The organism is Xanthomonas sp. 3498 (assembly GCF_014199795.1).
GTDB lineage: Bacteria > Pseudomonadota > Gammaproteobacteria > Xanthomonadales > Xanthomonadaceae > Xanthomonas_A > Xanthomonas_A rydalmerensis.
Genome location: NZ_JACHOH010000005.1, coordinates 169936 through 227606 on the forward strand (window position 1 = coordinate 169936; position 57671 = coordinate 227606).

The window sequence follows — 57671 nt, forward strand, 5'->3', positions numbered from 1 at the left end:
GGCGCGCGGGATGGTCTCCAGCACGGTCGGCGCGCGTCCCGGCACCTGCAGCACGACGCGACCGGCACGATAGGCCAGTTGCAGCATGCCGCGGCGTGGATCGCAGACGTCGGCATCGCTCAGGGCGCCCGGCGCAGCGGGGCATTCCGTCGGCGTTGGCGCTGCGGCGGTGTGGGCCGGTGCGGCGCCGAGGGCGGCAGGCGAGGCCAGGGCCAGCAGGAGGGTGAGCGGCAGCATGCGAGGCCTTCGAGGTTTGAGCCGCGAGTGTGGCAGTCGCGGCGGATGGCGCACCAGTTGTGACGCGCATCCTTTGTGGAAGTGATGCAATTCACGCAAGCGCCTGTTTTGCAGGGAATTTCCTGACAGCACGTCAGGAGCGTCCGGATGCCGCAGCGCTGTGGTTTGCACCACACTTCTCCGTACGGAAAACCGCAAGATGCGGCGCCTCGCGCGCTGCAGCGCGATCGCGCCTGCGTATGCAGGCAACCTCCGGAAGCGTCACAGGGGACGTTGCAGTGGATAGTTGGAGAAAAGGAGCTTCTCTCGTCGTACTGGCCGTGTGCGCGCTGGCGGCTGCGCGGTCGGCGCACGCGCAGGAACCCACCACGCTCGACCGCCAGGAACAGTTGCGCCAGGCCGAGCAGGTGCAGCGGCAGCAGGAACAGGACCGGCAGGCGCCGTTCGTGGGTCCGCGCGAGGCCGAAGCGCCGGCAGACATGCGCAGCACCGCCTTGCCGACCGAAGCGCTGTGCTTTCCGATCCGGCGCATCCGCCTCGGTGGCGGCGGCCCCGACGCGGCACGTTTTTCCTGGCTGTGGCAGTCGCTGCGCCGCTACGAGGGCCGCTGCATCGGCACGGCCGGCATCGACCTGATCCGCCGCCGCGCGCTGGACCAACTGGTCGCGCGCGGCTTCGTCACCACCCGCCTCGGCGTGCCCGCGCAGGACCTGTCCAGCGGTGAGCTGCGCTTCGAACTGCTGCCCGGGCGCCTGCGCCAGGTGCGCGTGCAGTCGGCGGACGGCCGCGTGTTCTGGCGCGGGGCGCTGCCGCTGCGTCCGGGCGACGTGCTCGACCTGCGCGCGATCGAACAGGGCGTGGAGCAGTTCAAGCGGGTGCCGTCGCAGGACGCCAAGATCGACATCGCCCCGGGCGAGCAGCCGGGCGAGTCGGACCTGCTGATCACCGTGCAGCGCAGCAAGCGCTGGCGCGCGGTGCTCAACGCCGACGACTCGGGCGTACAGGCGACCGGCCGCTACCAGGGCGGCATCGACTTCGCCCTGGATGCGCCGCTGGGCATCAACGACCTGCTCTCGATCGGCTACAACCACGACCTCGTCGACGACGGCGCCGCCCGCGGCACGCGCGGCAACAGCCTGTCCTATAGCGTGCCGTGGGGCTGGTGGACGGCCTCGCTGTCGCTGTCGTCCTACCGCTACCACCAGCAGGTGGACGGCTTCCGCCAGAGCTTCCAGTCCAGCGGCAGTTCGAACAGCGCGCAACTGGATCTGCAGCGGGTGATCCACCGCACCGGCACCAGCAAGACCACGCTCGGCGTGGTGGTGGCCAAGCGGGCAGCGCGCAGCTACCTGGATGGGGTGGAGATCGGCATCCAGCGCCGCCACACCACCAGCGCCGAGTTCTACCTCAGCCATCGCCACTACCTGGGCAAGCTGCAGCTGGACACGCGCCTGGGTCACCGCCGCGGCACCCCGTGGTTCGACGGACAGTGGACCGGCTACGACCCGGCGGTGGGCTTCCCCGGCTACCGCTACGGCGTCACCACGCTCGACGTCAGCGCCGGCCTGCCGTTCGCGCTGGGCCCGGTGGCGCTGAGCTGGGACAGCAGCCTGCATGCGCAGACCTCACCGCAGCTGCTGCTGGGCTCGGAATTCATCACTCTGGGCGGGCGCTACAGCGTGCGCGGCTTCGATGGCGAACGCACCCTGGGCGCCGAACGCGGCGCGTACTGGCGCAACACCCTCAACCTGCCGGTGCAACGCCTGGGCATCACCCCATACCTGGGCGTGGATGCCGGCCGCATCGCCGGGCCGAGCGCGTCGGCGCAGGCCGGGCGCAGCCTGGTCGGCGGCTTCGTCGGCATGCGCGGTGCGCGCGGCGGGCTCAGCTGGGATGGCTTCGCCGGCTGGGACCTGCACGCGCCGCGCGACTTCCACAGCGCGCAGCCGGCCTATGGCGTGCGCCTGATCTACCAGTTCTGACATCACTGCCGCCAATTGGCGGCAGGCAACGCAATGGATTTGCCGCCTTGGGCGGCACGAGAGAGACGACGATGCACATGGACCGTACCGATCGCCGCCACCGCCTGCTCGAGCCGCTCAAGCGCGGCCTCGCCGCCCTGCTGTGCTGCACCGTCACCTGGACCTCGCTGCCGCTGTACGCGCAGGTCGCGCCGGTCGCCAATCCGGACGGGCGCCAGCCCGGGCAACAGGCCGCGGCCAACGGCGTGCCGGTGGTGGACATCGTCGCCCCCAACGCGCGTGGCGTCTCGCACAACCGCTATTCGCGCTTCGACGTCGGCAGCAACGGCCTGATCCTCAACAACAGCGAGCAGATCTCCAAGACCGAGCTCGGCGGCTACATCGCCGGCAACGACAACCTGAAGAACAGCGGCGCGGCCACGCTGATCCTCAACGAAGTCACCTCCACCACCAGCCGCCTGCAGGGCTATACCGAAATCGCCGGGGCCAAGGCGCAGCTGGTGATCGCCAATCCCAACGGCATCGTCTGCGACGGCTGCGGCTTCCTCAACACCTCGCGCGTCACCCTGGCCACCGGCACCCCGCTGCTCGGCGCCGATGGCGCCCTGAACGGCTTCTCCATCACCGGCGGCGCGCTGAGCGTCGGCAGCAACGGCCTGGACGCCTACAACGTCGATCGCCTGGACCTGCTGTCGCGACAGTTGAGCGTGGGCGGGTCGGTGTGGGCCAAGGATCTGCTGGCCAGTGCCGGTGCGCAGCGCATCGGCTACGACGGCATGTTGCTGGAGGTGCTGCCGGGCAGCGACGGCGCACCGCCGGCGATCGGCATCGATGTGGCGTACCTGGGCGGCATGTACGCCGACCGCATCCGCCTGATCGCCACCGAAGCCGGTGTCGGCGTGGTCAGCCGCGGCACCCTGTCCGCGCAGAGCGGCAGCCTGCAGATCGACAGCGCCGGGCAGCTCAGCCTCGCCGGCACTGCGGTGGCACGTGACGATGTCGACCTGCACGCGGCGGGTGCGCTGAGCCAGCAGGGCGTGCTCGGCTCGCAGCAGGCCGGCGTGCGCCTGCGCGCCGCGCAACTGGCGTTGAGCGGCGACACCATCGCCCATGGCCTGCTCGACGCCGCCGCCAGCGGCGCGCTGACGCACAGCGGGCGCAGCAGCGCCGGCGCCATCACCCTGTTCGGTTCGGAACTGGACGCCGGCGGCAGCCTCTACAGCGGCGGCGATCTGTCGCTGAGCGCCAGCGGCGAGTTGCGCAGCAGCGGCAGCGCCTATGCCGGCGGCGCGGCGCAACTGCAGGCCGGAGCGGCCTGGCTGCAGCGCGGCGGTACCGTGCAGAGCGCCGGTCGCCTCGCGGTGCAGGCGGCGCGGATCGATGCCGCCGGCGCGCTCGACGCCGGTGCGGGCCTCAGCTTGCGCAGCGATGCCGACATGCGCCTGTCCGGGTTGGCGCAATCCTGGCAGGACGCCAGCGTGCAGGCCGGCGGACGCCTGGACACGCTCGGTCAGCTCAGCGCCGGCGGGCGCCTGGACCTGGGCGCGGCGGCGATCGGCAATGCGGCCGGTGCGGTGGTCTCGGCCGGCGGCGACATTGCGTTGGCAACGCCAGGCACGCTCGACAACGCCGGCACGCTGTATGCCGGACGCGATCTGCGCATCGACGCGGCCAGCGTCGGCAACAGCGGCGGCAGCTACGCCGGCCGCAACGCCACGCTCGCCACGACCGCGGCGCTGAGCAACAGCGGCAGCCTGGTTGCCGGCGGGGCGCTGAGCGTGGACGCGGCGCAACTGCTCAGCAGCGGCGAACTCGGCAGCCAGGGTGGCGACGTCGCCCTGCGCAGCCGCGGCGACCTGGCCCTGGCCGGGCAGGTGGCGGCGAAGGGCGCGCTGACCGCGCAGGCCGGCGGCATCTTGCTCCAATCGGGCACCTTGCGCGCGGGCAGCGCGCAGCTGCAGACCACCGGCGACGCCGCGCTGGACGGCGTGATCCGCACCGATGGCGACCTGCAGTTGAGCGCCGACGGCCAGTTGCGCAGCAGCGCCACCCTGGCCGCCGGCGGCAACGCCACGCTGCACGCGCAGGGCGCGTTGCTGCAGAGCGGACAGGTGCAGACCGGCGGCGCACTGGCGCTGGACGGCGCCAGCATCGCCCAGGCCGGCGTGCTGGATGCCGGCACGACCCTGGCGCTGCGCAGCGCCGGCGACCTGTCGCTGGCCGGCACCGCGCAGTCGCGTGGCGACCTCACCCTGACCGGCGCCGGGGCGCTGCAGAACCAGGCGCAGGTGGTGGCCGGCGGCGCACTCAGCGCCAGCGCCGGCAGTCTCGGCAACGCTGCCGGCGCCAGTCTGTCGGCCCTGGGCGACGCCAGCCTGACCAGCGCCAGCGCGCTGTCCAACGACGGCCACCTGTACGCGGGCGGCGCGCTCAGCCTGCGCGCCGGCAGCCTCGCGCAGACCGGCTCGGCCAATGCCGGCACCACGCTGACCCTGACCGTCGATGGCGCCGTCGCCAACCAGGGCGACCTGGTCGGCGGTAGCGATGTGCAGATCGATGCCGGCAGTCTCGCCAGCAGCGGCCAGCTCGGCAGCCAGCACGGCCAGGTCGTGCTGAACAGCCGCGGCGACGTGCAACTCGATGGCGTGGTCGCGGCCGCCGGTGCCTTGAACGCGCAGGCGCTGGGCGATCTGCAGCAGCGCGGCAGCCTGCGTGCGGCCGGCGTGCAGCTCGCTGCCGCGGGCGACCTGGGCGTGGCCGGCACCGTGCAGAGCACCGACACCCTGCAACTGCAGGCGCAACGCGCGCTGCGCGTGGACGGCCAGGCCAGCGCGAACGGCGCGGTCGGCGTCAATGCCGCCAGCGTTGCACTCGCCACCGGCGCAATTCTGCAGAGCGCAACCGCCCTGCAGGTGGAGACGGCGGCGCTGGATAGCCAGGGCGCGCTGGACGCGGGCACCGATCTGCGGCTGCACAGTACGGGCGACATCCACCTGGCCGGCATCGCCCAGGCCGGGCGCGACGTCGCAGTGCTGGCCGACGGCAACCTCGACAACCAGGCCAAGGTGTTCGCCGGCCGCGCGCTGCAACTCACCGCCGCCAGTGCCAGCAACCAGGCGCAGGGCCAATTGCTTGCCCAGGCGGCGCTCGACGCCGACGTGCAGGGCAACTTCGACAATGCCGGCCTGGTACAGGCCGGCCAGGCCGCGAGCTTGCGCGTCGGCAGCCTGCAACAGAGTGGCCGTACCTACGCCGGCGACACGTTGACCGTGCAGGCGGCGACCGCACTCGGCAACACCGGCGATCTGATCGGCAAGCATGACGTGGCGATCACCGCCAGCAGCGTCGCCAGCAGCGGCCAGCTCGGCAGTCAGGACGGCCAACTGAGCGTGACCAGCGCCGGCGACCTGCAACTCGCCGGTACCCAGGTCGCCGGCACCGCGCTGCACCTGCAGGCGGCGGGCGATCTGCTGCACGGCGGCACCAGCAAGGCGCAGTCCGTGCAGTTGGATGCCGGGCGCGACCTGACTCTCGCCGGCACCACGCAGAGCGCCAGCACCCTGCAGGCGCAGGCGCAACGCGCGCTGCAACTGGACGGTCAGGCACTGGCTGGCGGCAGCGTGCACCTGCGTGGCGCCAGCGTCGGCACTGGCAGCGCCGCGGTGTTGCAGAGCACGGCGGACATCGCCGTGGACGGCGGCAGCATCGACAGCCAAGGTGCGCTCGACGCCGGCACCGACCTGACCCTGCGCAGCCAGGACACGCTGCGCCTGGCCGGCATCGCCCAGGGCGGTGGCGACGTGCTGCTGACGGCTACGGGTGCGTTCGACAACAGCGCCCGGGTTGTGGCCGGGCGCGATCTGCAGCTGCAGGCGGCGAGTGCGGTCAACCGATCCGCCGGCACGCTGGCCGCCGGTCGCGGACTGGACCTGCACGTCGATGGACTGCTCGACAACGCCGGCCTGCTGCGCGGCGAACAATCGCTGCAGCTGCAGGCCGGCAGCCTACAGCATAGCGGCACACTCTCCACCGGCCAGGCATTGACCCTGCGCAGCAGCGGCGCGGTGGACAACCGCGGCAACGTGATCGCCGGCGGCGATCTGTTGGTGGACGTGGGCAGCCTCAGCAACAGCGGCCAACTCGGCAGCCAGAACGGCCAGGTCACGCTCACCAGCCAGGGCGACCTGCAACTGGGCGGCAGCGTGATCGCCGCGCAGGCGCTCAGCGCCACCGCGCAGGGCGACCTGCGCCTGGACGGCGTGGCAAAGGCGCGCGCGATCGCCCTGAGCGGGCGCGATGTCGGCCTCGCCGGTGGGTTGCAGAGCGCGACCAACGCGACGCTGCAGGCGCAGCGCGCCCTGAGCGTTGATGGCCAGGCCCTGACCACCGGCGACCTGCAGTTGCAGGGTGCAAGCGTCGCCACCGGCAACGCCGCGGTCCTGCAGAGCACGGCGGGCGCGATCACCCTGCAGGGCGGCAGCATCGACAGCCGCGGCACGCTCGACGCCGCCACCGATCTGGGCCTGCGCAGCGACGGCACGCTGGCCGTGGCCGGCGTGGCCCAGGCCGGGCGCGATGTCGTGCTCACCGCCGGCACCCAGTTGACCAATGCCGCGCAGGTGCTGGCCGGGCGCGATCTCACCGTCACCGCTGCCGGCATCGCCAACGCCACCGGCGCCAGCCTCGGCGCGCGCGGTGCGCTGGCCCTGACCACGGGCGGTACCCTCGCCAACGCCGGCACCCTGCAGTCCGGCCAGGCCATGACCTTGCAGGTCGGCAACCTGCAGCACAGCGGCCAGGCCTACGCCGGCGACGCGCTGACCCTGCACGCCACCGGCGCCGTCGACAGCCAGGGCGACCTGATCGCCAAGCGCGACCTGCAACTCGACGCCGCACGCATCGCCAGCACCGGCCAACTCGGCAGCCAGAGCGGCCAGGTGGCGCTGACCAGCCAGGGCGACCTGCAATTGGGCGGCAGCATCGTCGCTGCACAGGCGTTGAGCGCCACCGCGCTAGGCGATCTGCGGCTGGATGGCGTCGCCAAGGCCGGGGCCGTCGCCCTGACCGGGCGCGACGTCGGCATTGCCGGTGCGTTGCAAAGCGGCTCCACGGCGACGCTGCAGGCGCAGCGCGCCCTGAGCATCGATGGCCAGGCCCTGACCACCGGCGACCTGCAGTTGCAAGGCGCCAGCGTGGTCATCGGCAACGCCGCCGTGCTGCAGAGCACGGCCGGCGCGATCACCCTGCAGGGCGGCAGCATCGACAGCCGCGGCACGCTCGACGCCGCCACCGATCTGGGCCTGCGCAGCGACGGCACGTTGGCCTTGGCCGGCGTGGCCCAGGCGGGGCGCGATGTCGCGCTCGCCGCCGGCACCCAGCTGACCAATGCCGCGCAGGTGCTGGCCGGGCGCGATCTCACCGTCACCGCTGCCGGCATCGTCAACGCCGCCGGCGCCAGCCTCGGCGCGCGCGGCGCGCTGGCCCTGACCACGGCCGGCACCCTCGCCAATGCCGGCACCCTGCAGTCCGGCCAGGCCATGACCTTGCAGGTCGGCAACCTGCAGCACAGCGGCCAGGCCTACGCCGGCGACGCGCTGACCCTGCACGCCACTGGCGCCGTCGACAGCCAGGGCGACCTGATCGCCAAGCGCGACCTGCAACTCGACGCCGCGCGTATCGCCAGCACCGGCCAACTCGGCAGCCAGAGCGGCCAGGTGGCGCTGACCAGCCAGGGCGACCTGCAGTTGGGCGGCACCGTCGCCGCAGCCACCCAGCTTAGCGCCCAAGCGCAGGGCGATCTGCTGCAGGCCGGCACGCTCAGCGCGCAAGCGCTGGACCTGCGCGCCGGCCGCGACTTGACCTTGGGCGGGCAACTCGCCACCACCCAGGGACTGCAGGCGCAGGCACAGCGCGACCTGCAAGTGAACGGCAGCCTCAGCGCCGGCCAGGACGCCACCCTGCAAGCCGGCGGCACCCTGCGCAGTGGCAGCCAGAGCGTGCTGCACAGCGCCGGCGCACTGCGTCTGAGCGGCGCGGCCATCGACAGCCAGGGCACCGCCGATGCCGGCACCACCCTGGCGATGACCAGCACCGGCGACCTCGCCCTCGGCGGCTTGGTGCAGGCGGCCTCGACCCTCGATCTGCACGCCACCGGCGCACTCAACAACGCCGCCCAGGTCGTCGCCGGCACCGATCTGAGCCTCACCGCCGCCAGCGCTACCAACAGCGCCAGCGGCATGCTCGCCGCCCTGGGCAATGGCACGTTCACCGTCAGCGGCCTGCTCAGCAACGCCGGCGCGCTGCGTGCGCGCCAGCGTCTGCAGCTGGACGTGGGCTCGCTGCAGCAGACCGGGCGCAGCTACGGCGTGCAGCGCCTGGCGCTCACCGCCAACGGTGCGGTCGACAACCGCGGCGACCTGATCGGCGGCAACGCCCTGCGCGTGCAGGCCGCCAGCGTCGCCAGCAGCGGCCAGCTCGGCAGCGAGAGCGGCGATGTCGCCCTGGTCAGCCAGGGCGATCTGACTCTGGGCGGCACCCTGGCGTCTGCCGGTGCATTCAGCGCGCAGGCCGGCGGTGCACTGAACCAGAGCGGCGCGCTCAGTGCCGCGACCACCCTGCAACTGCAATCACACGGCGACCTGACCGTGGCCGGCACGCTCAGCGCCAACCAGGTCGTGCTCGGCAGCGACGCCGGCGTGCTCCAGCACGGCACCGTCAACGGCGCCGACATCGCGCTGCAGGGCCAGCGCATCGACAACGCCGGGCAGACCCTGTCCAGCGGCAACCTGCGCCTGAGCGGCGGCGATGTGGCCATCGGCGGCGTGGCCGCGGCCGGTGTGCGCAGCGACGGCAGCCTCGGCAACAGCGGCGCGCTGACCCTGCATGCCGATGGCACGCTCAGCGCCAGCGGCCGCCTGATCGCCGCCGGCAACCTCGCCGCCGACGCCACGCAGCTGGCGCTGGCCGGCAGCACCACCCGTGTCGGCGGCAACGCCACCCTGACCGCGAGCGGCGACGTGGACCATCGCGGCGCCGACCTGCTCGCCGGCGGCCAGCTCACCGTGCGCGCCGGTGGCGCGCTGGACAACAGCGCGCTCAACGGCGTCGGTGGCACGCTGCAGGCGGCGGGCCTGGACCTGGGCGCGGGCACGCTGCGCAATGGCAGCGGCAGCCTGCTGCAGAGCGGCACCGGCACCACCCGCATCGCCGTCACCGGCGCGTTCGACAACGGCAGCGGCCGTCTGGTCAGCAACGGCAGCGACCTGCAACTGGGCGCGGCGTCGATCAACAACGCGCAAGGGCGCATCGAACACGCCGGTAGCGGCACCCTCACGGTGAGCAGCGCTGGTGCCCTCGGCAATGCCGGCGGCCGCATCCTCACCCAGGGCCAGCTGCAGCTCAGCGCCGGCAACACGCTCGACAACCAGGGCGGCGCCATCGCCGCGGCCGGCGATGCCAGTGTCACCGCGGCCGGCCTGGGCAACATCGGCGGCAGCGTGTCCGGGCGCGGCTTGAACCTGCAACTGGGCAGCGGTGCGCTCGACAACCGCCTGGGCGTGGTGCAGGCCACCGGCGGCAGCCTGGTACTGCGCGCCGACAGCCTCGAAAACCGCGGCGGCACCATGCAGGCGCTGAGCAGTGGCGGTGCCGGTGGCGACCTGCGCGTGGATCTGGCGCATACGTTGAACAACGACTCCGGCGTGATCGGTGCCAGCACCGATCTGACCCTGGGCGCAGAGAACGTCAGTAACAGCGCCGGCACCCTGCAGGCCGGCCGCGACCTGGCACTGACCGCGCGTGGCCAGCTCGACAATCACCAGAGCGGCCGCATCGGCGCCGCGCGCGATCTCACCGTCGCCGTCAATGGCGCGCTGCTCAACAGCGGCGGCCAGCTCGACAGCGGCAACGTCATGACCCTGTCCGGCGGCCGCATCGACAACAGCCAGGGCAGCATTGTCAACAACGGCGGCGGCCTGACCCGGCTCACCACCGGTGGGGACCTGCGCAATGTCGGCGGCAGCCTGGGCGGGCGCGGCAGCGTGGTGCTCGACGCGGCCAGCATCGCCAACGGCAGCGGGCAACTGGTGGCCGGCGGCGATCTGATCGCCAACACCAACGCGCTCGACAACCAGGGCGGCAGCGTCTACGCCGGCGCCAGCATGCTGCTGCAACGCAACGGCGCCACGCTCGACAACCGCAACGGCAAGATCAAGGCCGAACAGGCGGTGCGCCTGGCCCTGCAGAACCTGAGCAACAGCGGCGGCCAGATCGGTGCCGGCAGCAGCGCCGGCGGTGCGGGCGACGTGGTCATCGACACTGTCGGCTTCGACGGCGGCGGCAGCATCCTCGGCCAGAACCTGCTCGACCTGACCATCCACAGCGACTACACCCATCGCGCCGGTGCCGACATCACCAGCAACGGCGATTTCCGCCTGGCAGTGGGCGGCAACTTCGTCAATGCCTCGGCGCTGCAGGCCGGGCGCAGCCTCGGCATCAACGCCAGCAACATCAGCAACCTTGCCGGCGCCAGCATGCGCTCGGGCAACGTGCAGTTGAACACCGGCGGCAGCGTCGGCAACGCCGGCGACATTTCCGCCAGCGGCAACCTGCAGGTCACTGCTGGGTCGGTGAGCAACACCGGCAGCCTGGTCGGCGGCAACGTGCTGGTGGACACCGGCACCCTGATCAACGGCGCCGATCTGGGCGGCGCCACCGACAACGCCGCCTACGGCAGCGCGCTGATCGGCGCCACCAGCGGCATGACCCTGCTGGTGCGCGACCAGTTGGTCAACCGCGACGCGCGCATCTTCAGCCTCGGCAACATCGCCATCGGCGCCGCGCGCGACGGCAGCGGCACGCTCACTGCGCGCACTGGCACGCTGGACAATGTGTCCGGCAGCATCGAGGCCGATGGCAGCATCCTGATTGCGGCCAATCAGATCAATAACCGGCGGCGGGTGCTGAACACGCAGACCGGCCCGCTGTCGGACGCGGACAAGGCAGCGGCAAACGCGGCGATGCCGAGCGAACGGATCGACAGCAGAAGCATCGTCTATCCCAAGGTTCCGTACTACATCTACACGCCGTATCGGGGCGAAGCCCCAGGCGTGTTCCGCAGCTATTCGGTCGAGCAGCGCGAGCGCCTGATCGCAGCCAGCGCGGAAGGCCGAATCGCTGCGGGCGGCAACATTGCCCTGTCCGGCAGTGTGACCAACAACGCATCGACGATTGCTGCCGCTGGCGCGCTGATGGTCAACCAGCGCGGTGTCGCCGGCCTGTACGACGGCATGATCAACAATGGCGAGTCGGTGTTGAACCAGGCGCTTGCCCTGAAGCAGCAGGTGGTCCAGCGCGATGTCGAGCACAAGGTCACCGCCTACATCGACGACTGTGCGGGAACGCCTGTATCGGGAATCAACAAGGGCAAAAAACCGATCTGCGGGTACGACAGCACGCAGACGGAATTGTCCAGCACCACGGTCGACTCCAGCTACACCGCCCTCGCCGCCAACATGACCGGCGGGCAGGGCGTGGCGATCAGCGGCGCCACGATCAGCAACGGCGCCGTCGGCAGCGATGGCCGCAGCATCGGCGGCGCCTCCTTCAACGCCACCCAGGGCGGAGGCCTGAACCGGTACGTCACCAAGAGCGCCGACGGCGCTGGCGGTATCGCCGTGCAGGCGCAGACCGCTGCCGCCACGGGCGGCGCCAGTGTCGGCAACCGCATTGCCGCCGCCGGATTCGGCCAGATCCGTGTCGATGACGGTCGCGGCAGCCTCGTCGGCACTACCGACGCGACTGCGGTCGACGTCCATGCGCAGGGGGTCCAGACCGCTCTGAACGGCAGCAGCGCCGTCAATGCCTCCAATGTCCAGGCCACCGGCGTGCAGGCCCAGCTCGGCGGCGCCGGCAACGGCAGCCGCAGCCAGGTTCAGGCCAACGGCGCGCAGGCGGTGCTGACCGGCGGAACGGTGCCCGGCCAGTACCAGCAGATCGACCCGGGCACCGGCCAGGTCCCGCAGGTAGTCGGTGGCGTCGGCGCGCCGCTGGGCAACATCGTGCTGCCGATGGGCGGGCTGTACCGCCTGGTCGGCAGCAACGGCGCCAATCCCAACGCGCTGGGCCGCGCCGCCAACGGCCTGGGCGGGGTCAAGGCCAACAACGGCGCCCCCGGTCGCCGCTACCTGATCGAGACCGATCCGCGCTTCGTCGACTACAACAACTTCATCAGCAGCGACTACCTGCTGGACAAGCTCGGCGTGGACCCGCAGTGGACCCAGACCCGCCTGGGCGACGGCTTCTACGAACAACGCCTGGTGCTGGACCAGATCACCCAGCTCACCGGCCGCCGCTACCTGGGCAACTACGCCGACGGCGTGGCCCAGTACCGCGCACTGCTCGATGGCGGCGTCGCCGAGGCCGGCACCCTGCACCTGAGCGTGGGCGTGGCCCTCACCGCCGCGCAGGTCGCCGCGCTGACCCACGACATCGTGTGGATGGTCGAACAGGAGTACCAGGGCCAGAAGGTGCTGGTGCCCGTGGTCTACCTGTCGTCCAAGACCGCGCTGACCCTGCGCAGCGATGGCGCGCTGCTGGCCAGCGACAACGGCGACGTCTCGCTCAACGCCACCGCCGGCCTGAGCAACACCGGCACCATCAGCGGCGCCAACGTCAGCGCCAACGTCGGCAACCTGCTCAACCAGGGCCGCATCGTGTCCGGTGGCACCGTGGCGTTGCAGGCCAATCAGGACCTGCTCAACCTCGGCGGCCAGATCGCCGGCCGCGACGTGCTGCTCAGTGCTGGTCGCGACCTGACCAGTACCACCCGCGACGCCGTCGCTGGCGGCGACCTGCGTTCGGGCATCACTGCCGGCAACAACCTGCTGCTGCAGGCCGGTCGTGACCTCAGCCTCACCGGTACCACCGTGCAGGCCGGCAACAGCGCCGCGCTGCTGGCGGGCAACAACCTGACCCTGCAGCCGACCGCACTGCGCAACGAGTCCGGATTGCTGCGCGGTGGCGATCTGACTAGCCTGACCGTCGGCAACAACCTGTCGCTGCAGGCCGGCAACGACCTGCAACTGCACGGCGTGGCGATCGCCGCCGGCGGCGACGCCGCGCTGCAGGCCGGGCACGACTTGTCGCTGACCCCGGTCACCGATGCCAATGGCAAGGCCACGGTGCGCACCAGCATCGATACCGGCGGCAGCCTGCAGCTGGCCGCCGGCAACGACCTCACCATCCGACAGGCGCAGGTCACCGCCGGCGGCAACCTGATCGCCGCGGCCGGACACGATCTCAATGTCACCTCGGTGCTGGGCGACAGCCGCACCGTCACCGACCAGACCCGCCAGGGCAAGACCAAGGTCGTCACGACGACGACCACTCAGGACATCGACCAGCAGGCGCTCACCGCCGGCGGCAACCTGCTGCTCAGCGCCGGCCACGATGTCAACCTGACCGCCGCCAAGCTCGACGCCGGCAATGGCCTGGCGGTGGTCGCAGGCAACGACCTCAACAGCACCACGCTCACCACGGTCGACAGCAGCACCACCTTGGAGACGCGCAAGCGCTTCAAGCAGACCACCAGCACCCGCGACGAGACCGTCCACGGCAGCGAGTTCACCGCAGGCGGCGACATCGCTCTGCAGTCCGGCCACGACGTGAATCTGACCGCGGCCAATGTGTTCACCGACAAGGGCGCTCTCGCCGTGTCCGCTGGCAACGATGTCAACCTGCTCGTCGCACAAGAGCAGCACGATGCCGTGCAGGACATGCAGAAGAAGAAAAAGGGCTTCCTGTCCAGCAAGACCACGACCACGCACGATGAGTGGCACGACAGCTTGGCCGTTGGCACTTCGCTCGACGCCGGCAGCGTGCAGATCAAGGCAGGCAACGACATCGCCGTGGTCGGCTCGACCGTGCTGGCGCAGCAGGACGCGCGCCTGGTGGCCGGCAACGATGTGGCCATCGTCGCGGCGCAGGACCATAGCAGCGAGGCGCACAGCAGCGCCCAGAAGAAGTCCGGCTTCAGCGCCAGCTTCTCCGGCGGCGTGGCCAGCCTCGGCTATGGCAAGTCGCGCAGCAGCAACGACAGCAGCACCGAGAGCACCACTGAGGTGGCCTCGGCAGTCGGTGCCAAGCACGGCAATCTGCTGATCAGTGCCGGCGATCAGCTGACCATCGGTGCATCCGACGTTGCAGCGGGCAAGGACGTGACCCTAGCGGCGAAGGACATCGCGCTGCTCGCCGGTCAGGACACGGTGGACAAGCAGTCCAACCAGTCGAGCAAGTCCAGCGGCTTCTCCATCGGCGTGACCTACGACCCGGCCGCGGCGTATCGCAGCGCACGCGATTCGGCGACCAGCAACATGCCTGACAGCGGCTCGACCATGGGCAAGCTCAGTCGTCGGGCTGAAGGCGACATGGCCGGCACCGCGGCGGCGCTGACGCCGGTGGTGATCCAGGCCGGGTCGCACCGCTCCACTGCCGGTCAGAACGACAGCACCAGCACCGCGCGGGTTAGCCAGGTCAGCGCCGGCGGCAACCTGACCCTGCTCGCCAGCGACGGCTCGATCACCAGCCAGGGCACGCAACTGTCTGCCGAGGGCAATGCGCTGTTGCTGGCGAGCCAGAACATCGACCTGGGCGTGGCGCATACCACCCAGTCCAGCGGCAACGACAGCCGCGGCAAGGGCTGGAGCTTCAACAATGCGGCGGGCCTGCCATTCGGCAACTACAACCTGAAGGGCAACGGCAACGGCCAGACCGATACCATCACCGGCACGCAACTGTCGGTGGGCGGCAACGCCAGCCTGAGCACGACCAAGGGCGACATCACCCTGACCGCGAGCAACATCGCGGCAAAGGGCGATGTGAACATGCACGCCGCCGGCGACCTGACCATCCAGAGCGGGCAGGATACCGCCGGCAACGCCAACGTCTCGGACAACAAGGCGATCGGCACGGTGGTCATCTCCGATACCGAGCGCTTCTCCGGCTATCACACTGAGAAGCACCGCGACGACAACGCCACGGTGACGCAGGTGGCCAGCAGCGTCGGCAGCCTGGGCGGCAACGTCAACCTGAGCGCGGGCGGCATCTACACGCAGAGCGCCAGCAACGTGGTCGCGGCCAAGGACGTGGACATCACCGCGGCCACGATCCAGTTGCTCACCGCCAACGACAGCCACGCGGCCTCCTCGCAGGACGATACGCTCAAGATCGGCGCGTTCGCGCGGGTGAAATCGCCGCTGATCGACCTGATCAACAACGTCGATGCGGCACGCAACTCCGACGGCAGGCTGTCGGCGATGCAGGGCATGGCGGCGCTGGCTAACGGCTACCAGACCGCTAGTGCCATCAGCAGCATGGCCGGCGGCGCCGGCAGCGGCACGCTGGTCAGCGTGGAAGCCGGCGTGGGCTATGCCACCAGCACGGAGAAGTACAAGGCCGGCAGCCAGACCGCGCAAGGTTCGACGATCAGCGGCGGCGGCAACGTCAGCCTGACCAGCACCAGCGGCGACCTGCACGTGGTGCAGGGCAACCTGAAGGCGGGCGACACGCTGAGCCTGGACGCAGCACGCGACCTGGTATTGGAAGCAGGCAAGTCCTCGGGCTCGGAGCAGAGCAAGGGCAGCAACGCCGGCCTTGAAGTGGGCGTGGGCGCCTCGGTCGGCGCGCAGACCGGCGTCTATGCCTATGCGCAGGCCAGCGTCGGCAGTCATTCCTCCAACGCCGACAGCGCGACTTGGAAGAATACCGAGCTGGCCGCGCAGAACATTTCCCTCACCTCGAAGGGCGACACGACGTTGCGCGGCGCAGTGGCCAAGGCCGACCGCATCGACGTACAGACCGGCGGCGACCTGACCATCGAGTCGCTGCAGGACACGTCGAACATCCAGTCCAAGGAGAGCGGCTATGGCGGCCGCATCCAGGTGTCCTTCGGCACCGCCTGGGATGCCAGCGGCTATGCCAGCACCGCCAAGGCCAACGGCAGCTCCACCGGCGTGACCGAACAATCGGGCCTGTTCGCGGGCAAGGGCGGCTACCACGTCGATGCGGGCAACGTGAACCTGATCGGCGGCGCGATCGCCAGCACCAATGCGGACAACAGCGAACTGACGGCCACGTCGCTGACCTTCAGCGATCTGCAGAACCAGATGGGCTACTCGGCCAGCTCGGGTAGCCTGAGTGGAGGGTTCGGCAGCAGCGGTAAGCCGGCCACCGATGCCAACGGCAATCCAGTGGCAGTGAGCGCGGGCGATCAAGCCAAGAACATCGGCAGCAACATCGCCAACGGCAACTATGGTCAGGTTAACAGTGGTGGGTTGGGCGGTAGCCTGCCGATGTCCGAGAGCGGCAAGGACAGCACGACCACGCGTGCCACGCTGACCGAAGGCAACATCACGATCGGCGGCAAGCGCACCACGGCAACGGAGACGGGCATCAACACCGATGCCAGCAAGGCGAACGAGGCGCTGGCGACGCTGCCGGACGTGCGCAAAGTGTTGGCCGAGCAGCAAGCCATGGGCGCGGCGGCTGGAACGGTACTGGAGACCAGTCAGCAGGTGGCGGGCGATATCGCGGCCAATGCGGCGAAAAAGACCGCCGAGGCGCGCGAGGCGTACCTGGAAGGCCTCAACGGCGATCAGCAAGAGGCGTTCGCGAAACTGAACCCAGCGCAGCAACAGGACCTGCTGCTGAGCCAGAGCGCAGCCTACCGCGATGCCTATACCAGCCAAACGCAATGGGGTACGGGCGGCGATTACAGCCGTGCGTTGCAGGCGGTGACCACCGCACTGGTGGGCGGTATGTCCGGCCAGAGCGGCACGCAGGTGGCGAGCAATGCGCTGGCGCCGTATGCGGCGCAACTGATCGGACGGACCTTCGACGGCGACCACGGCAGCGACCCGAATGCGGCCGCGCAATTGCTTTCGCATGCGTTGCTGGGCGCTGTGCTGGCCGAAGCCAACGGCAGCTCGGCCGGCGGCGGCGCGTTGGTCGGCGCTGGTGGTGAACTGGCGGCCCAGTATCTGACAAAGACGCTCTACGGCGCCGACGCCAAGCCGAGCGACCTATCCGAGCAGGACAAGCAAACCATCCTGGCGCTGTCGCAAGCAGTTAGCGCCCTGGTCGGCGGGATCACGGGCGGAAGCTTGAACGACGCGGCGGTCGGAAGCGCGATCGCACGCAATGCGGTCGAAAACAACCGCATGCTGACGGATACAGAAATCAACCGGATCAAGGAACTAAGCAAGGGCGATGTCCAGCTGCAGGCGGACCTCACTGCTGCTGCGTGCGCACGTGTGAAATGCTCAGCACAATTTGCGGATGGAACTCCAGAAAAAGCATTCTGGGGCGCACTTGAAGCGAAGGGAGCAGCCGATGAATACGGACAAATACGCGACTTGCTCGCTGGGCAAATTTACCAGGACTACAGTTCATATACTGCCGCAAAAACAGGGATCCCGTCGGAAAAGCAACTTTTTGATTACAGCTCAGGCGATGCCATAAAAGATGGTGTAATCAAATGGGACAACAGCAATGGGCATCCTTTTGCTCGCTTGGGTGGTGTGCTGCAAACAGCAGCGGGCTCGGCGGCCATATCGACAGGCGCAGCAGGATGTGCAGAGACGGGCATTTCATGTTTGCTAATACCGTGGGGTGCCGATCAGGCTGTTGCTGGCGCTAGAACCGTAGCGACGGGTGAGACGACGTCCACATTAGGCGGGATGCTGCTGAGCAAGACAGGGCTACCCACGCCTTATGCAGAAGCGCTCTATTCCCTGGTTGGATTTGTTCCATCCGGTGTGGTTCCCGGTCTGGGTAGGTCAGCCACCACGTTGCCTATCACTACCCTCGAGCCGGTCAATGCCTTGAAGCCGGTGGGTGAGGTTGTTGAAACGGCGGGTAGCACGGCAGGAAGAACGGTTCTGCGCAGGGGTGACGACGTCTCGGCGTCGAACATTGCGTCTGATGTGCCGAGAGGCAACGCGATTGACACCTCTGCCTTAAGCGGTTTTCCGGAGCTTCCCCCGGGCTACCGCACAATGAACTCGGCAGGAGCAGCCGCGGATGAGACGGGCAAGCTGCCACAGGGGTTTAGACGTGTATATAACCCGGAGGGTGATCTAGTCATCCAAGGACCAGTTGGTGAGATTTATGCGTCCGAGGAGGCTCTAGAGGCTGCAAGAAAGGGGGCGGATCTTGTCGGAGATTTCATTCCGCCGGGCATGAGTCGCCCTTTCCGTTCTGTTAATCCAGACTTCCCGCCAAACAAGTCAGTTGTTGACGCAATGGGAAGCCCAAGTATTAAAAACATGGCTGCATGTGAGCACGTGGATTGTTCAGAAATTGCCACCAAGCTGTTTAATGCTGCAGGTGGCAAAGGTAAGGTTATTGAAGTTAGGCCGAGGCAATCTGGCACTTTGACGCTGTTTGAGAATGGTGCCCAGGAGTCAGGGCAGTTCTACCACCAAGTTTACACAGATGGCCGCTATGTATATGATCCCCGCTTGTCGCCTAATCCCATCCCTAAAGGGGATTGGGAGCGTCATGTCAGAGGTATGAATCCCGGGGGTGTGACTATTTCAGATAAATTGAGAGGATTAAATGGACGTTAAAAAAATTGAAGCGCCTGAGGGATGGTTGCTGAACTTTCTATATGAAATAAGTCCTTTGGAATGGAGAAGATATCAGCAGCGACAGCCCAACGTTTGGTTTGGTGATCATTTTGAGAAGGTGGATCGAAGTGAATATCCGCCATATATTGCATTTAGATTTGAAGATGAGTGTGAGGCAATCATAAAGAGGATTAAGATTGCAGTAGAAAGTTATTGTGGGAGGGTTCGCTGGATGTTGCATGAGCACAAGCGTGAGGGCTTGCCTGGAACAAATTGGACAATAGGGCCAAGCAGATTGTGGGAAGTAAAAGAACAGGCATTAAAGTTGGGTTTATCCTCGAGCCAGTATTTAGCCACGTATGAGCCAGGGTTTGGTCCTATCGCTTATGATGACTTGGAGGGCCTCGCCAAACATATCCAGAGTGCATTCCCCGAAGTGTCAAGTCATATACCTTGAGCATTACCGTCAGCGCTAACGTCGGCAACCTGCTCAACCAGGGCCGCATCGTGTCCAGCGGCACGGTGGTGCTGCAGGCCAATCAGGACCTGCTCAACCTCGGCGGCTAGATCGCCGGCCGCGACCTGACCAGCACCACCCGCGATATGCGTTCGGGCGTCAGCGCCGGCAACAACCTGCTGCTGCAGGCCGGCCGCGACCTCAGCCTCACCGGCACCACCGTGCAGGCCGACAACAGCGCCGCGCTGCTGGCGGGCAACAACCTCACACTGCAGCCGACCGCTGCGCGACGAGTCCAAGCTGATGCGTGGTGGCGATGGCACCAGCCTGACCTTCGGCAACAACCTGTCAAGGAAGGCACCACGAGCGGTACGGCAGCAGCCCGCAGAGCCGAAACTCTCAAGCAGTATGCTTCGCCCCTGACCAGCAAGTAGCCCACACGATGACCGACACCCCCACCATTCCCATTCTCTCCGCCATCGAAGCCCGCGCACTCGGCTGCCTGATCGAGAAGGAGACGACCACGCCGGATGCGTATCCGCTCACGGTCAATGCGACGGTGGTGGCGGCCAATCAGAAGACCTCGCGCGAGCCGGTGATGTCGGTGAGTCCCGGCGATGTGCAGCATGCGCTGCGGCAACTGGAGGGGCGCGGCCTGGTGCGGCAGCAGTTCTCTTCGCGCGCCGAGCGCTACGAGCATCGGCTGGCGTCGGCGCTGGATCTGACCCAGCAGCAGGTGGCCTTGCTCGGCCTGCTGCTGTTGCGCGGCCCGCAGACGGTCAATGAGTTGCTGACGCGCGCCGAGCGCATGGCGCGCTTTGCCGATGCGGATGACGTCCGTCATCAGTTGGAACGGTTGGCCCAGCGCCAGTTGGCGGTGCAGTTGCCACGCGCCAGTGGGCAGCGCGAGGACCGTTACATGCACTTGCTCGCCGGTCCGGTGGATGCGGAGGCGCTGGCGGCCACGTTCAAAGCACGGCCGGCGGCGTCGGGGCATGACGAGTTGGAAAGCCGGGTGCAGGCGCTGGAGGCCGAGGTGGCGGAGCTGCGCGAGATCGTGGCGCAGTTGCAGGGGCAGCTCGCGCACGAGTGACGCTGCGTGGACGGGCTTCTAAACGAAGCCCCCGGTTGACCAAAGAACGCTCACTTCTAGGAGCGGCTTCAGCCGCGACGCGCATTCCCTGGATCGTCTGTCGCGGCTGAAGCCGCTCCTACAATCGCGACGACAGGCCCCGCAAAACCACGGCAAGGGCGCGTTACTACAGGGGTGCCCTAAACATCAAGGCACGCACCAAGCGCAGCGCCCCGCGATCGCAAGATCACCCCATCTCCACCTGCGGAATTACCGCCAGCATATCGGTCACGCCGACATCGGCACCCGCCTGGCTGAGCAATGTGGTCGCCTGGCCGCGATGGTGGGTCTGGTGGTTGAAGAAATGCAGCAGCAGGTCGCCGAAGCGCCGCCCCTGCGATTCGCCACGGGTATTGCGATAGCGCAGCGCCACGTCGAGGTCGTCGGCATGCAGTTGCGACATCCACTCGGCGATCGTCGCATCCAGAACCTCGCGCTGCGTCCGCAGGTCCGCCAGGCAGTCGGCCTGCGGCGCATTCAGGGCGGCGGGGACTGGCGTGGCGGCGATGGCCTGCAGCGCCGGATGGCGTGCAGGATGCTGGGCGAAGCGCTGCAGCCAGATCGTGTCGGCCACCACCAGATGGTTGAGTGTGCCCAACAGCGAACCGAAGAAGGCGCCGCGCGGCTGGGTGATGGCGTCGTCCGGCAGGGTCGCGGCTGCGGCGTAGAGACGCTGGTTCATCCACTGGCTGTAGTTGGCGAACAGCCGCAGTGTGTGCAAGGTGTCCATACTCAGGCGCGCTCCTGGGGCGCATGTAGTTCGCAACGATGCAGGTCGACCTCGGCCGCCTCCGGGCTCAGGCGCACGCGCCCCTGGGCGACGAAGCCCAGCGCGGCGAGCAGGCGCAGCGAGCGCGCATTGCCTGGGGCCACAATGGCGTAGACGCGCAGCAGCGCCAGCACGGTGCGCGCGTAGTCCAGCACCGCGCGCGCCGCTTCGCTGGCGTAGCCCTGGCCCGCGTAGGGTTGCAGCAAGGCATAGCCCAGGTCGGGCGCGGGCAGGGTCGGTCGCAGCACCAGCCCGGCCACGCCGAGCCAGGCGCCATCGTCGCGGCGCTCCACCGCATACAGGCCGAAGCCGTGTTCGGCGTAGCTGCGCACCGAGCCGTCGGCGAGGTAGCGGCTGGCCTGTGTTTCGTCGCGCACGCCGCGGTCGCCGATGTGCGCCAGGAAGTCGGGGTCGTTGAGCAGGGCCAGCATCGGCGCGGCGTCGCGCTCGGGGTCCAGTCGGCGCAGTACGAGGCGCGCGGTCTCGATCACGGTGGACATGCGGCGCTCCTGCGGGTCGGGGGCGCCAGCGTGGCGCCGTCGCCACGGCTTGGCAAGCGGCGCCGGCGCACCCGCGTTTCCCCGTGTAGACGCCTTGACGCAGTTAGGTCCGGGAAGCGCGAAATCCCCTGCGCAGAGGCTTCCGCACCCGACATCCCGGTCACGCATAACAAACGTCTAGTTAACAGCTTCACATGGGGTGCCGGTATTCTGACGCCCATGCGACCCATCCCCCGTCTCGCCATCGTCCTGTCCCTGCTCTCCCTGGCCGGCCTCGCCGAGGCCCGCGGCGTCATCGAAAAGGTGCAGATCCAGGGCCTGAACAAGGACGACGACGCGGCGATGATCGAGAACATCCAGGTCTCGCTGTCGCTGTACGACGCCATCGGCAAGGACCAGGGCGAGTCGCGCCTGGAGTACCTCCTGAGCCAGGCCGAACGGCAGACCCGGCAGGCGCTGGAGCCGTTCGGCTACTTCACCCCCACCATCACCGTCGAGGCGCCGCGCCAGGACGACAAGCTGACCGTGGTGGTGCACGTGGACAAGGGCGAGCCGATCCGGGTGCGCAATTTCCATGTGGGCATCACCGGCCCGGCCGAGGACGACCGCTACCTGGGCGACGACTTGAAGAACTTCCGTCCGCGCAAGGGCGACATCTTCGTCAGCAGCGTCTATGAGACCAGCAAGGTCACCATCACCCGGCGCCTGGCCGAACGCGGTTACTTCGATGCCGACTTCACCCAGCGCAAGGTCGAGGTGACCCGCGCCGACCACGCCGCCGACATCGACCTGAGCTGGGACAGCGGCCGCCGCTACAACATGGGCCCGATCCGCTTCCATCAGGACTACTTCAACCAGAAGCTGTTCGATCCCCTGGTGTACTGGAAGGAAGGCAGCTATTACCACGAAGGCAAGCTCGACCGCCTACGCGAGTCGCTGGTCAAGCTCGACTACTTCAGCGTGATCGACCTCCAGCCCAAGCCGGAAGAGGCCGACGCCAACGGCGACGTGCCGGTGGACGTCAACCTCACCCGCGCCAAGCGCAGCATCTACACCGCCGGCCTGAGCTACGGCAGCGAGAGCGGCGCCGGCGTGCGCCTGGGCGTGGACCGCCGCTACGTCAACGCGCGCGGGCACAAGCTCAGCACCCAGCTGGACTACGCGCAGAAGCGCAAGAGCTTCATCACCAGCTACCGGATCCCGGCGTTCCGCTGGCTCGACGGCTGGTACACCACCTCGTTGCGCGTCTACGACGAGCAGACCGACTACATCGACCTGCGCAACGTCAAGCTCACCGGCAGCCGCAGCGGACAGATCAACGAGCACTGGACCGCGATCGCCTCGATCAACGCGCTGCGCGAACGCTGGCGCTACTCGACCGACGAGGTCTTCGACGGCGCGCTGTACCAGACCTCCACGCTGTTCTATCCGCAGATCGAAGCCGATTACGTCGGCGTCGACGACAAGGTGTTCCCGCGCAAGGGCTTCAGCGGCAACATCAGCCTGCGCGGCGGCGCCGAGGGCGTGGGGTCGGACGCCAGCTTCGTGCAGGCGCACATGCGGGTGAACTGGTTCCACGGCATCGGCGACAACGACCGCCTGATCCTGCGCGGCGAAGCCGGCAGCACCTGGACCGACGCGCTGGTGGCGATGCCGCCGAGCTTGCGTTTCTTCGCCGGCGGCGACAACAGCATCCGCGGCTATGCGTTCCGCGAGGTCGGCCCGCGCACGCCGCGGCCGGACCGTTTCGCGCTCGGCGCCAAGCACGTGCTCACCGGCAGCGCTGAGTACGAGCACTACTTCAAGGGCGGGCCATGGGGCGGCGCGGTGTTCGTCGATAGCGGCAGCGCGTTCGACGACACGCCCGACTGGCACACCGGCGTCGGCTTCGGCCTGCGCTGGCGTTCGCCGGTCGGCCCGGTGCGGGTGGACATCGCCCATGGCTTGAACGACCCGGATTCGCAGTTCCAGCTCTATCTCAACATCGGAGCCAATCTGTGAGCGCGCCGCTGGAGCCGACGTCGCCCGCCGCGCCGCCGCCGCCGCGGCGCCCGCGTTTCTATCGCCGCAAGCGCTTCTGGTGGGGTTCGGCGCTGACCATTGCCGGCCTGTTGTTGCTTGCCGTGATCGCGCTGTACTGGCTGCTGCAGACCGTGGCCGGGCGCGACGTGCTGCTGGCGCAGGTGGTGGCGCGGCTGCCGGCCGGCTCGACCCTGACCTGGGAGCGCGCCGAGGGCCCGCTGGCCGGCCCGCTGACCCTGCACAACCTGGATTTCCGCTACAACGAGATCCACTTCACCGCCAAGCGCGCCTACCTGGATCCGGACATCCGCCCGTTGCTTGGGCGCAAGCTGCAACTGGACGCGCTGGAACTGACCAACGCCACGCTCAACCTGGCCAAGAGCGACGAACCGTTCGAACTGCCGCGCTGGCCGCAATCGCTGCCGCAGATCGAAGTGCCGCTGGCCCTGCAGGCCGACCGCATCGCCATCGATGGCCTGCGCATCACTCAGGCGCAGCAGCCGATGATCGACATCCGCACGCTGCGCGGCGGCGTGGAAGTGGCCAACGGCGAGTTCCGCGCCACCCAGGTGGTGGTGAACAGCGACCGCGGCGATTTCCGCGTCAATGGCGACTACCTGCCGGGACAGGACTACAAGGCCGATCTCACCGCCAGCGCGGTGCTGCCGGCCGCGCGCGGGCGCACCCCGGCGCGCCTGGGCCTGGTCGCGCGTGGCGACCTGGACAAGATGGAAGTGGCCATTGCCGGCAACGCACCGGCGCCGCTGCGCGCCACGCTGGTGTTCACCGGCCGCACCGATCCGGTGTGGGAATTCGCCGCCAGCAGCAAGGCGCTGGATCCGTCGCTGCTGGTGCCGCCGGCCGACGACGCGCCGGCGTCCGTGCCGCTGGCCTTCGACCTGCATGCCAAGGGCAAGGGCGGCAATGCCGATCTGCAGGGCGAGCTGTCGCGCGACGGGCAAAAGCTCGTGCTCGATCCCTCGCACCTGAGCCTGGACAACCAGGTGCTCACGGTCGCGCCGCTGCAACTGCGCGCCTTCGACGGGCAACTGCGCCTGCGCGGCACCGCCGATCTGCGCGACCCCGACAACACGCAGCTGCGCTTCGCGGTCAACGCCAGCGGCATGAGCTTCGCCAGCGCGCCGGATCCGTCCACCCCGAACGCGCCTGCAGTGCCGATCAAGCTGGTCGAGGCCAACCTCGGCGTGGCCGGCACGATGAAGCAGTGGGCCACCTACGGCGAGGCCACCGTGGCCCGCGGCAAGGACAGCGCCAAGTTGCAGCTGGACGTGCGCGGCGACGATCGCCAGGCGCAGCTGAAGCAGGTGCGCGCGACCATGCCCAGCGGCACGCTCGACCTGGGCGGCAACGTGGCCTGGGTACCGGAATTGAACTGGGACGTGCAAGGCACGCTGGCCGGGTTCGACCCGGGCTACTTCGCACCGGGCTGGGACGGCAAGCTGTCCGGTAGCTTCGCTTCGCAGGGCAAGCAGTTGCCGGCGCGGCCTGACGGCAGCGCCGCCGGCTACCAGGCCACGCTCGATATTCCACGCGTGAACGGAAACCTGCGCAGTCGTCCTCTCGACGCCAACGCCAAGCTCGCGCTGCAGGGCAGCCAGGGCGAGGGCAAGCTGCAGCTGAGCCTGGGCGATAGCCGTCTGCAGGCGCAGGGCAAGGTCGGCGACCAGCTCGACATCGACGCGCAACTGCAGCCGCTGCAACTGGCCGACCTGCTGCCGGGTGGTGCCGGCAGCCTGCGCGGCAGTGTCCAGATCAAGGGACGCCGCGACGCTCCCGACCTCACCGCCGACCTCACCGGCAGCGGCCTGAAGTGGGACAGCTACAGCGCCGACAGCGTCAGCCTGCGCGGGCGCCTGCCGTGGCGCGGCAACGGCGGTGAACTCGCCCTGCGCGGCAGTGCACTCAATGCCGGCGTGCTGCTGCAGACGCTGAGCGTGGATGCGCGCGGTGCGGTCGAAAACCTGCAACTCGATGCCAAGACCCAGAACGACATGGGCGCATTGGCCCTGGCCGGGCAGGTGCGCCGCGACGGCGCGCGCTGGCAGGGCGCCTTGAACACGCTGCGCATCGCCCCGGCCAAGGGCGAACCGTGGCAGCTGCGGCAGGCGGCCAATTTCAGTGTGGCCGGCAGCGCCTTCAGCCTGTCCGAGAGCTGCCTGGCCCCGGGCAGCGGCGGTGCGCTGTGCGTGTCCGCCGACTGGCCGAAGCAGGGCCTGACCTTGCGCGGCGATGCCTTGCCGCTGGCCCTGGTGCAGCCGTGGCTGCCACCCAACAGCGGCCGCAAGATGTACCTGCGCGGCGACCTGTCCATCGACGGCAGCTTCAAGCCGGCCGGCAATGCCTGGCAGGGCTCGTTGCGCCTGGCCTCGCGCGAAGGCGGGCTGCGCCTGGGCGACAACGCGCGCGGCGAACTGCTGCGCTACGACCAGTTCAGTTTCGTCACCGATTTCAGCGCCCAGCACATCCACTCCAAGCTCGGCATCGGCTTCCAGGGCGACGGCTTCGTCGACGCCACCGTCGACACCGGCTGGGACGCGTACGCGCCGTTAAACGGCGAGATCTACATGAACATGTCGAAGCTGTATTGGCTCGAACTGTTCTCGCCCGACCTGGTCCGGCCCAAGGGCCTGGTCGAAGGCCACGTCAGCCTGCGCGGCACCCGCTCGCAGCCGGCGATGGGCGGCGACGCCACGCTGAGCAACTTCACCGGCGAACTGCCGGCGCTGGGCCTGACCCTGAGCGAAGGCAAGGGCCGCTTCGACGCGCAGCCGGACGGCTCCGCGCGCATCGTCGCCTCGGTGAAGTCCGGCGAAGGCACGCTCAATGTCGATGGCGGCTTGTCCTGGTACGGCGACAGCACGCCGCTGCAGTTGAACATCCGCGGCACCAACGTGCTGGTGTCCAACACCGCCGAACTGCGCGCCGTGGCCAATCCCGACCTGCAGTTCGGCATTGCCAACAAGACGATGATGCTGAGCGGCCAGGTCACCGTGCCGTCGGCCGACATCGACCTGGAACGACTGGACCGCGGCACCTCGCTGTCCGAGGACGTGGTGGTGCTCGACCCGGCCGATCCCGAGGCCGCGCCGAGTTCGCCGCTGGAGATGGACCTGCGCGTGACCCTGGGCGACCAGGTCAAGATGGCCGGCTTCGGCCTCAAGGGCGCGCTGACCGGCGCCATGCAGGTGCGCTCGCGGCAGGGCCGCGAAATGACCGCCACCGGCGGGCTGGACGTCAGCGGCAAGTACAAGGCGTACGGGCAGGACCTGACCATCACCCGCGGCCAGCTCACCTGGAGCAACAACATCGTCTCCGACCCGCGCATCAACATCCGCGCCCAGCGCCAGGTCGCCGACGTCACCGCCGGCATCGACGTCACCGGCCGCGCCACCGCCCCGCACGCGGACGTGTGGTCCGACCCGTCGATGTCGCAATCCGAGGCCATGTCCTACCTCGTACTGGGCCGCAGCCTCAGCAACACCAGCAGCGCCGAAGCCGACCAGGTCACCGCCGCGGCCAGCGCACTGTCGGCCGGCAGCGGCCTGCTCGCCTCGCAGCTTGGCGCCAAGCTCGGCTTCGACGACGCCGGCGTCAGCCAGTCGCGCGCCCTCGGCGGCTCGGTGGTGGGCTTCGGTAAATACCTCTCTCCGAAACTCTACGTCAGCTACGGCGTGTCGCTGATCGGTAGCGGCTCGGTATTGACGCTGAAATACCTGCTCGGCCGCGGCTTCGACGCCGAGGTGGAATCGAGCACGGTGGAGAACCGTGGGTCGGTGAATTGGCGGAAGGAGAAGTAGTGCGCGGCCCTGCGACGATGAAACTGCCTTGACAAATTCCGACGGTACTGTGTAATTGACGGTGCTGCCAGCGTCGCGTTGGCACGTCTACAGGGGCAATCAATGTTCACTCAGCGGCAGGGATGGCGCATCGTCGTCCTATTCGTGTGTCTGTCCGTATCTGGTTTGCAGAACGCTCTGGCGGTTACGCCGGAGGACGAGTTCGATAAGCGCATTCGGACATCTCGTGAGATACAGCCCCTGGGCGACAAGCCTTTTGGCGAAGAAATCAGCCTTTACAACGGCGCGCTGACCTTCAGGCAGGTGGATATCGATCAGCCTGGGATTGGGTTGCCGATTCAACTGATACGTACGTTCGACCCGTCCGACTCGAGCCCACTGGCAGCGAGAGCTTTCGCCGATTGGCAGCTGGAACTTCCCAGCATCCAAACGCTCACGACAAACGAAAATCGTTTCTTTCAAGGCGACCGGTGCACAAATTTTGCCAAAGCGCCCGCAGTAGTGCTCAATGTCGGCCGTCAAGCACCGGTTATCTATACGGCCGAGCAATGGTGGGGTGGATATCAGCTCATCATTCCCGGATTGGGGCGTCAGGATTTGTTGCGTCGAGATAACTCAAATACGCTGTCGCCGCGGATGAAAGATGCCAGTGGCAATCAAATGTCTTTTCCGATCGTCACGAGACAACATTGGATGGTCAGTTGCCTTGCGCAGACCTCTAATGGGCAAGGCGGGCAGGGATTCCTTGTGGTCTCTCCTGAGGGGACCAAATACTGGATGGACTGGCTGATCTACCAATACTATGAAAACGTCGGATTCGCACAGCCCGGATTCGGGGGTGTTGCACGTCAGATGGCGACGATGATGACATCCCGCGTTGAAGATCGCTTCGGCAATAGTCTTTCTTATCAGTACGACTCTGTTGGAAATCTCGTAAAAATCCAATCGAGCGACGGGCGTTCGCTAAGCCTGAATTATGAAACGTGGACGGGAAAAAATACATCTAATGTCGGAAGCAGGCTAACCACCGCGACACTTCAGGCCTCTGACGCACCGTCTAGAACTTGGAGTTATTCGTATGCACCCCTTTCTGACTCCAACGCGCGCTTGACCAATGTGATCCTGCCGGATGGGAGTTCGTGGGCGATGGATTTCTCCGGACTCAAGAGGTTTAGTGATCTTTCAACTATCATTTATGACCCTTATGACGGTTGCTCTTCGTTTACTTATCGTCAAAGTGGTGGCTCAGCAAACATCTCGCTGAAACATCCTTCCGGACTGATAGGGAACTTTAGTGTTGGAACTTTGATCCGTGGGCGCTCTTATGTTCCGTTTTTATGTGACTCTAGCTCTTCTGGAAAGTTGACCCTCGAAATCCCCAATATTACAAAGGGTATCAACATTCTGTCTGAGCGCATTTCCGGTCCCGGTGTGTCAGAGCAGACTTGGATATATGGCTACTCAGCCCCCCAGGGGAGCTGGGCCAAGGACTGCGCATCTGGCTGCGCTACCACTGTCTGGACAGATCTTAAGTCGCCAACGGGAGCGGTAAGCCGGTATACCTTCAGTAATCGTTACGACTCTACAGAAAGTCAACTGTTGAACACTGAGATTTATGACGGTGCAGTTGGCTCGACACTACTGCGTCGTGAAGACTCGACATATGCGTCACCTTCGACAGGCCCGTGGCCCAAAGTAATAGGAAGTGTGCTACTCGACAATATCAATAGCGCTCAGGTCGGCACGATTTCGCCGGTTTCAGGTCGAGCCATCACTGAATCTGGTTCTTCCTATAACTATAAAGTGACTAGCTTCGACGTCTTTGGCCGGATGTCGGCTTCTAATCGCTACAGCCCTTGGCACCAGCTGTCCGATCGTTTGGAATACAGCGATAACTACGAGAAGTGGATATTGGGCCAGGTAGCCAAGCGCACTAATAGTGATACTGGGCTAGTGGAGTCGCAGGTCGACTACGATCCGCTAACCGGTCTTCCTGCAGCTTCCTATGAGTATGGGAAGTTGCGGCAGAAGTTCTATTACAACCCTGATGGGACGCTTTCCTCTTCCGTTGATGGGGCTAACAATTCCACAAGCTTTTCGAATTGGAAGCGAGGAGTACCTACATCTATCCGCTTTGCTGATGGGGCGGCGATCAGTGCGAATGTAAACGACTATGGCTGGATCACATCCGTTACCGATGAATCCGGCGCCACGACAGGCTATAGCTATGACGTGATGGGGCGCCTGACGAGCGTCACCTATCCGACAGGGGATGGTCAGAACTGGAACACGACAACGGCGACCTTCGAGCAAGTTGGATCGTCGGAATATGGCTTGCCTGCCGGCCACTGGCGGCAAACAACCGCTACGGGAAATGCGCGGAAGGTCCTGTACTTCGATGGGTTTCTGCGGCCGATTGTTACATATGAATATGACGCTGGTAATCCAGGAGCAACAGGGCGCTATCAACGTTTCTCTTATGACTATAAGGGTCGAGTAGCCTTTGCGTCATTCGCGGGAAGTACTGATGCCCTCAGCGCCGGTACTAGAACCCAATACGACACATTAGGTCGGACGACGTCCGTGTCTCTGGATTCAGAGTTGGGCGCGCTGACAACAGTGACCGAATACCTAGCGGGAAATCAGACGCGCGTCACCGATCCGCGTGGCAACAAGACCGTGGCTGGCTACCAAGTGTTCGATCAGCCTGATTACAAAACGCCAGTGTGGATCCAGCACCCTGAAGGTGCCACCACCGAGATCAACCGAGATATTTTTGGCAAGCCGCTGTCCATCCGCCGCCACGATGCCAACGGCACCGTGTCGGTGACCCGCAGCTACGTCTACGACACCTACCAGCAGCTGTGCAAGACGGTGGAACCGGAGACTGGCGCGACCGCCAATGGCTATGACGCTGCCGGCAACCAGGTGTGGAGTGCCGCGGGCTTGGCGTTGCCCAGCACCACCTCGTGCGATGCGGAATCCGCCTTCGCCTCCGGCCGCCGGGTCGATCGCAGCTACGACGTGCGCAACCGGATCAAGGCGCTGAGCTTCCCGGACGGCAACGGCAACCAGGCCTGGAGCTATTGGCCGGATGGGGCGGTCAAGCAGATCACCACCACCAACAACGGCGTCGCCACCTACAACAGCTACGCCTACAACAAGCGCCGCATGCTGATCGCGGAGAGCCAGGGCCAGGCCGATGGCGAGACCTGGGCGCTGGGCTATGCCTACGATGCCAACAGCAACCTCGCCGCGCACCGCTATCCGTCGGGGCAGACGGTGGACTACGCGCCCAACGCCCTGGGCCAACCGACCCAGGCCGGCAGCTATGCCACCGGCGTGAGCTACTATCCGAACGGCGCGATCAAGCAGTTCACCTACGGCAACGGCATCGTCCACACCCTGACGCAGAACGCGCGCCAGCTGCCGGACACCAGCCAGGATGCTTATGGCGGCACCGCGTTCCTCAGCGACGGCTACGACTACGATGCCAATGGCAACGTAGCCGCCATCAGTGACGGCGCGACTGGGCGCAACCAGCGCGGCAACCGCACCATGACCTATGACGGAATGGACCGGCTGACAAAGGCCGAGTCGCCGATGTTTGGTACGGCCACCTACAGCTACGACGTCCTGGATAACCTGACCCACGTCGTTGCGCCGGGCCGCGATCACTACTACTGCTATGACGCCAACTGGCAGCTCACCAACGTCAAGACCGGCAGTTGCGGCGGCAGCACGGTGATCGGCATGAGCTACGATCCGCAGGGCAACCTCAGCAACAAGAACGGCCAGGCCTTTGTGTTCGATTATGGCAATCGTCTGCGCCAGGCGACCGGCAAGGAGACCTACCGCTACGACGGCAGCGGCCGCCGCACGTTGGCGCTGCAGAGCGCCGGCAACATCGGCTCGCTGTACGACCAGTCCGGGGCATTGCGTTTCCAGAAGAACCAGCGCCAGTCCAAGTCCACCGATTACATCCTGCTGGGCGGCAGCCTGGTCGCCGAAGCCGACTGGCCGCTGGGGCAGGCGCTCTCGGTCAAGGACTACGTCAACTGGAACCCGGTTTCCGGCGCAACCCGCTATGTCGTGGAAGAGAGCGTGGATGGTGTCACCTGGACCTCCGTGTACGACGGCGGCCAGGGCAACTGGACCTCGCTGGCTAGGCCGGCAGGTACCTACTCATACCGCGTGAGTGCATGCACGGCGGACGGTAACTGCAGCGCGGTTTCGAACGTGACGCACGACCAGCGGCCTGCGGTGGACATCGTGCCGTTGCTGTATCAGCTGCTGTTGAACGGTTGAAGGTCGCGGTGCCGGAAGAACGGCATTCGCAAAATAATCTTTAATTTCCAGAGTTGGAATTCTTATGCGTTGGATATTGATGTTGGCATGTGCGCTGTTCTGGATGTCTTACAGCGATTCGGCGAGTGCCTTGCAATTCATCACGGGCAAGGTGACGCAGATCGAGGCGACCTACATGCCCACCCAAATACCTTTTCTGTTGAGCGAGGGAAATGCCACATGCCCCGCCGGAAAGCCGGTTTATTGGGCAAAGGATCAGGAGAACAACAAGGCGATCTACGCGGCGTTGATGTCGGCGTTCGTCAGTGGGAAGCGTGTGACCTTGATCATGGACGACAACGATACGTCGTGCACCGGAAAGTTCATCTATATGGTTGATTGAACTAGGCAAGGCGCAAGCGAACCAGCCATCCGGAAAACATGACCATTAACGAAAGAGAAGGAAGAGCCATGAGAACTACATGGGTAGTGCTGTTGCTGTTTGCCAGTCTGAGCGGATCAGCATCAGCAAACGAATCGATGCAGAACGTCGACGTTGTGCAGTTGGGCACATATCAGGCTCATACCGATCATTTTGTCTATCTATCGGACACGCCAGCGGAATGCAAGGCAGCCGTCCCCGGAAATGCTGTTTTGCATTTTCAAGACGACCAACCGGGTGGCAAGGCATTGCTGGCCGTCTTGATGACGGCATTGGTGAACAAGCGCAAGATCGATGTGCAGACGAATGGCTGCGACATTGTTGAGGTCTACTTGAAGTAAGCCGGCTCTGGTTGAGCTGCACCGTAGATTTCGTTGGGTACGTTGCACCGTAATGTTGCTAGGGGAGGCGTTGTCGATCCGACTGCCATGAGTAAGTCGACTCTACATCGCGCATCTATGGTTCCAACTCGTAAGGACGAGTGATGTCAAATTTCCAAGGAATTCGTGCGGCACTGCGCCTGAGTACTGCAGCCGCCCTTTCATTGCTCGTCGCGTTCAGTGCCTCGGCGCAGACGGTTCGCTATATCCATACCGATGGTCTAGGATCAGTGGTGTTGATCACGGACAAGGATCGGAACTCTGTTGAGCGGAGCGAGTATGAGCCATATGGTAATTTGTTGAATCATCCTGTTGAGGATGGGCCTGGTTATACAGGACATATCATGGATGCTGCGACTAAACTTACATATATGCAGCAGCGCTATTACGACCCGGATATTGGAAGGTTCCCATCCGTTGATCCCGTTGGGCCTAATCCGAACACAGGCGTAAACTTCAATCGTTACAAGTATGCCAGTAATAACCCTTTTCGGTTTACTGATCCTGATGGGCGATATGACTGCACAGCGTCTGGCGGTGGACCTTGCAGTGTGAAGCAGTCAGAGCAAGTTGACCACTTCGTGACTGGAATCAGCAAGGCGATGAAGAATCTCAACCCTAAGTCTGATGGATACAAGAAGCTCGACGCTGTATCCAATTACCTTGGAAAGGTTGGGGATAATAATGGAGTAACTATAACTCCTTCATCGCTTGCGAAGAACACGCTGGCCAGCGCAGGACCTAATGGAAACATCCAAGTTGATCTAAAGCAGATTGCGAATTTTTCGTCGGCGTTCTTGGCTGCAAATCCGGGAAAATCTGCCGGTGATATTGGCAATGCGAGAGGTTCGGCAGCACTGGCTCATGAGGGGCGCCACGAGCTCGACTATCAGAGAATTGGGTACCCGAACTCTAGGGCGACGGAGTATAGGACTGAAATGAATGCTTATCAGACTCAGGCCGCTGTCGGACAGGGTTTAGGTATGAATCTCGGGCTTTCTACACCGCAAGAAATTGCTGCTGGTGCTGCTGCTTCGACCGATACATGGTGTCAAGGAAATCCTGCATGCAAATGAATCGACTCCTTACTCTTGCTTTCAGTCTTGCTGTCCAGATTGAATTGTCATCAATCGCGGCGGCAAGTGAACTGGAGCCTCTGCCTGGACATTCCGGCGTCGACATTTCTTCAATTTGCGAGTTGGCGCAACGAGGGAAGCGAATCAGCGGAGCACAAGTACGAGTCCGAGCGATTTTTACTAGTGATCTGCTAGAGCGAAGCGTAATCACTGATCCGAAATGCCCCTCAGTGGTTGTCATCCCATTTGACGCTGAAGAGTCAAAATTGGATATGGAGAGTATGCAGCGCTTCGATGCTGCTGTGGCGGGAGAACTTTCAGATCATACGATTAGAGTTTTTTCGGTGGATGTTTCAGGGACATATGTTTGGCGTGGCGACGAGCAGCCAGCCGGCGCGATATACATCGAAAAGGTGTGGTGCTTTAAGAGACGGAAGGCCGACTAAAGAACTCGGTGGATGATCTCGGCAAGATAACACAAGGCCCGCATCGCTGCGGGCCTTGTTATTTTTACGGGCTTTCTTGTATGGCTACCGATGTGCAGCGATGACCGAATCGAGCGGTAGTTGGGTCAGGTTCACCTATTCAATAGAAGGCATCTACAGATACGGTCAGAGGAAGTAAGTTGACCCTGCGCTCTTTTTGTCGGGGGCATTCTGGATCTTTCTTGGTAAAGATCACATCCATCGATGAATGGATCGCGCCTTGGTTGCTGCCACCGCATTGGCCGGCTAAGGTCGTGGTTACGTTCCTTACCTCGACTTCCGCATGCCCTTGCCCAACTCCATTGCCACCTCTCTCACCCTAAGCCTCGCCCTTACCGCCACCGCCCATGCCGACGAGGGAATGTGAATGCCGTCGCAGATGCCGGAGCTAGCCGAGCCGCTGCACGCGGCTGGCTTCCAGGGCGATCCACAGGCGCTGGCCGAGGTGACGCAACCGCCGTTAAGTGCGGTGGTGAAGGTTGGTGGCGGGACCGGGGCGTTCGTGTCCGGGAATGGGCTGCTGTTGACCAATCACCACGTCGCCTACGGGGTAATCCAATACAACACCTCGGCCAAGGAGAACCTGATCGAGAACGGGTTCATCGCGCGGGATCGCGCCGACGAGCGCGCGGCCAATCCCGATTTCCGGGTGCTGGTGACGGTGGGTTTCGACAAGGTCACCGATCAGGTGCTGGGGCCGGCCAAGGGTAAGACCGGGCGTGCCTATTACGATGCGGTGGATGCGGCCAGCAAGCGCATCGTCGCCGACTGCGAGCGCGAGGCTGGGGTGCGCTGCAGCGTCGCCAACATGTATTACGGCACGGACTTCTATCGGATCCGCCAGCTGGAACTGCGTGACGTACGCCTGGTGTATGCGCCGCCGCGGGCGATCGGCAACTACGGCGACGAGATCGACAACTTCATGTGGCCGCGGCACAGCGGCGATTTCACCTTGCTGCGCGCCTACGTGGGCAAGGACGGCAAGCCGGCGGACTACAGCGCCGACAATGTGCCCTACCAGCCGCCTGCACACCTGCAGATCGCCTCCGATGGGCCGAAGGCCGGCGATTTTGCGACGCTGGCCGGTTACCCCGGCATTACCTATCGGCACCGCACGGCGGCCGAGTTCGCCGAGCAGGTGGAGGCGACGCTGCCGCAGCGGGTAGCGGTGCTGGACCAGTTGATCGAGGTGATCGAGGCGTCGGGCAAGGCCGATGCGGAGGCGCACACGCGCTACGCGTCGCAGCTGCAGTCGCTGAAGAACAACCGCAAGCGGGCGGTCGGCGAACTGGAAGGGTTGCAACGCAGCGATGCAGTACGACTGCGCGCCGACGACGAGCTCGGCATGCTCGCGGCCACCCACGGCAGCGACGCGCGCGACATCGCCGCGTTGCAGACGCTGCTCGGCCAGGCTTCGGCGCTGCGCGAGCGCGATCTGCTGCTGGGGTTGGTCGCCACGCAGACCCAGGCGCTGCGTTCGGCACTGACCCTGGAGCGGTTGCGGCTGGAGGCCGCCAAGCCCGACGATCGCCGCGAGAGCGGCTATCAGCAGCGCGACCTGGCGCTGATCGAGGGCATGCTCAAGCAGGTGCAGCGTCGTTATTCGCCGGCCGTGGAGAAGGCGCTGCTGACGACGCTGCTGACGCGCTACCAGCAACTGCCGGAGGCGCAGCGGGTGCCCGAGTTCGATGCGGCGTTCGGGCGGACTCCGGCGCAATTGCAGGCGGCGCTGGACAAGGCCTATGCCGGCACCGCGCTGGGCACCGAGGCCGAGCGCTTGTCGCGCTTCGTGGCCGCGCGCGAGGGCAAGGCGCCCGCGGCCGATCCGTTGCTGGCGCTGGCCGCAACGCTGGTGCCGGCGCAGTTGCGGCTGGATGACGAGCGCAAGGCGCGCGAGGGCGAGCAGTTGCGGCTGCGCCCGGCCTACATGCGTGCGCTGTTCGCCTGGCGCAAACAGCAGGGTCGTGCGGTGTATCCGGACGCCAACAGCACGCTGCGGATCAGTTATGGCCGCGTCGAGCCGTTGGCGCCGCGCGATGCGGTGAGCTTCGCTCCGCTGACCACGGTGGCCGGCATCGTCGAGAAGAACACCGGCAAGGAGCCGTTCGATGCACCCAAGCCGCTGCTGGCGGCGATTGCCAAGGGTGACTTCGGAAGCACCGCCGATCCGCAGACGAAAACGCAGCCGGTGAACTTTCTGACAAATCTGGACACCACTGGCGGCAACTCCGGCTCGCCGGTGCTCAATGCGCGCGGTGAGCTGATCGGCTTGAACTTCGACAGCAACTGGGAGGCGGTCAGCGCCAGTTGGTGGTACGACCCGCGCTACAAGCGCGCGATCCACGTGGACATGCGCTATCTGCGCTGGCTGATGGCCAAGGTGTATCCGGCACCGCAATTGCTGAAGGAGTTGAACGTTCCGCAGGAGTGAGTGGGCAAGTTGGGATGCGGACGATGCTTGGCGTTGCCTCAAGCAGAATCGGGGCAGGGCATGCGATGTGCCCTGCGTCCTGATGCGGTGGTGGCATGACTGGTAAAACCCAGTCGCCGTCGCAGCGGTCGAACACGCTCCGCACCCCGGCGGCTGCAGCGGCTAGGGAGCTGCCACCGTTCGTCGCGATGCGCGGTTCGCCTCGGAGACGAGGAAGAAGATCGTGATTCTGGAGCCCTCCATGTGTCGGGACTGAAGTCCCTCCCACACTGGCGGCATGCCGCGCCGTTGGCAGTCTTAGCATTCGGTTGGAAGAATCACGATGCTCGAAATGCACCGTCGCGGCTCACTCAGCGACCCTGCCGCAGGGCTTAGACTTACCGGATGGATCTGCTTGTCGCTAAGCCCTTGTCACGTGCGTTCTATGCGCGTGATGCCCGTGTGGTGGCGCCGGAACTGTTGAACAAGCTGCTCGTCACCGCCGACGGTCGCTGCGGGCGTATCGTCGAGGTGGAGGCCTACTGCGGTGCGGAGGATCCGGCAGCGCATTCGTTCCGCGGCATGACCCCGCGCACGCGAGTGATGTTCGGTCCCCCCGGGCATCTGTACGTGTACTTCATCTACGGCATGCACTGGGCGCTCAACGCAGTGTGTGGCGGTGCGCCGGGGCATGCGGTGCTGATCCGCGCCCTGGCGCCGGTGGCCGGGATCGAGGCGATGCAGTTGGCACGCGGTGCGGCGCGCGTGGCCGATCTCACCCGTGGGCCGGGACGGCTGGCCAAGGCGCTGGGTGTATCCGGTGCGGACAATGGGCTGGATCTGACCACGCGACAGTCGCGCCTGTGGCTGGGCCAGGACGGGACGCCGCCGCCGGCCGCGCCGGTTGTCACCCAGCGGGTCGGCATCAGCAAGGCGATGGACGCGCCGTGGCGCTGGCACGTGCCCGACGAGCCTAACGTGTCGCGCTTCGTGGCGGGTCGGACGAAGCGCCGCGGGTAGTGTGGCGCTTGTAGGCATCTCCTACAAGCTGCAGGAAGGCCGGCGCCTTGCCCGACGTCACAAGCCAAAGACACGCAATGCGGTTGTGACGGAAGGCGCGTTGGTTCGGCTAGGAAAGCATGTCTCAGGTGCCTTCGCTTCGTTCGTCGCGGCTGAAGCCACTCCTACGACGGGCAGCTTGCGTCATCACCGCCATAAACCCGGCGTGCATGGTTGAGGATGTACCGACGAGGAACGCGCTAGGCGATGGCGGCGCTTGCATCCAGTTGCGCGATGGCATCGGCCACGACCGTGGCGAACGGTGCGTCCACGTCCACCGAAATGACGTCGGGCTCGTCCAGCGGGAGCTCCAAGGTGTCGAGCTGGCTCTGCAGCAGCGTCGGTGGCATGAAGTGGCCGTGACGCGCGGCCAGGCGCTCGGCGATCACGTGCGCGGCCGCGTGCAGGAACACGAAGCGCATCGGCACGCCTGTATCGCGCAACTGTTGCCGATGCGCTTTGCGCAGCCCGGAGAAGGCCAGCACGACGCTCTGTCCGGCATCGACCGACGCGCGCAGGCGCTGCGCCAGGGCCGCGACCCAGGGCGCGCGTTGCGCGTCGCTGAGCGGGATACCGTGCGCCATCTGCGCCTTGGCGGCGGCGCTGTGGAAATCGTCGGCGTCCAGGAAGGTCAGCCGGTAGTGTGCCGCCAGCGCCTGGGCAACGCTGGTCTTGCCGCTGCCGGACACGCCCATCACGACGATGGCTTCGGCGTGCGGGGGCGGGGACGAGGCGAGCTGTGTCACGTGGTGTGGTTCCTGGCGGTGTTTTGCGCATGATGCCTGGATCGGCGTTGCGTGCGCATGCAGTGCGTTCGGTGCCGTTGGTGCGGGTTTAGCTGCGCTCGCCGAGGGCTGGTGTTTATCGCGTTGCTGAGTCGCTGAGCGCTTGGCTCCGTCTGGCCAGCCGCGTCGGGGCTGAAGCCCCTCCCATAGAAGATTCCGGCCGAACACCGTGGAGGCACGCTGCCACATTCGGTGGCTGGATTCTCTCTCCGCGCTTACGCGTTGTTCGTCTTGTTGCACTACTCAAATGTTTCATATGGTCGGCCAAGCATGTCAGGCCGATGCATTTCAAAAAGCCACATGTCGCACTTTGGATCGACTCGAGCGCACGTTCCCTTCTGCCAGATGTGGCCGGATGCGCCACTGTCTCGTAGGAGCGGCTTTAGCCGCGACAGGTATCCCCAGGAATGCCCTGTCGCGGCTAAAGCCACTCCTACAAGGGACACACCCCATCAAAATTGGAGGTGTTATTCGCCGCGACAAATGAAGCCGTCATGCTTCCGGTCGTATCTTCCCGGAAAGACCCGGGGCGGCATGCTTCAGCCCGCCAGTCAGCCGTCACGCGCCACGCCGACCAGCCCGAAGCACCTACACCGAAGCCCCCGCCGTCTCGACCAGATCATCCCACTGCAGCCGCGTACCGGAGACGTCGTCGCTGTCCTGCAGGGCACGGCGGACGGCGCGGCGCATGGCGCGGCTGATCCAGCTCTGCAGGTCGCGACCGGAGTGGCCTTCGCTGCGATCGGCGATCCAGGCCGCCGCGGCGTCGGCGTCGAGATCCAGCGGCTTGCCGTGCAGCAGGCGCGCGACGATGGCGGTACGCGCCGCGTGGTCGGGCAAGGCGATGGCGATCTGCCGGTCCAGCCGCGACAGCAGCGCCGGGTCGATCGCGGCGGCATGGTTGCTGGCGGCGAGCAGGAACACCTGGCCTGCGTGGCTGGCGACGCCATCGAGTTCCTGCAGCAACTGGCCGACGATCTCGCGGGTGAAGGCGTCGTCGCCGTCGGCACCGCGCGCCGGCGCGACGATGTCCAGTTCGTCGACGAACACGATGCACGGCGCCTGCGCCCGCGCACGCTCGAACGCGGCCTGCACCCGCTGGCCGGACTGGCCGAGGTAGCCGGCCTTGAGGTCGGCGCTGCTCAGGGCGATGAAGGCCAGGCCCGACTGGCTGGCGAGGATGCGCGCGACCTGGGTCTTGCCGGTGCCGGGCGGGCCAACCATCAGGATGCCGCGTGGCACCGGCACGCCCAGCGTGGCCAGGGTTTCGGCATTGCGCAGTTCCTTGCCCAGGCCGACGAACTCCTCGACCGTGGCGGCCGGCAGCACGATGTCGTCCCACCCGAGCGTGGCGACGGCGGTGGAACCCTTGCCACGCAGCGCGCGCAGTTGCGCCAGCAGGGTGGCGTTGTCGAGCGTGCCGTCGACGCACTCGGCCGCGACCCGCGCGACCAGCGTGTGCAGGTCGCGGCCGGACAGGCCGCTGCTGTCGGCGATCACCTGCGTATCCGGCTCCAGGGCGAAACCGGCACGCCGCAGTTCGGCGCCGAGGATGCGGGCACGCGCCGCGGCGTCGGGCAGGCCGATGGCGATGCTGGCGGTGAAGCGCGACAGGATCGCGTCGTCCAGCAGCGCCGGGCGGTTGGTCGCGCCGATCACCAGCACCTGCCCATGCGCGGCGTGGAAACCGTCCCATTCGGCGAGAAAGGTCTGCACCAACTCGGCACCGAAGCTGTCGCTGTCGGCGCCGCCGCGGCGCGCGAACACGCTTTCGCATTCGTCGATGAACAGGATCGCCGGTGCGTGCTCGCGGCAGCGCTGCCAGATCGCCTGCACCTTGGGACCGGTGTGGCCGATGTGCGCGGCCTTCAGGTCGGCCACGCCCAGCGCCTCGAAATGGCAGCCGGCATGGCGCGCCAGCTTGCGCGCGATCAGGGTCTTGCCGGTGCCCGGGGGCCCATGCAGGAGCATGCCTTTCGGCGCCGGGGCGCGCCCGGACACGAACAGGTCCACCAGTTTCAGGATCTGGTCGAGCGTGGCGTCGGGCAGGGCGATGTCGGCCCAGTGTCGCTGCACCGCATCCAGGCTCTGCAGCCGCTGCTGCAGCGCGCGTTGCTGGGCGCGCGCGGTCTCCCAGGCCTGCACGTGATCGTGCAGCGCGGCGATCGGGGCCGCATCCTCCACGGCGTCCTGCGCGAGCGCGAGCGCCACGGCGTGCAGCGCTTGCGGCGCGCTCTCGGTCACGGTGTGGTCGAGGACGAGGCAGGCCGCGGCGTGGTCGGTGCCGGGCAGCACGATCAAGGCGAGCAGGCACGGTTCGGCAGCACCGTCATGCAATGCCAGCAGGCGCGCGCCGGACAGATCGCCATGCATGGCAGGAATGGACCAGCGGCCATGCAAGGCACGCTGCGGCCATGGTGCGCGGGTGACCGTGTACATGGAGGCCGCATCGCGCTGCGCGGCGTCGGTCACCTGCACCAGCGCCAGCGGCATGCGGGCGAACGCCTGCAGCGCGCGCCGCTCGGCATGGCTGTGGTGCCAGGCCAGCAACTGTGCGCCGGCGACGACCAGCAGGCCGTATGCCAGCAGCGAGGGCAGCAGGCTCAGCAGCAGCAGGCCGACATCGCCGTGCAGGCCGACCTGGCGCCACCAGTCCAGGAAGCCACGCGTCTCGCCCAGCCAGTGCGCGCTCGTCCATGGCAGTACCAGCAGCAGGAGGCCGAGCAATGCCGCCCGCCAACGCCAGTCCGGCAGCAGCGGCCGCAGCAGCAATGCCGGCCCCCAGGCGCGGCGGCGTTCGCGCCGCACCGCTGCACGCGACGCGGCCCGGGCGTGCGCCATGAAGCGGCGCCGAAACGCGGCCACCGCCTGCTCCACCGCCGGCAGATGCCGCTCCACCTCGGCCTCGGCTTGCGCCTGGCGCGCCTGTGCCTGCTGCACCTGCGCGAGCAGGCGTTGCGTCTGCTGCTGCAGCGCTGGCGGGGGCGTCGGCGAGGCGGCCGGGATGCAGGACATCAGCGGGGGCGGGCGCAGGTGGTCACCGCGCGCATCTTAGCCCGAGCGCCGGTCGCGCTGCCGTGGCTGGTGGCGGATGGGATATTGCCTGGGTTGGACACGGCACGCTGGCGCGTGAGGCGAGTGCTGCCATGGGAGGAGCGCATTTTTTGGAGAGGGATAGGGCGCAAGGTACGACGTGGCGCGTGGGTCTAGAGACCATCGTGGCTTCGTTCGTCGCGGCGGAAGCCGCTCCTACGCAGGGCTTGCAGCCCATGATGGCTATTGCCGTTGCCGTTGCCGTTGTTTTGGCCGTTGCTTTTGACTTACCGGGTTCCCTTCCGAAGCGGCGGCCAGCCCGGGGGAAAACCCCGAAGGGGCGGCGCACAGGGACGTGCGCCGTCCGCGGCAGGGGCAGAGCTCGCCGGAAAAAGGCGAAGCACTGCTTCGCCGGCGGGCGGGCTGGCGCCGTGAGGCGACTGCCCCGGACTTGGCTGCGAAGCAGACAAGCCCCTTCCGCGGATCCCCGGGCTGGACGCGGACCCGGAGCGCGCAGCGTGGAGGGCGCGTAGGCAGGGCGCGCTTGACCAGCCTTCGGCTGTGGTAAAGCGCTTCTTTTGGTTACCTTTTCTTTGCGCGAGCAAAGAAGCGCTTCTCAGCAGCCGCAGGCTGATCAAAGTAACTCGCCCGCAAGGGCGAAAGCCGTTGCTGTTGCTTGATGCTTGCGTGTCGAAAAAGAAGAACCGTAGGAGCGGCTTCAGCGACCCACATGATCGGTAGAGCCTGTTGCGGCTGAAGCCGCTCCTACAATCCAACTGCAGCAGCAAGAGCAAGGCTTTCGCCTGACGGCGAATTACTTTGATCAGCCTTCGGCTGCTGAGAAGCGCTTCTTTGCTTGTGCAAAGACAAGTAACCAAAAGAGCAAAAGGCGATAAGCGCCATGCCTGCGGGAGGGAGCGCGGTCAGGTGTACGGCCGCCACCGCCACACCTGCCTCGGGCCAACCGGCCCGGTGCACGCACAGCCCGGGCGAGACGCAACGATCCGCACACCCGACTACGCCGAAACCCAGCGCACGCTCTAGACTGCACGCAATCGTCGTGGGGGCTCGCCTTTGGTTTCCAGTTGGATCCTGCTGCTGGTGTCGGTCGGCTATGCGGCGCTGCTGTTCGCGGTGGCGTGGTGGGGCGACCGCCGTCCGCTGTATCCGGAGCGGCCATGGTTGCGGCCGGCGGTGTACAGCCTGGCGCTGGCCGTGTACTGCTCGTCGTGGACGTTCTACGGGGCAGTCGGCAGCGCAGTGCGCAACGGCGCCGGCTACCTGCCGATCTACCTGGGCCCGCTGCTGATGCTGCTGTTCGGCTGGCGCATCGTCGAGCGCCTGGCGCTGATCGCGCGCAGCGAGAACACGGTGTCCATCGCCGACTTCATCTCCTCGCGCTTCGGCCGCTCGCGGCGCCTGGCCGCGCTGGTGGCGGTGATCGCCCTGGTCGGCGTGGTGCCGTACCTGGCGCTGCAGTACAAGGCGGTGGCGATGAGCCTGCAGGTGCTCAGCGGCCAGTCCAGCGCCGGTGCGCCGTTCTACGCCGACCCGGCGTTGTACGTGGCGTTGGGGATGGCGCTGTTCGCCACCTTGTTCGGCACCCGCCAGGTCGATGCCACCGAGCACCACCACGGCATGATGCTGGCGATCGCGCTGGAGTCGGTGGTGAAGCTGCTGGCGATGGTGGCGGTGGGCGTGTTCGCCTACGTGTGGCTGTCCGTGCGCGACGGCGGCCAGGTGCTGCAGTCGGCGCGCACGCTGTTCCAGAACACCCCGCCGGTGGGCTTCATCTCGCAGACCCTGCTCAGCTTCCTGGCGCTGGTGTGCCTGCCGCGGCAGTTCCACGTGGCAGTGGTCGAGTGCAGCGACGTCGGCGACATCCGCAAGGCGCGCTGGCTGTTCGGCCTGTACCTGGTGCTGATCTCGGCGATGGTGGTGCCGATTGCCGCGGCCGGCATCGCGTTGTTCGGCGGCGGCGACGTGGCCGACGACAGCATCGTGCTGGCGCTGCCGCTGGCCGAAAGCCGCACCGCGCTGGCGCTGGTCGCCTACGTGGGCGGGTTCTCCGCCGCCACCGGCATGGTCATCGTCTCCAGCATCGCGCTGGCGACGATGATCAGCAACGACCTGGTGATGCCGGTGCTGCTGCGCCGCCGCGGGCACCAGGCGGCCGGTGCCGACGTGGCCTCGAAGGTGCTGTGGATCCGCCGCCTGGCGATCCTGCTGCTGGCGCTGATCGCCTACGGCTACTACCGCAGCAGCAGTAACGACACGACGCTGGCCTCGTACGGGCTGATGGCCTTCGCCGCGGTGGCGCAGTTCGCGCCGGGGGTGATCGGCGGCCTGTACTGGCGCGGCGCCAGCCGCAAGGGCGTGGAGACCGGCATGGTGCTGGGCTTCGTCACCTGGATCTACACGCTGCTGCTGCCGGCGCTGACCCAGGCCGGCTGGCTGGCGCCGGCCTGGCTGCTGGACGGGCCGTTCGGCATCTCCTGGCTGCGCCCGCAGCAGCTGTTCGGCATGAGCGGCTGGGACCCGCTGGCGCACGGGACGTTCTGGTCGTTGCTGGTCAACGTCGGCACGATGATGCTGGTGTCGGCGCGTTGGCGGCCGGGCCTGGACGAGCGCTTGCGCGCGGCGCCGTTCCTGGAGCCGTACTCGCAGCGCCCGGCGGTGGCCGGCGACTGGCTCGGGCAGGTGCGCGTGGTCGATCTGCAGGCGCTGGCCGAGCGCATGGTCGGCGAACGCCACGCCCGCCGCGCCTTCGCCGAGCAGGCGCAACTGCTCGGCCGCGAGCCGCAACCCAATGCCGTGGCCGACCGCGCCTGGGTGCAGTTCACCGAGCGTCTGCTCGCCGCCTCGATCGGCGCGGCCTCCGCGCGCCTGGTGCTGACCAGCCTGCTGCGCGGCTCGGGCATGGACCTGGGCGAGGTGGTGGCGGTGCTCGACGAGGCCGGGCAAGAGCTGCGCTTCAACCGCGAGATCCTCTCCACCACGCTGGAGAACATCAGCGCCGGGGTCAGCGTGGTCGATCCGGCGATGCGCCTGACCGCATGGAACCGCCGCTACCAGCAGATGTTCGGCTACCCCGACGGCATGCTCTACGTCGGCCGGCCGGTCGCCGACCTGATCCGCTACAACGCCGAGCGCGGCGAACTCGGCGGCGGCGAGGTGGAGGACCAGATCGCCCGCCGCATCGCGCACATGCGCGCCGGTACCCCGCACGTGTTCGAACGCACCCGCAGCGACGGCAAGGTGATCGAGATGCGCGGCCAGCCGCTGCCCGGCGGCGGCTACGTCACCAGCTACAACGACATCACCGACTACAAGCGCGCCGAGCAGGCGCTGCTCGAAGCCAACGAGACCCTGGAGCAGCGCGTGGCCGACCGCTCGCGCGAGGCCGAGCTGGCGCAGCAGTCCAAGACCCGCTTCCTGGCCGCGATCAGCCACGACGTGCTGCAGCCGCTCAACGCTGCGCGGCTGTTCGCCTCGGCCTTGCGCGATGCCCACCAGAACGAGGAGCAGCGGCACCTGGCCGAGCGTGTGGATGCCTCGCTGCGCGCGGCCGAGGAACTGCTCGACGGCCTGCTCGACGTGTCGCGGCTGGACGCCGGCGGCCTGCGCCCGACCATCGAGGACGTCGATGCCGGCCTGCTGCTGCGCGAACTGGCCGCGCAGTACAGCCCGATCGCCGCCGGCCGCGGCCTGCGCCTGCACGTGTACGCGCGGCCGCTGTGGGTGCGCAGCGATCGCCGGCTGCTGCGCCGGGTGCTGCAGAACTTCCTTGCCAACGCGCTGCGCTACACCCGCCAGGGCCGCATCGTGCTGGGCATGCGCCGCCGCGGCGCGGCGCTGGAACTGCAGGTCTGGGATACCGGCCCCGGCATCCCGCCGCACCACATGCAGCAGATCTTCGACGAGTTCCAGCGCTACCAGCAGCCGTTCGACTGGGGCGAGCAGGGGCTGGGTCTGGGCCTGTCGATCTGCCAGCGCATCTCGCGCCTGCTCGGCCACGACCTGGATGCGCGCAGCCGCGTCGGCCACGGCAGCATGTTCTCCATCAGCGTGCCGCGGGCGGCGCCGCCAGCGCAGGCGCAGCAACGCGTGCCACGGGCGGCGGCCGCCGCCGACTCGCTGGCTGGACTGCGCGTGCTGTGCGTGGACAACGACCAGGAGATCCTCGACGGCATGCGCGCGCTGCTCGGCCGCTGGCAGGTGGAGGTGATCTGCGCCAGCACCGTCGACGAGGCGCTGGCGCAGGCTGCGCGCGCGCCGCACGTGATGCTGGTCGATTACCACCTGCACGACCGGCTCGACGGCCTGGAGACCCTGGACGCGCTGCGCGCGGCGATGCCCGGGCCGGTGGCCGGCGCGCTGCTCACCGCCGACGGCCGCGACGAACTGAAGCTGCAGGCCCGCGAGCGCGGCTACCGGCTGCTGACCAAGCCGGTCAAGCCGGCCTCGCTGCGTGCCTTCCTCACCGCCTATCACGATCCGATCTAGGGACCGTCGTGTTTTTGTAACGGCAATGTATGCGCTGTGTGGCAAGTGGCGGCGCGGCCGGCGTGGCGCACGGCGCGGGCCGGCGGCTAAGGTGGTGGACCGCCCACCACCCGCCTGCGCATGACCTCCCTGGACGACACCGCGATGCCTTCGCTTCCGGACCTGCTGGCGGCGCTGGAGGCCGGCCAGGCGCAGACGCTCGAACACGGTGCCCGCGCCTACCTGCGGCAGCGCCCCGACGATGTCCTGGCCAGCAGCCTGCTGGCGATGAGCCTGCAGATGCAGGGCCAGCCGGCGCCGGCCGCCGCCGTGTACCGCACGCTGGCCGGGCGCGAGCCGCACGAAGTGGCGCACTGGAACAACCTGGGCACGGCGCTGCGCGAGGCCGGCGAACCCGGCGCGGCCGGCGAGGCCTATCTGCGCGCCCGCGCGCTGGCGCCGGACGATCCACTGCCGCACCACAACCTGGGCCTGCTGGCGATGGACGCCGGCGACTACGCCGCTGCCCGCGAACATTTGCTCGATGCGCATGCGCTGGCGCCGCAGGCGCCGCCGCTGTGCGTGCACGCGGCGATGGCCTGCCACGAATGCGGCGACTTCCAGCGCGTGCAGGCACTGATCGCCGACTGGCGGCAGTGGCCGCCGCTGGGTCCGGACACCACCGTGGAACTGGCCTGGCTGCTGTCGCAGGGCGGCGCGACCGATGTCGCCTGCATGCTGCTGCGCGCCTGCGCCGAAGGACCGATGGCGCAGCCGGCGCGGGCTTGGTCGCGGCTGGTGCTGGTGCTCGAACGCGCCAATCGCCTGCCGCAGGCGCGCGAGGCCGCCGCGCAGCTGCCGCCGCCGGAGCGGATCGACGACCCCGACGTGCGCCAGGACGCTGCCAACGCGCTGGCGGTGCTGGCCATGCGCGAGGGCCACTGGGACCAGGCGCATGCGCTGCTGCGCGGGCTGCTGGCCGACGGCAGTGCGGTCGACCGGCGCAAGCAGAGCAATCTGTTCTTCGCCCTGGCGCGGGTCTGCGACCGCCTGGGCCTGCATGACGAAGCGCTGGACGCCTGCGCGCAGGGCCACGCCGGCCAGGTCGAGGGCCTGGCCGCGCTGGTGCCGGAACTGGCGGCGGCGGATGCGCCGCCGTTGCCGGTCGCGTGTTCTCGCTGGGACCCGGCGCACCATGCCGCGGCGCGGCCGGTCACCGCGCCGGCGATGGCGGACTCGCCGATCTTCGTGGTCGGCTTCCCGCGCTCGGGCACCACCTTGCTGGAACAGATGCTCGACGCCCATCCGCAGTTGGTCGCGATGGACGAGCGGCCGTTCCTGCAGGGGCTGGCCGATCGCCTGGACGCGCGCGGGGTGGCCTGGCCGGACGGGCTGGGCGACCTCGACGATGCCGCCTGCGCGGAGTTGCGCGCCGAGTACTGGCAGGCGGTGCGCGGGGTGGTGCAGCTGCAGCCGGGCCAGCGCCTGGTCGACAAGAACCCGCTGAACCTGCTGCGTCTGCCGCTGATCCGGCGGCTGTTCCCGGAGGCCCCGGTGATCCTGGCGTTGCGCCATCCCTGCGACGTGCTGCTGAGCTGCTACATGCAGGCGTTCCGCTCGCCGGCCTTCGCCCTGCTGTGTTCCAGCCTGCCGCGGTTGGCCCGCGGCTATGCCGATGCAATGGAGTTCTGGCTGTATCACGCCGCCTTGCTGCAGCCGCGCGCGCTGGAACTGCGCTACGAAGACCTGGTGGCCGACCCGCAGGCGCAGGTGGCGCGGTTGGGGCAGTTCCTGCACCTGGAACAGCCGGAGCGTCTGCTGGAGTTCCAGCGGCATGCGCAGGGCAAGGGCTTCATCAGCACGCCGAGCTACGCGCAGGTGGTGGAGGGCATCAACCGCAAGGCCCTGGACCGTTGGCGTGCCTACCAGGACGCCTTCGCCCCGGTGCTGCCGGTACTGCAGCCGTTCCTGCAGCGCTGGGATTACCGCGGCGCCTGAGCGCGGCGTGTTGTCTGAACGGTTCCCGTCTGGTCGTTGAACAGCCAAAACGCAGCGTGCGCCGCGCCTGGCAATAGCGGCGTTTTTGTCAGCCCCTGGCGCACGTTGGCACACCGAAACAACACCCCTCTTATAAAAAACTAACAAGTGCCTGACGGTCCTGTAATGGTCCGCAGGCCCGAGGCATCCATTCCACCCGCCGCGCGCCCGCGCGTTCGGGACGCTTCGCGCCTGCGTGCAGCGCTGGCGCTTGTCGCATATCACATGAGGTCTTCCCGATGTCCGTAGCAAAGAACAGACTCGCCCACGCCGTTTGCCTGGCCATGGCGACGCTTCCCGCCACGCTCTATGCGCAGAGCGCCGCGCCGGCGGCGGCCGCGTCCGGCGATGCGCCGGTGACCCTGGACAAGCTCACCGTCACCGGTTCGCTGGTGCGTCGCGTGGACCTGGAGACCGCCAGCCCGGTCGCCGTGGTCGATCGCCAGCAGATCCAGCAGAGCGGCAAGCAGACCCTGGGCGATCTGCTGCAGGCGCTGCCCGGCATCGCCGGTGCCGCCACCAACCCGCAGGTCAACAACGGCGGCGGCGACGGCGCCTCGACCATCTCGCTGCGCGGCCTCGGCGACGAGCGCACGCTGATCCTGATCGACGGCCACCGCATCCAGAACAACGACGTCAACTCGATCCCGGCCAACATGATCGACCACGTCGAAGTGCTGAAGGTCGGCGCCTCGGCGATGTACGGCTCCGACGCCATCGGCGGTGTGGTCAACTTCATCCTGCGCAAGAACTTCGAAGGCGGCGAAGTCTCGGCCAACTACGGCCAGACCAGCCGCGGCGACGGCGCGCGCCAGGGCGGCAGCTTCACCTTCGGCAAGACCTGGGACCGCGGCAACGTGGTGGTCGGCCTGGACTACAACAAGCAGAAGGAGGTCTCCACCGCCAACCGCGCGTTCTCCAAGTACGCGATGTACCTGTCCAGCGGCAGCGTCTACAAGGGCGGTTCCGCGCGCACGCCGACCGGCTACTACAAGCTGCCGGCGGCGACCCTGGCGGCCAACGGCTGCGCCGCCGACGGCGCGCTGACCGGCAACGGCAGCGGCGGCTACAAGTGCTACAGCGCCTCGGCCGATTCCTACAACTACGAGGCGCAGAACCTGCTGCTGACCCCGCAGCAGCGCGTCGGCGGCTTCGTGCTCGGCAGCTTCAACATCACCGACTCGATGCAGGCGTACGTCAACGCCTATCACAACCACACCATGTCCAACTTCGCGATCGCGCCGCTGCCGCTCGACGCGCAGAACGACGGCATCACCATCGCCGCCAACAATCCGTACAACCCGTTCGGCGTGGAGTTCGGCCCCAACGGCTACGAGTATCAGACGCGCTTCACCTCGCTCGGCCAGCGCGAGGGCTTCTACGACACCGCTACCGACCAGGACGTGATCGGCCTGAAGGGCGGCATCGGCGACAGCAGCTGGGTGTGGGACGCCAACTTCAACTACGGCCACTACCGCCAGCGCAACTGGAGCCACGGCTACGTCGATTACGCCGCGCTGCAGAACGCCATCAACGCCGGGCAGGTCAACATCCTCGACCAGGGCAGCCCGAGCACGGTCGCCTGGCTGCAGAGCAACGAGTCGATCCCGCGCCAGGAGACCACCACCATCATGCGGCAGTGGGAAGCCAGCGCCAACGGCAGCCTGTGGGAGATGCCGGCCGGCGCCGCGCAGCTGGCCGTCGGTGCGCTGTACCGCAAGGAGAGCCTGAGCTCCAGTGTGTCGGCCAACGCGCTGATCAACAGCGGCAACACCTGTGCGGTCTCCTCCGAAGCCTGCGCCTCGCCGCTGAGCGGCAGCTTCAACGTCAAGGAAGCCTACGCGCAGTTGTTCATGCCGGTGCTGGAGCAGTCCTCGCCGATCGGCGCGCTCAACCTGACCCTGAGCGATCGCTATTCCGACTACAGCAGCGTGCGGTCGGGCAACAACAGCGCCTCGTTCCAGGTGGAGTGGCGGCCGATTCACGACCTGATGGTGCGCGGCACCGCGGCGCAGGTGTTCCGCGCGCCGACCATCACCGACATCTACCAGGGCCCGACCGCCGACGCGCCGAACTTCATCGATCCGTGCATCGGCTACAGCGGCAGCGGCCATGCCACTGCCTGCGCTGGCGTGCCGGCCGGCTGGACCGGCACAGGACTGTCGCAGACCAATGCGATCAAGTCCGGCGCCACCTACGTCGGCTACCAGCTCAAGCCGGAGAAGGGCACCTCGTTCGACTACGGCCTGGTCTACAGCCCCGAGTACGTGCCGGGCCTGTCGGTCAACCTCGACTGGTGGAAGGTCAAGCTCAATGATCTGATCCAGCCGATCTCCGCGCAGACCGTGGCCGACCTCTGCTACAACGACGACAACAGCCCGTACTGCAGCTACCTCCACCGCTACGCCGCCGGCACCCCAAGCGCCGGCAACATCGACCACATCCAGACGCCGGTGGTGAACATCGGCAAGCTCAATACCCAGGGCATCGACCTGGGCGCGAGCTACGCGCTGCCCACCACCGACTACGGCAAGTTCACCCTGGCCGTGGACAGCACCTACCTGCACCGCTACGACATCGACACCGGGGACACGGTGGTGCACATGGCCGGCCGCTACAACTCGTCCTACGGCAACTACGCGCATTGGCGCGCGCATGCCCTGGTCGGCTGGAAGCTGGGCAACTGGGATGCGAGCTGGACCACGCGCTGGGTCGGCAAGATGCAGGTCGGCAGCGGCGACCTGAGCCAGAACATGTCCGCTGACGGGCATGACAAGGGTGTAGTGCTGAATTACGGCAGCTACATGTATCACGCGCTGCAGGTGGGCTACGACATGACCGGGGCCAACCTGCGCCTGGATCTGGGCGTGGACAACCTGACCAACAAGCAGCCGCCGATGATGTACCAGAACAACGTATTGAACGCGAACACCGACGTGAGCACCTACGACACGCTCGGCCGTTACTACTGGATGCGCGCGACTTACAAATTCTGATAGGTAGAAATTTTCTGTAGAGGACATGGAACTGGCGTCTTTATGGAGGCGCCAGTTCTAATTTTAAAATTGGTTCGGTAGTTATAGAAGCTTCACCATGAGTTTTCATTTTCAACAGCAAGGATATAGCTTATGAAAGCTGCATATGGTCTGCTGGGCGCTTTTTTATTAGTTTCATCCTTCGGTGCAAGTGCTGGTGTCGTGACCGACAAAGTTGATAACATATTTATTCAATGTTCTGAATGCGCCATTGCGAAAAATACTGATGTCACTTTGGGATATGTGAAAGTGGCACTTAGTGCGTACGCATCTGCAGCGAACGCAAAGGGTTGGGGGCCAGTTAGTGTAGGCGATCAAATCCAGATCGAGAAATATAACCAAACGCCTGGCGGTTACATGCTTGTCGATCATTACTACGCTGTAAAGAACCTTCCAGTAACCTCCTTCAATGATCTGATAGATGAAGGAGTCGAGCGCGATTCGGACGTCAGGGCGCTTCCTGCGAGGGCGCAAGAAGAGGCATCACTGAAGGGCGACCTTGCCAATTTCGTAGAGAGCTTTGCCGACTCTGGCGGAGTAACAACGATTTACGGATTCTTCCCGCAGAACTAATGATGTTGGTCGCGCCGCGCCACCCAACTCCCTGGGTGGCGCGGCGCAGTGCCATCACTGTAGAGGCGGCTGAGCCTCACCAATTGCGCATGCGCACGATCGATGCCTGGTAGTGCCGGGCTGATTTCCCGCCGTACTGGACGTTCCTGCACGCGGGCCCGCCGCCGCGCAGCGGCGACAAGTACATCCTCTCCACCTACCTGGAATTCACCGCCAAGCCGGCCTGACCCAGGGCGCCGTCATGGCGGGATGGGCGAGCACCGCCGCCGCACATCCCCAATCCCGAATCCCCAATCCCGGCCGAAACAGGCACCGCGGCGCTCACCCCGCGCCGTGCAGATGCTCGAACAGGATGGTGCTGCCGATCGCGATCAGCAGCGCGCCGCCGACGATCTCCGCCCGCTTGCCGGCCAGCGCGCCGAGCGCGCGGCCGAGCATGATGCCCAGGGTGACCATGGTCAGCGTGCACAGGCCGATGATGGCCGCGACCTCGACGATGTTCACGTCGAGGAAGGCCAGGCCGACGCCGACCGCCATCGCGTCGATGCTGGTGGCGAAGCCGGTGGCGGCCAGGCTCCAGAAGCCGTGGCGCTTGGGCGCGGCGTCCTCCGGTGCGTCGCTCTCCGGCTTGAGGCCGGCGACGATCATGTGCACGCCCAGCGCGCCGAGCAGGCCGAAGGCGATCCAGTGGTCGAAGGCGACCACGTACTTGGACGCGGCCTGACCCAGCACCCAGCCCAGCGCAGGCGTCAGCGCCTCGATGCAGCCGAAGATCAGGCCGGCGCGCAGCGCGTCGGCCCAGCGTGGGCGCTGCATCGCCGCACCCTTGCCGATCGCGGCGGCGAAGGCGTCGGTCGACATGGCGATGCCGAGCAGCAGAATCGAAAGAAACGACATGGGGAACCGTACCGGGACAGGCGACAACGACGAGCGCGCGCGCCCGGCCTTCGCCTTGCGCACTCGCCGCTGGTCTCGCCAACCGAACTAGGCTGCCCGTACCACGGCGCATCGGCCGAGTGTGTTGACACGGGCGCTGTCCGCGCAGGTCGGACAGCAGGCTACTCCCCAAGGGGACGCGCAGTCTAACAGCCGCCAACTGCAGCGAACACACTTGGAACGCACGCGAACCTGCAGCTTCTCTTCTTAGCATCGGCTATAGCGGGGCGTGCCGGCCGGCGTTCCGCGTGGGGTGCTGCGATGGCCCGCAGCGCCCGTGATCACTGCAGCGCATTCGGTTGATCGCTGCAGGGAATCCGGTGTCGCCGCTGCGGCGCTGTGCATGCTGGTGATAGGCGCCGGCCGCTGCAGGCGAACGCGGCTGTGCGCGGTCGGCAATGGCGGCGCTGCGTGCCGACGCCGACACCGCGCGCTGCGCTGCAGCGTGTTGCTGTCGCCGCGGCGCGACTACACTGGCCACGCTTCAGGTGCCTGGTCGTCGCAAGACGCACCGGGTGAAACGGGAAGCCGGTCCGATGCCGGCGCTGCCCCCGCAACGGTAGGCGAGAACACCCGACAACAGACCACTGCGCAAGCGGGAAGGTGTCGGGGTGATGCGATCCCGCATTGCTCGCAAGCCCGGAGACCGGCCTGACGTGGACGTCCTGCGACGTTCTTTCTCGGGTGTTGCGGTGGGCAACCTGACGAGCGGAACGACGTCGGGGCCCTGCGCCGCGCGTTCGCTTGTCCTGTCCATCGCCGCCCGCCCGGTGGTGATGCGATGAGGAGACAGGACCCGTGAACCAGATGACCCGGACCGGCGCCGACGTGGCGACCGTCAAGCTCTTGATCGACGGCGCGTTCGTCGAATCCAGCAGCAGCCAATGGCGCGAGGTCGTCGATCCGGCGACCCAGGACGTGCTCGCGCGCGTGCCGTTCGCCACGGCCGCGGAAGTGGATGCCGCCGTGGCCGCCGCGCAACGCGCGTTCGCGAGTTGGCGCAAGACGCCGATCGGCACCCGCGCGCGGATCTTCCTGGCCTATCAGCAACTGATCCGTGCGCACATGGGCGAGTTGGCGGCGATCCTCACCCGCGAGCAGGGCAAGACCCTGGCGGATGCGGAAGGCGACGTGTTCCGCGGCCTGGAAGTGGTGGAACAGGCCGCGGCGATCGGCAACCTGCAGCTCGGCGAACTGGCCAACAACGTCGCCAACGGCGTGGATACCTACACGCTCTTGCAGCCGCTGGGCGTGTGCGCCGGCATCACCCCGTTCAACTTCCCTGCGATGATCCCGCTGTGGATGTTCCCGATGGCCATCGCCACCGGCAACACCTTCGTGCTCAAGCCGTCCGAGCAGGATCCGCTGGTGACCATGCGGCTGGTCGAACTGGCGGTGCAGGCGGGCGTGCCCAAGGGCGTGCTGAACGTCGTGCACGGCGGCGCCGAGGTGGTCGATGCGCTGTGCGATCACGCCGACATCAAGGCGCTGTCGTTCGTCGGCTCCACCAAGGTCGGCACCCACGTCTACCAACGCGCGGCGCTGGCCGGCAAGCGCGTGCAATGCATGATGGGCGCGAAGAACCATGCGGTGGTGTTGCCGGATGCGGCGCGCCAGCAGACCCTCGACGCGTTGGTGGGGGCGGCCTTCGGCGCCGCCGGCCAGCGCTGCATGGCCGCCTCGACGCTGGTGCTGGTCGGCGAGGCGCGGCAGTGGATTCCGGCGCTGGTGGCCAAGGCGCAGACGCTCAAGGTCAACGCCGGCAGCGAACCCGGCACCGATCTGGGGCCGGTGATCTCGCGCAGTGCGCGCGAGCGCATCGAGGCGCTGATCGCCACCGGCATCGCCGAGGGCGCGACGCTGGAACTGGACGGACGCAACCCGACCGTGCCCGGTTTCGCTCATGGCAACTTCGTCGGCCCGACGATCTTCTCCGGGGTCGCGCCGGGCATGCGCATCTACGACGAGGAGATCTTCGGCCCGGTGCTGGTAATCCTGGAGGCGGCCACGCTGGAAGACGCGATCGCCCTGGTCAACGCCAATCCGAACGGCAACGGCACGGCGCTGTTCACCCAGTCCGGCGCCGCCGCACGCAAGTTCCAGGAGGAGATCGACGTCGGCCAGGTCGGCATCAACGTGCCGATTCCGGTGCCGGTGCCGCTGTTCTCGTTCACCGGTTCGCGCGCGTCCAAGCTCGGCGATCTCGGCCCCTACGGCAAGCAGGCGGTGCAGTTCTACACGCAGACCAAGACCGTCACCACGCGCTGGTTCGACGATGCCGGCGCCGGGCCGGGCGTCAACACCACGATCCGCCTGTCGTGATGGCCGCGGCGATGCAGTGGCCGCTGGAGCAGCCGGCCGATGCCGGCCTGGACGAGGCGCAGCGCGCCTATCGCGAGGCCGCGCGCGGCTTCGCCCAGGCCGAACTGGCGCCGCACGCGGCACGCTGGGACGCGGACGGGATTTTCCCGCGCGAGGCGATCGGCAAGGCCGGCGAACTCGGCTTCTGCGGCCTGTACGTGGACGAGCACGCCGGCGGCAGCGGGCTGTCGCGCCTGGATGCGGCGATCGTGTTCGAGGAACTGGCCGCGGTCGATCCGTCCACCGCGGCCTTCATCAGCATCCACAACATGGCCACCTGGATGCTGACCCGCTTCGCCACGCCGGCCGTGTGCAGGGACTGGGGCGCCGCGCTGGCCAGCGGCGCCAAGCTCGCCTCGTACTGCCTGACCGAACCCGGTGCCGGTTCCGACGCAGCCGCGCTGAAGACCCGCGCGGTGCGCGATGGCGACGGCTACCGCATCGACGGCAGCAAGGCGTTCATTTCCGGCGCCGGCGCGACCGACCTGCTGGTGGTGATGGCGCGCACCGGCGAGGACGGCCCGCGCGGCATCAGCGCCTTCGCGGTGCCGGCCGATGCGGCGGGCATCGCCTATGGGCGCAACGAGGACAAACTGGGCTGGCACAGCCAGCCGACCCGCGCGGTGAACTTCGACGGCGTGCGCGTGCCGCTCGCGCATCGTCTGGGCGAAGAGGGCGAGGGCTTCCGCATCGCGATGCGTGGCCTCGATGGCGGCCGCCTCAACATCGCTGCGTGCTCGCTGGGCGCGGGGCAGGGCGCGCTGGACGCGGCGCGGCGCTATCTGGGCGAGCGCCGCCAGTTCGGCAAGAAGCTCGCCGAGTTCCAGGCTCTGCAGTTCACCCTGGCCGACATGGCCACGCAGCTGGTCGCCGCGCGGCAGATGGTGCACACCGCCGCACGCAAGCTCGACGCCGGCGCGCGCGATGCGACGGTGTGGTGCGCGATGGCCAAGCGCTTCGCCACCGATGCCGGCTTTTCGATCTGCAACGACGCGCTGCAGCTGCACGGCGGCTACGGCTACATCCGCGAGTATCCGGTCGAACGCCTGCTGCGCGACAGCCGGGTGCACCAGATCCTGGAAGGCACCAACGAAATCATGCGCGTGATCGTCGCGCGCCACCTGTTGAACACCGAAGAGGAATTGCGATGAGCGCCGCCGACACCTCCTACCGCCGCCGGGACTGGGCCGGGCTGGCCCTGCAGATCGACGGCCACACGGCCGTGGTCACCCTGTCCAATCCGCCGGCCAACACCTGGACCGTGCACAGTCTGCGTGCGCTGCGCGAGCTGGTCGACGCGCTGGACGCCGACCGCGACATCTATGCGCTGGTGCTCGTGGGGGCCGGCGAGAAGTTCTTCAGCGCCGGTGCCGACCTCAAGCAGTTCGCCGACGGCGACAAGGCGCTCGCGCGCGAAGCGGCCCGCCGCTTCGGCGAGGCCTTCGAGGCGCTGAGCGGATTCCGCGGCGTCAGCATCGCCGCGATCAACGGCTATGCGATGGGCGGCGGGCTCGAAGCGGCGTTGGCCTGCGACCTGCGCATCGCCGAGGCGCAGGCGCAGATGGCCTTGCCCGAAGCGACGGTCGGCCTGCTGCCCTGCGCCGGCGGCACCCAGAACCTGCCGCGGCTGGTCGGCGAAGGCTGGGCCAAGCGCATGATCCTGCTCGGCGAACGGGTCGACGCCGAGATCGCGCTGCGGATCGGCCTGGTCGAGGAGGTGGTGCCGAGCGGGCAGGCGTTGGCGCGCGCGCTGGACTGGGCGGCCAAGGCGGCGCGGCAGAGTCCGATCAGCGTGGCCGCGGCCAAGCGCCTGGTGCAGGCCACCCGCATGCAGTCGCATGCCAGCGCGCTGGTCAGCGAGCGCGAGGCGTTCGTGGACCTGTTCGACAGCGCCGACCAGGCCGAGGGCGTCAACGCCTTCCTCGGCAAGCGCGCGCCGCAATGGAGCAATGCGTGAGCGCGCCGGCCGCCGACGCCGCTGCGGTGCTGTTCGAGACGCGTGCCGCTGGCGACGGCCGCCGCATCGGCATCGCCACGCTCAACGCGCCGCGCACGCTCAATGGCCTGTCGCTGGAGATGGCGCGCCTGCTGGATGCGCAGCTGACGCAGTGGGCGCAGGACGCGACGGTGGCACTGGTGGTGCTGCAGGGCGCGGGCGAGAAGGCGTTCTGCGCCGGCGGCGATCTGCATGGCCTGTATCGCGGAATGCGCGAGCGTGCGGCGCACGGCGCTGACGCGCAGGCGGACCCGCGCGGCGATGCGCATGCCGAGGCCTTCTTCGAAACCGAGTACCGCCTCGACTACCGCATCCATACCTTCCCCAAGCCGGTGCTGTGCTGGGGCCACGGCATCGTGATGGGCGGCGGGATCGGGCTGATGGCGGGCGCCAGCCACCGCGTGGTCGGCGAACGGTCCCGGCTCGCCTTCCCCGAGATCACGGTCGGCCTGTTTCCCGACGTCGGCGGCAGTTGGCTGTTGTCGCGGGTGCCGGCGCATGCCGGCCTGTTCCTGGCCTTGACCGGCGCACCGCTGGGCGCAGGCGATGCGATCTACGCCGGCATGGCCGATGTGCACGTGCCGGAGGCGGCGCGTGCGGAGGTGCTGGCCGCGCTGCAGGCGACGCCCTGGCCGGCTGCCGCGCAAGACACCTCGCGCGCGCTGGACGCGCTGCTGGCCCGTTTCGCCACGCCTGTGCCGGCCGGTCCGTTGCAACGGCACGCCGCGGCGATCGCCGGCGCCTGTGCG

At 67.1% G+C, this 57671-nt stretch carries 28 protein-coding genes and 1 riboswitch (2 of these 29 only partly in view); of the genes, 22 read left to right on the forward strand and 6 right to left on the reverse strand.

The window, feature by feature from the left end; all coding sequences use genetic code 11:
• A protein-coding gene (locus tag GGR66_RS15420; protein WP_184448876.1) for a hypothetical protein crosses the window boundary here: on the reverse strand, positions 1-237 show its 5' portion. The gene continues 387 nt to the left of window position 1, outside the view; the window shows 237 of its 624 coding nt (coding positions 1-237); the start codon lies at positions 235-237; the stop codon falls past the left edge of the window.
• Positions 238-476: 239 nt separating this feature from the next.
• Here GGR66_RS15420 and GGR66_RS15425 point away from each other — a divergent pair, with 239 nt between their 5' ends.
• The 5 genes from GGR66_RS15425 to GGR66_RS15445 all read left to right on the forward strand — a co-directional run bounded on the left by GGR66_RS15425 (position 477) and on the right by GGR66_RS15445 (position 20394).
• On the forward strand, positions 477-2219 hold the full coding sequence (locus GGR66_RS15425; protein WP_184448877.1) for a ShlB/FhaC/HecB family hemolysin secretion/activation protein: 1743 nt from the start codon (positions 477-479) through the stop codon (positions 2217-2219).
• Between the two features lie 77 nt (positions 2220-2296).
• Positions 2297-18844, forward strand: coding sequence for a hemagglutinin repeat-containing protein (locus GGR66_RS15430; protein WP_255421721.1), 16548 nt, complete (start codon positions 2297-2299; stop codon positions 18842-18844).
• Positions 18834-19301, forward strand: coding sequence for a hypothetical protein (locus GGR66_RS15435; RefSeq protein WP_184448879.1), 468 nt, complete (start codon positions 18834-18836; stop codon positions 19299-19301). The genes GGR66_RS15430 and GGR66_RS15435 overlap by 11 nt, the downstream gene beginning before the upstream one ends.
• Positions 19302-19447: 146 nt before the next feature.
• Complete coding sequence (locus GGR66_RS15440; RefSeq protein WP_184448880.1) at positions 19448-19735, forward strand: hemagglutinin repeat-containing protein; 288 nt, start codon at positions 19448-19450, stop codon at positions 19733-19735.
• A gap of 8 nt (positions 19736-19743) precedes the next feature.
• A complete protein-coding gene (locus GGR66_RS15445) occupies positions 19744-20394 on the forward strand; it encodes a DUF480 domain-containing protein (RefSeq protein WP_184448881.1) in 651 nt (216 codons plus the stop codon).
• Between the two features lie 226 nt (positions 20395-20620).
• Here GGR66_RS15445 and GGR66_RS15450 read toward each other — a convergent pair whose 3' ends face one another.
• Positions 20621-21163, reverse strand: a complete 543-nt coding sequence (locus tag GGR66_RS15450) for a DinB family protein (RefSeq protein WP_184448882.1) — start codon at positions 21161-21163, stop codon at positions 20621-20623.
• 2 nt (positions 21164-21165) lie between these two features.
• On the reverse strand, positions 21166-21702 hold the full coding sequence (locus GGR66_RS15455) for a GNAT family N-acetyltransferase (RefSeq protein WP_184448883.1): 537 nt from the start codon (positions 21700-21702) through the stop codon (positions 21166-21168).
• Positions 21703-21921: 219 nt separating this feature from the next.
• On the opposite strand from GGR66_RS15455, the gene GGR66_RS15460 reads away from it, so the two are divergent.
• The 9 genes from GGR66_RS15460 (at position 21922) to GGR66_RS15500 (ending at position 37642) form a co-directional block, all read left to right on the forward strand.
• Positions 21922-23703 carry an autotransporter assembly complex family protein gene (locus GGR66_RS15460; RefSeq protein ID WP_160969160.1) on the forward strand — a complete coding sequence of 594 codons (1782 nt, stop codon included), beginning with the start codon at positions 21922-21924 and terminating at the stop codon, positions 23701-23703.
• Positions 23700-27542 carry a translocation/assembly module TamB domain-containing protein gene (locus tag GGR66_RS15465; RefSeq protein WP_184448884.1) on the forward strand — a complete coding sequence of 1281 codons (3843 nt, stop codon included), beginning with the start codon at positions 23700-23702 and terminating at the stop codon, positions 27540-27542. Before GGR66_RS15460 ends, GGR66_RS15465 begins: the two co-directional genes overlap by 4 nt.
• 102 nt (positions 27543-27644) lie before the next feature.
• Positions 27645-31850 (forward strand): RHS repeat protein, encoded by a 4206-nt coding sequence (locus GGR66_RS21240; RefSeq protein WP_255421722.1) that lies wholly within the window; start codon positions 27645-27647, stop codon positions 31848-31850.
• Positions 31851-31914: 64 nt separating this feature from the next.
• Positions 31915-32232, forward strand: coding sequence for a hypothetical protein (locus tag GGR66_RS15475; protein ID WP_184448885.1), 318 nt, complete (start codon positions 31915-31917; stop codon positions 32230-32232).
• A 38-nt stretch (positions 32233-32270) separates the two neighbouring features.
• The gene (locus tag GGR66_RS15480; RefSeq protein ID WP_184448886.1) at positions 32271-32612 is read left to right on the forward strand and encodes a hypothetical protein; all 342 of its coding nucleotides are present in this window, start codon (positions 32271-32273) and stop codon (positions 32610-32612) included.
• A 143-nt stretch (positions 32613-32755) separates the two neighbouring features.
• Positions 32756-33727, forward strand: a complete 972-nt coding sequence (locus tag GGR66_RS15485) for an RHS repeat-associated core domain-containing protein (RefSeq protein WP_184448887.1) — start codon at positions 32756-32758, stop codon at positions 33725-33727.
• The gene (locus GGR66_RS15490) at positions 33718-34173 is read left to right on the forward strand and encodes a hypothetical protein (RefSeq protein WP_184448888.1); all 456 of its coding nucleotides are present in this window, start codon (positions 33718-33720) and stop codon (positions 34171-34173) included. The genes GGR66_RS15485 and GGR66_RS15490 overlap by 10 nt, the downstream gene beginning before the upstream one ends.
• A gap of 406 nt (positions 34174-34579) precedes the next feature.
• Positions 34580-36643 carry a S46 family peptidase gene (locus GGR66_RS15495; RefSeq protein WP_184448889.1) on the forward strand — a complete coding sequence of 688 codons (2064 nt, stop codon included), beginning with the start codon at positions 34580-34582 and terminating at the stop codon, positions 36641-36643.
• A 384-nt stretch (positions 36644-37027) separates the two neighbouring features.
• Positions 37028-37642, forward strand: coding sequence for a DNA-3-methyladenine glycosylase (locus tag GGR66_RS15500; protein WP_184448890.1), 615 nt, complete (start codon positions 37028-37030; stop codon positions 37640-37642).
• 239 nt (positions 37643-37881) lie between these two features.
• Here the strand turns inward: GGR66_RS15500 and GGR66_RS15505 are convergent, their stop codons facing one another.
• Positions 37882-38427, reverse strand: a complete 546-nt coding sequence (locus GGR66_RS15505; RefSeq protein ID WP_326521031.1) for a gluconokinase — start codon at positions 38425-38427, stop codon at positions 37882-37884.
• A 627-nt stretch (positions 38428-39054) separates the two neighbouring features.
• Entirely contained in the window at positions 39055-41481 is a 2427-nt protein-coding gene (locus tag GGR66_RS15510) for an AAA family ATPase (protein ID WP_184448891.1), read from the reverse strand.
• Between the two features lie 1092 nt (positions 41482-42573).
• On the opposite strand from GGR66_RS15510, the gene GGR66_RS15515 reads away from it, so the two are divergent.
• The 4 genes from GGR66_RS15515 to GGR66_RS15530 all read left to right on the forward strand — a co-directional run bounded on the left by GGR66_RS15515 (position 42574) and on the right by GGR66_RS15530 (position 51629).
• Complete coding sequence (locus GGR66_RS15515; protein WP_184448892.1) at positions 42574-46005, forward strand: PAS domain-containing hybrid sensor histidine kinase/response regulator; 3432 nt, start codon at positions 42574-42576, stop codon at positions 46003-46005.
• Positions 46006-46149: 144 nt separating this feature from the next.
• Entirely contained in the window at positions 46150-47982 is a 1833-nt protein-coding gene (locus GGR66_RS15520; RefSeq protein WP_255421723.1) for a sulfotransferase, read from the forward strand.
• 323 nt (positions 47983-48305) lie between these two features.
• Positions 48306-51017 carry a TonB-dependent receptor gene (locus tag GGR66_RS15525; protein WP_184448894.1) on the forward strand — a complete coding sequence of 904 codons (2712 nt, stop codon included), beginning with the start codon at positions 48306-48308 and terminating at the stop codon, positions 51015-51017.
• Between the two features lie 132 nt (positions 51018-51149).
• Positions 51150-51629: a hypothetical protein gene (locus tag GGR66_RS15530; RefSeq protein WP_184448895.1), complete on the forward strand. Its 480-nt coding sequence runs from the start codon at positions 51150-51152 to the stop codon at positions 51627-51629.
• Positions 51630-51950: 321 nt separating this feature from the next.
• Here the strand turns inward: GGR66_RS15530 and mntP are convergent, their stop codons facing one another.
• Positions 51951-52526, reverse strand: coding sequence for a manganese efflux pump MntP (mntP, locus tag GGR66_RS15535; RefSeq protein WP_184448896.1), 576 nt, complete (start codon positions 52524-52526; stop codon positions 51951-51953).
• A gap of 508 nt (positions 52527-53034) precedes the next feature.
• Positions 53035-53235, forward strand: a riboswitch (cobalamin riboswitch).
• Between the two features lie 137 nt (positions 53236-53372).
• Between mntP and GGR66_RS15540 the strand changes: the two genes are divergently transcribed.
• The 4 genes in view from GGR66_RS15540 to GGR66_RS15555 are tightly spaced (each overlapping or abutting the next) and all read left to right on the forward strand, a layout consistent with a single transcriptional unit that may run on beyond the window.
• Entirely contained in the window at positions 53373-54887 is a 1515-nt protein-coding gene (locus tag GGR66_RS15540; protein WP_184449015.1) for a CoA-acylating methylmalonate-semialdehyde dehydrogenase, read from the forward strand.
• A complete protein-coding gene (locus GGR66_RS15545) occupies positions 54887-56077 on the forward strand; it encodes an acyl-CoA dehydrogenase family protein (RefSeq protein WP_184448897.1) in 1191 nt (396 codons plus the stop codon). The genes GGR66_RS15540 and GGR66_RS15545 overlap by 1 nt, the downstream gene beginning before the upstream one ends.
• Positions 56074-56883 (forward strand): enoyl-CoA hydratase, encoded by an 810-nt coding sequence (locus GGR66_RS15550; protein ID WP_184448898.1) that lies wholly within the window; start codon positions 56074-56076, stop codon positions 56881-56883. The genes GGR66_RS15545 and GGR66_RS15550 overlap by 4 nt, the downstream gene beginning before the upstream one ends.
• Positions 56868-57671, forward strand: partial view of an enoyl-CoA hydratase/isomerase family protein gene (locus GGR66_RS15555; protein WP_184448899.1) — the 5' portion only. The gene runs 384 nt beyond the window's last position; the window shows 804 of its 1188 coding nt (coding positions 1-804); it begins with the start codon at positions 56868-56870; the stop codon falls past the right edge of the window. Before GGR66_RS15550 ends, GGR66_RS15555 begins: the two co-directional genes overlap by 16 nt.

Excerpts from the sequence above, each read along its gene's own strand:
- GGR66_RS15425 (WP_184448877.1), top strand. The coding sequence starts at position 477 with ATGCAGGCAACCTCCGGAAGCGTCACAGGGGACGTTGCAGTGGATAGT.
- GGR66_RS15430 (WP_255421721.1), top strand. The coding sequence starts at position 2,297 with ATGGACCGTACCGATCGCCGCCACCGCCTGCTCGAGCCGCTCAAGCGC.
- GGR66_RS15435 (WP_184448879.1), top strand. The coding sequence starts at position 18,834 with ATGGACGTTAAAAAAATTGAAGCGCCTGAGGGATGGTTGCTGAACTTT.
- GGR66_RS15440 (WP_184448880.1), top strand. The coding sequence starts at position 19,448 with ATGCGTTCGGGCGTCAGCGCCGGCAACAACCTGCTGCTGCAGGCCGGC.
- GGR66_RS15445 (WP_184448881.1), top strand. The coding sequence starts at position 19,744 with ATGACCGACACCCCCACCATTCCCATTCTCTCCGCCATCGAAGCCCGC.
- GGR66_RS15450 (WP_184448882.1), bottom strand. The coding sequence starts at position 21,163 with ATGGACACCTTGCACACACTGCGGCTGTTCGCCAACTACAGCCAGTGG.
- GGR66_RS15455 (WP_184448883.1), bottom strand. The coding sequence starts at position 21,702 with ATGTCCACCGTGATCGAGACCGCGCGCCTCGTACTGCGCCGACTGGAC.
- GGR66_RS15460 (WP_160969160.1), top strand. The coding sequence starts at position 21,922 with ATGCGACCCATCCCCCGTCTCGCCATCGTCCTGTCCCTGCTCTCCCTG.
- GGR66_RS21240 (WP_255421722.1), top strand. The coding sequence starts at position 27,645 with ATGTTCACTCAGCGGCAGGGATGGCGCATCGTCGTCCTATTCGTGTGT.
- GGR66_RS15475 (WP_184448885.1), top strand. The coding sequence starts at position 31,915 with ATGCGTTGGATATTGATGTTGGCATGTGCGCTGTTCTGGATGTCTTAC.
- GGR66_RS15480 (WP_184448886.1), top strand. The coding sequence starts at position 32,271 with ATGACCATTAACGAAAGAGAAGGAAGAGCCATGAGAACTACATGGGTA.
- GGR66_RS15485 (WP_184448887.1), top strand. The coding sequence starts at position 32,756 with ATGTCAAATTTCCAAGGAATTCGTGCGGCACTGCGCCTGAGTACTGCA.
- GGR66_RS15490 (WP_184448888.1), top strand. The coding sequence starts at position 33,718 with ATGCAAATGAATCGACTCCTTACTCTTGCTTTCAGTCTTGCTGTCCAG.
- GGR66_RS15495 (WP_184448889.1), top strand. The coding sequence starts at position 34,580 with ATGCCGTCGCAGATGCCGGAGCTAGCCGAGCCGCTGCACGCGGCTGGC.
- GGR66_RS15500 (WP_184448890.1), top strand. The coding sequence starts at position 37,028 with ATGGATCTGCTTGTCGCTAAGCCCTTGTCACGTGCGTTCTATGCGCGT.
- GGR66_RS15510 (WP_184448891.1), bottom strand. The coding sequence starts at position 41,481 with ATGTCCTGCATCCCGGCCGCCTCGCCGACGCCCCCGCCAGCGCTGCAG.
- GGR66_RS15520 (WP_255421723.1), top strand. The coding sequence starts at position 46,150 with ATGCCTTCGCTTCCGGACCTGCTGGCGGCGCTGGAGGCCGGCCAGGCG.
- GGR66_RS15525 (WP_184448894.1), top strand. The coding sequence starts at position 48,306 with ATGGCGACGCTTCCCGCCACGCTCTATGCGCAGAGCGCCGCGCCGGCG.
- GGR66_RS15530 (WP_184448895.1), top strand. The coding sequence starts at position 51,150 with ATGAAAGCTGCATATGGTCTGCTGGGCGCTTTTTTATTAGTTTCATCC.
- mntP (WP_184448896.1), bottom strand. The coding sequence starts at position 52,526 with ATGTCGTTTCTTTCGATTCTGCTGCTCGGCATCGCCATGTCGACCGAC.
- GGR66_RS15540 (WP_184449015.1), top strand. The coding sequence starts at position 53,373 with ATGACCCGGACCGGCGCCGACGTGGCGACCGTCAAGCTCTTGATCGAC.
- GGR66_RS15545 (WP_184448897.1), top strand. The coding sequence starts at position 54,887 with ATGGCCGCGGCGATGCAGTGGCCGCTGGAGCAGCCGGCCGATGCCGGC.
- GGR66_RS15550 (WP_184448898.1), top strand. The coding sequence starts at position 56,074 with ATGAGCGCCGCCGACACCTCCTACCGCCGCCGGGACTGGGCCGGGCTG.